55 protein-coding genes and 2 tRNA genes (1 of these 57 only partly in view) are annotated in these 56,988 nt (G+C 69.5%); 7 read left to right on the top strand and 50 right to left on the bottom strand.

The features are described 5' to 3' along the window. Window positions 1-149: 149 nt before the first annotated feature. The 9 genes from galE to AC068A_RS28395 all read right to left on the bottom strand — a co-directional run bounded on the left by galE (window position 150) and on the right by AC068A_RS28395 (window position 12,108). Window positions 150-1,151 (bottom strand): UDP-glucose 4-epimerase GalE, encoded by a 1,002-nt coding sequence (gene galE, locus AC068A_RS28355; RefSeq protein WP_478589097.1) that lies wholly within the window; start codon window positions 1,149-1,151, stop codon window positions 150-152. Window positions 1,152-1,213: 62 nt separating this feature from the next. Beyond that, window positions 1,214-2,833, bottom strand: a complete 1,620-nt coding sequence (locus tag AC068A_RS28360) for a glycosyltransferase family 2 protein (RefSeq protein ID WP_478589098.1) — start codon at window positions 2,831-2,833, stop codon at window positions 1,214-1,216. A gap of 76 nt (window positions 2,834-2,909) precedes the next feature. Beyond that, entirely contained in the window at window positions 2,910-4,355 is a 1,446-nt protein-coding gene (gene obgE / locus AC068A_RS28365; RefSeq protein WP_478589099.1) for a GTPase ObgE, read from the bottom strand. 167 nt (window positions 4,356-4,522) lie between these two features. After that, window positions 4,523-4,777: a 50S ribosomal protein L27 gene (gene rpmA / locus AC068A_RS28370; protein ID WP_008738950.1), complete on the bottom strand. Its 255-nt coding sequence runs from the start codon at window positions 4,775-4,777 to the stop codon at window positions 4,523-4,525. 14 nt (window positions 4,778-4,791) lie between these two features. Further along, window positions 4,792-5,112 (bottom strand): 50S ribosomal protein L21, encoded by a 321-nt coding sequence (rplU, locus tag AC068A_RS28375; RefSeq protein WP_114057537.1) that lies wholly within the window; start codon window positions 5,110-5,112, stop codon window positions 4,792-4,794. A gap of 201 nt (window positions 5,113-5,313) precedes the next feature. After that, the gene (locus AC068A_RS28380) at window positions 5,314-5,922 is read right to left on the bottom strand and encodes a barstar family protein (RefSeq protein ID WP_478589100.1); all 609 of its coding nucleotides are present in this window, start codon (window positions 5,920-5,922) and stop codon (window positions 5,314-5,316) included. Window positions 5,923-6,025: 103 nt separating this feature from the next. Further along, window positions 6,026-10,132: an Rne/Rng family ribonuclease gene (locus tag AC068A_RS28385; RefSeq protein ID WP_478589101.1), complete on the bottom strand. Its 4,107-nt coding sequence runs from the start codon at window positions 10,130-10,132 to the stop codon at window positions 6,026-6,028. 234 nt (window positions 10,133-10,366) lie between these two features. Then, the gene (locus tag AC068A_RS28390; protein ID WP_478589102.1) at window positions 10,367-11,149 is read right to left on the bottom strand and encodes a TIGR03936 family radical SAM-associated protein; all 783 of its coding nucleotides are present in this window, start codon (window positions 11,147-11,149) and stop codon (window positions 10,367-10,369) included. A 227-nt stretch (window positions 11,150-11,376) separates the two neighbouring features. Further along, the gene (locus AC068A_RS28395) at window positions 11,377-12,108 is read right to left on the bottom strand and encodes a hypothetical protein (RefSeq protein ID WP_478589103.1); all 732 of its coding nucleotides are present in this window, start codon (window positions 12,106-12,108) and stop codon (window positions 11,377-11,379) included. Between the two features lie 198 nt (window positions 12,109-12,306). Here AC068A_RS28395 and AC068A_RS28400 point away from each other — a divergent pair, with 198 nt between their 5' ends. The 3 genes from AC068A_RS28400 (at window position 12,307) to AC068A_RS28410 (ending at window position 17,174) form a co-directional block, all read left to right on the top strand. Further along, entirely contained in the window at window positions 12,307-13,866 is a 1,560-nt protein-coding gene (locus AC068A_RS28400) for a recombinase family protein (protein WP_478589151.1), read from the top strand. A 503-nt stretch (window positions 13,867-14,369) separates the two neighbouring features. Continuing rightward, window positions 14,370-15,323 (top strand): AAA family ATPase, encoded by a 954-nt coding sequence (locus tag AC068A_RS28405; protein WP_478589104.1) that lies wholly within the window; start codon window positions 14,370-14,372, stop codon window positions 15,321-15,323. Window positions 15,324-16,337: 1,014 nt separating this feature from the next. Continuing rightward, window positions 16,338-17,174, top strand: coding sequence for a recombinase family protein (locus AC068A_RS28410; RefSeq protein WP_478589105.1), 837 nt, complete (start codon window positions 16,338-16,340; stop codon window positions 17,172-17,174). Between the two features lie 21 nt (window positions 17,175-17,195). Here AC068A_RS28410 and AC068A_RS28415 read toward each other — a convergent pair whose 3' ends face one another. From AC068A_RS28415 to AC068A_RS28505, 19 genes are all read right to left on the bottom strand, one after another. After that, window positions 17,196-18,050: a hypothetical protein gene (locus tag AC068A_RS28415; RefSeq protein WP_478589106.1), complete on the bottom strand. Its 855-nt coding sequence runs from the start codon at window positions 18,048-18,050 to the stop codon at window positions 17,196-17,198. Then, window positions 18,031-18,936, bottom strand: a complete 906-nt coding sequence (locus AC068A_RS28420) for an aldo/keto reductase (protein ID WP_478589107.1) — start codon at window positions 18,934-18,936, stop codon at window positions 18,031-18,033. Before AC068A_RS28420 ends, AC068A_RS28415 begins: the two co-directional genes overlap by 20 nt. Beyond that, window positions 18,933-20,120 carry a cupin domain-containing protein gene (locus tag AC068A_RS28425; protein ID WP_478589108.1) on the bottom strand — a complete coding sequence of 396 codons (1,188 nt, stop codon included), beginning with the start codon at window positions 20,118-20,120 and terminating at the stop codon, window positions 18,933-18,935. Before AC068A_RS28425 ends, AC068A_RS28420 begins: the two co-directional genes overlap by 4 nt. A 14-nt stretch (window positions 20,121-20,134) precedes the next feature. Beyond that, a complete protein-coding gene (locus tag AC068A_RS28430) occupies window positions 20,135-20,272 on the bottom strand; it encodes a hypothetical protein (RefSeq protein WP_164543625.1) in 138 nt (45 codons plus the stop codon). A gap of 75 nt (window positions 20,273-20,347) precedes the next feature. Continuing rightward, a complete protein-coding gene (locus AC068A_RS28435) occupies window positions 20,348-20,500 on the bottom strand; it encodes a hypothetical protein (protein WP_478589109.1) in 153 nt (50 codons plus the stop codon). Between the two features lie 235 nt (window positions 20,501-20,735). Then, the gene (locus AC068A_RS28440) at window positions 20,736-21,569 is read right to left on the bottom strand and encodes a helix-turn-helix domain-containing protein (protein ID WP_478589110.1); all 834 of its coding nucleotides are present in this window, start codon (window positions 21,567-21,569) and stop codon (window positions 20,736-20,738) included. Continuing rightward, entirely contained in the window at window positions 21,566-22,078 is a 513-nt protein-coding gene (locus tag AC068A_RS28445) for a DUF6879 family protein (RefSeq protein WP_478589111.1), read from the bottom strand. Before AC068A_RS28445 ends, AC068A_RS28440 begins: the two co-directional genes overlap by 4 nt. Then, the gene (locus tag AC068A_RS28450; RefSeq protein ID WP_478589112.1) at window positions 22,062-22,274 is read right to left on the bottom strand and encodes a hypothetical protein; all 213 of its coding nucleotides are present in this window, start codon (window positions 22,272-22,274) and stop codon (window positions 22,062-22,064) included. The genes AC068A_RS28445 and AC068A_RS28450 overlap by 17 nt, the downstream gene beginning before the upstream one ends. A 490-nt stretch (window positions 22,275-22,764) precedes the next feature. Then, window positions 22,765-24,693: a TIGR03960 family B12-binding radical SAM protein gene (locus AC068A_RS28455; RefSeq protein WP_478589113.1), complete on the bottom strand. Its 1,929-nt coding sequence runs from the start codon at window positions 24,691-24,693 to the stop codon at window positions 22,765-22,767. An 82-nt stretch (window positions 24,694-24,775) separates the two neighbouring features. Then, on the bottom strand, window positions 24,776-26,341 hold the full coding sequence (locus tag AC068A_RS28460; protein WP_478589114.1) for a CYTH and CHAD domain-containing protein: 1,566 nt from the start codon (window positions 26,339-26,341) through the stop codon (window positions 24,776-24,778). Between the two features lie 92 nt (window positions 26,342-26,433). Beyond that, window positions 26,434-27,633, bottom strand: coding sequence for a rod shape-determining protein RodA (rodA, locus tag AC068A_RS28465; RefSeq protein WP_478589115.1), 1,200 nt, complete (start codon window positions 27,631-27,633; stop codon window positions 26,434-26,436). A gap of 14 nt (window positions 27,634-27,647) precedes the next feature. After that, window positions 27,648-29,828, bottom strand: coding sequence for a penicillin-binding protein 2 (gene mrdA, locus AC068A_RS28470; RefSeq protein ID WP_478589116.1), 2,181 nt, complete (start codon window positions 29,826-29,828; stop codon window positions 27,648-27,650). A 13-nt stretch (window positions 29,829-29,841) separates the two neighbouring features. Continuing rightward, window positions 29,842-30,546 carry a rod shape-determining protein MreD gene (mreD, locus tag AC068A_RS28475; protein ID WP_478589117.1) on the bottom strand — a complete coding sequence of 235 codons (705 nt, stop codon included), beginning with the start codon at window positions 30,544-30,546 and terminating at the stop codon, window positions 29,842-29,844. 12 nt (window positions 30,547-30,558) lie between these two features. Continuing rightward, a complete protein-coding gene (gene mreC, locus AC068A_RS28480; protein WP_478589118.1) occupies window positions 30,559-31,497 on the bottom strand; it encodes a rod shape-determining protein MreC in 939 nt (312 codons plus the stop codon). Window positions 31,498-31,671: 174 nt separating this feature from the next. Next, window positions 31,672-32,691 carry a rod shape-determining protein gene (locus tag AC068A_RS28485; RefSeq protein WP_360622546.1) on the bottom strand — a complete coding sequence of 340 codons (1,020 nt, stop codon included), beginning with the start codon at window positions 32,689-32,691 and terminating at the stop codon, window positions 31,672-31,674. Between the two features lie 310 nt (window positions 32,692-33,001). Further along, window positions 33,002-33,412 carry a nucleoside-diphosphate kinase gene (ndk, locus tag AC068A_RS28490; RefSeq protein WP_385677124.1) on the bottom strand — a complete coding sequence of 137 codons (411 nt, stop codon included), beginning with the start codon at window positions 33,410-33,412 and terminating at the stop codon, window positions 33,002-33,004. A gap of 184 nt (window positions 33,413-33,596) precedes the next feature. Beyond that, window positions 33,597-33,941 carry a DUF4233 domain-containing protein gene (locus tag AC068A_RS28495; protein WP_478589119.1) on the bottom strand — a complete coding sequence of 115 codons (345 nt, stop codon included), beginning with the start codon at window positions 33,939-33,941 and terminating at the stop codon, window positions 33,597-33,599. 3 nt (window positions 33,942-33,944) lie between these two features. Continuing rightward, the gene (gene folC, locus AC068A_RS28500; protein WP_478589152.1) at window positions 33,945-35,417 is read right to left on the bottom strand and encodes a bifunctional tetrahydrofolate synthase/dihydrofolate synthase; all 1,473 of its coding nucleotides are present in this window, start codon (window positions 35,415-35,417) and stop codon (window positions 33,945-33,947) included. Between the two features lie 249 nt (window positions 35,418-35,666). Continuing rightward, complete coding sequence (locus tag AC068A_RS28505; protein ID WP_478589120.1) at window positions 35,667-38,288, bottom strand: valine--tRNA ligase; 2,622 nt, start codon at window positions 38,286-38,288, stop codon at window positions 35,667-35,669. Between the two features lie 126 nt (window positions 38,289-38,414). Between AC068A_RS28505 and AC068A_RS28510 the strand changes: the two genes are divergently transcribed. After that, window positions 38,415-39,380 (top strand): hypothetical protein, encoded by a 966-nt coding sequence (locus AC068A_RS28510; protein ID WP_478589121.1) that lies wholly within the window; start codon window positions 38,415-38,417, stop codon window positions 39,378-39,380. A gap of 48 nt (window positions 39,381-39,428) precedes the next feature. On the opposite strand, the gene AC068A_RS28515 is transcribed toward AC068A_RS28510, so the two are convergent. The 6 genes from AC068A_RS28515 to AC068A_RS28540 all read right to left on the bottom strand — a co-directional run bounded on the left by AC068A_RS28515 (window position 39,429) and on the right by AC068A_RS28540 (window position 44,612). Next, the gene (locus tag AC068A_RS28515) at window positions 39,429-39,704 is read right to left on the bottom strand and encodes a hypothetical protein (RefSeq protein ID WP_478589122.1); all 276 of its coding nucleotides are present in this window, start codon (window positions 39,702-39,704) and stop codon (window positions 39,429-39,431) included. A 175-nt stretch (window positions 39,705-39,879) separates the two neighbouring features. After that, window positions 39,880-41,166, bottom strand: a complete 1,287-nt coding sequence (gene clpX / locus AC068A_RS28520) for an ATP-dependent Clp protease ATP-binding subunit ClpX (RefSeq protein ID WP_356850587.1) — start codon at window positions 41,164-41,166, stop codon at window positions 39,880-39,882. Between the two features lie 154 nt (window positions 41,167-41,320). Further along, window positions 41,321-41,995, bottom strand: coding sequence for an ATP-dependent Clp protease proteolytic subunit (locus tag AC068A_RS28525; protein WP_478589153.1), 675 nt, complete (start codon window positions 41,993-41,995; stop codon window positions 41,321-41,323). An 89-nt stretch (window positions 41,996-42,084) separates the two neighbouring features. Next, on the bottom strand, window positions 42,085-42,702 hold the full coding sequence (locus tag AC068A_RS28530; protein ID WP_478589123.1) for an ATP-dependent Clp protease proteolytic subunit: 618 nt from the start codon (window positions 42,700-42,702) through the stop codon (window positions 42,085-42,087). 276 nt (window positions 42,703-42,978) lie between these two features. Next, the gene (gene tig, locus AC068A_RS28535) at window positions 42,979-44,373 is read right to left on the bottom strand and encodes a trigger factor (RefSeq protein ID WP_478589124.1); all 1,395 of its coding nucleotides are present in this window, start codon (window positions 44,371-44,373) and stop codon (window positions 42,979-42,981) included. A gap of 162 nt (window positions 44,374-44,535) precedes the next feature. After that, window positions 44,536-44,612: transfer RNA gene (locus tag AC068A_RS28540), tRNA-Pro, on the bottom strand. Window positions 44,613-44,791: 179 nt separating this feature from the next. Between AC068A_RS28540 and AC068A_RS28545 the strand changes: the two genes are divergently transcribed. Continuing rightward, window positions 44,792-44,865, top strand: a tRNA-Gly gene (locus AC068A_RS28545). Between the two features lie 66 nt (window positions 44,866-44,931). On the opposite strand, the gene AC068A_RS28550 is transcribed toward AC068A_RS28545, so the two are convergent. The 12 genes from AC068A_RS28550 to AC068A_RS28605 all read right to left on the bottom strand — a co-directional run bounded on the left by AC068A_RS28550 (window position 44,932) and on the right by AC068A_RS28605 (window position 52,438). Then, window positions 44,932-46,086 (bottom strand): tyrosine-type recombinase/integrase, encoded by a 1,155-nt coding sequence (locus AC068A_RS28550; RefSeq protein WP_478589125.1) that lies wholly within the window; start codon window positions 46,084-46,086, stop codon window positions 44,932-44,934. Beyond that, window positions 46,086-46,292 carry an excisionase family DNA-binding protein gene (locus tag AC068A_RS28555; protein ID WP_478589126.1) on the bottom strand — a complete coding sequence of 69 codons (207 nt, stop codon included), beginning with the start codon at window positions 46,290-46,292 and terminating at the stop codon, window positions 46,086-46,088. Before AC068A_RS28555 ends, AC068A_RS28550 begins: the two co-directional genes overlap by 1 nt. After that, entirely contained in the window at window positions 46,285-47,745 is a 1,461-nt protein-coding gene (locus AC068A_RS28560) for a replication initiator (RefSeq protein ID WP_478589127.1), read from the bottom strand. The genes AC068A_RS28555 and AC068A_RS28560 overlap by 8 nt, the downstream gene beginning before the upstream one ends. Beyond that, window positions 47,742-48,068, bottom strand: coding sequence for a hypothetical protein (locus tag AC068A_RS28565; protein WP_478589128.1), 327 nt, complete (start codon window positions 48,066-48,068; stop codon window positions 47,742-47,744). The genes AC068A_RS28560 and AC068A_RS28565 overlap by 4 nt, the downstream gene beginning before the upstream one ends. Before the next feature lie 5 nt (window positions 48,069-48,073). Then, complete coding sequence (locus AC068A_RS28570; RefSeq protein ID WP_478589129.1) at window positions 48,074-48,262, bottom strand: hypothetical protein; 189 nt, start codon at window positions 48,260-48,262, stop codon at window positions 48,074-48,076. 94 nt (window positions 48,263-48,356) lie between these two features. Beyond that, window positions 48,357-48,662 carry a SpdD protein gene (locus AC068A_RS28575; RefSeq protein WP_478589130.1) on the bottom strand — a complete coding sequence of 102 codons (306 nt, stop codon included), beginning with the start codon at window positions 48,660-48,662 and terminating at the stop codon, window positions 48,357-48,359. 18 nt (window positions 48,663-48,680) lie between these two features. Continuing rightward, window positions 48,681-48,839 carry a hypothetical protein gene (locus AC068A_RS28580; protein WP_478589131.1) on the bottom strand — a complete coding sequence of 53 codons (159 nt, stop codon included), beginning with the start codon at window positions 48,837-48,839 and terminating at the stop codon, window positions 48,681-48,683. A 19-nt stretch (window positions 48,840-48,858) separates the two neighbouring features. Continuing rightward, the gene (locus AC068A_RS28585) at window positions 48,859-49,047 is read right to left on the bottom strand and encodes a mobile element transfer protein (protein ID WP_478589132.1); all 189 of its coding nucleotides are present in this window, start codon (window positions 49,045-49,047) and stop codon (window positions 48,859-48,861) included. 13 nt (window positions 49,048-49,060) lie between these two features. After that, window positions 49,061-49,744, bottom strand: coding sequence for a DUF2637 domain-containing protein (locus AC068A_RS28590; RefSeq protein ID WP_478589133.1), 684 nt, complete (start codon window positions 49,742-49,744; stop codon window positions 49,061-49,063). An 85-nt stretch (window positions 49,745-49,829) separates the two neighbouring features. Beyond that, window positions 49,830-51,167, bottom strand: a complete 1,338-nt coding sequence (locus tag AC068A_RS28595; protein ID WP_478589134.1) for an FtsK/SpoIIIE domain-containing protein — start codon at window positions 51,165-51,167, stop codon at window positions 49,830-49,832. A gap of 4 nt (window positions 51,168-51,171) precedes the next feature. Next, window positions 51,172-51,519, bottom strand: coding sequence for an SCO3933 family regulatory protein (locus tag AC068A_RS28600; protein WP_478589135.1), 348 nt, complete (start codon window positions 51,517-51,519; stop codon window positions 51,172-51,174). Between the two features lie 139 nt (window positions 51,520-51,658). Continuing rightward, a complete protein-coding gene (locus tag AC068A_RS28605; protein ID WP_478589136.1) occupies window positions 51,659-52,438 on the bottom strand; it encodes a GntR family transcriptional regulator in 780 nt (259 codons plus the stop codon). Between the two features lie 18 nt (window positions 52,439-52,456). On the opposite strand from AC068A_RS28605, the gene AC068A_RS28610 reads away from it, so the two are divergent. Next, window positions 52,457-52,924: an NUDIX hydrolase gene (locus tag AC068A_RS28610; RefSeq protein WP_361084110.1), complete on the top strand. Its 468-nt coding sequence runs from the start codon at window positions 52,457-52,459 to the stop codon at window positions 52,922-52,924. Window positions 52,925-53,643: 719 nt separating this feature from the next. Beyond that, window positions 53,644-55,419, top strand: a complete 1,776-nt coding sequence (locus AC068A_RS28615) for a GmrSD restriction endonuclease domain-containing protein (protein ID WP_478589137.1) — start codon at window positions 53,644-53,646, stop codon at window positions 55,417-55,419. Window positions 55,420-55,713: 294 nt separating this feature from the next. Here AC068A_RS28615 and AC068A_RS28620 read toward each other — a convergent pair whose 3' ends face one another. The 4 genes in view from AC068A_RS28620 to AC068A_RS28635 are tightly spaced (at most 8 nt apart) and all read right to left on the bottom strand, a layout consistent with a single transcriptional unit that may run on beyond the window. Then, a complete protein-coding gene (locus AC068A_RS28620) occupies window positions 55,714-56,037 on the bottom strand; it encodes a hypothetical protein (RefSeq protein ID WP_478589138.1) in 324 nt (107 codons plus the stop codon). Beyond that, entirely contained in the window at window positions 56,034-56,753 is a 720-nt protein-coding gene (locus AC068A_RS28625; protein WP_478589139.1) for a GntR family transcriptional regulator, read from the bottom strand. Before AC068A_RS28625 ends, AC068A_RS28620 begins: the two co-directional genes overlap by 4 nt. Window positions 56,754-56,761: 8 nt before the next feature. Further along, a complete protein-coding gene (locus AC068A_RS28630) occupies window positions 56,762-56,986 on the bottom strand; it encodes a hypothetical protein (RefSeq protein WP_478589140.1) in 225 nt (74 codons plus the stop codon). Next, window positions 56,983-56,988: the final stretch of a hypothetical protein gene (locus tag AC068A_RS28635; protein ID WP_478589141.1), read on the bottom strand. It continues 237 nt past the right edge of the window; only the last 6 of its 243 coding nucleotides appear in the window; its start codon lies beyond the right edge, outside the window — the gene reads right to left on this strand; it ends in the stop codon at window positions 56,983-56,985. The genes AC068A_RS28630 and AC068A_RS28635 overlap by 4 nt, the downstream gene beginning before the upstream one ends.

Below are 56,988 nucleotides of genomic sequence, written 5' to 3' on the forward strand. Positions count from 1 at the left end.
GTTTCTTGTTCTGGGAGCGCAGAGCGCCCCCGCCCCCCCCTCCCTCCCCCTGACACGGACGCAGCCGCCCGCCCCCTTCGCTACAGGGGGCGGGCGGCTTCGTCCGTACAGGGCGGCTTCGTCCGTACGGCAGACGGGCCCGAGGCCGCTCAGCGCTCCCCGTGGTGCGGGGCGCCCTTGCGGTTGGCCTCCCAGCCCGCCCAGGCCGAGGTGATCATCTCGCGGACGTCGTGCTTGGCCTTCCAGCCCAGCTCCGCGTGGATCTTGTCGGCCGAGGCCACGACCTTCGCCGGGTCACCGGGACGGCGCGGCACGACCACCGGCTCGTGGTCGTGTCCGGTGCCCTCGTTCAGCAGCAGGGCCATCTCCCGCACGGAGACGCCCTCACCGCGGCCGATGTTGACCGTGAGGTCGCGGTGGTCCCCGGCGGCCGCCCACTCGGCGAGCTTGCGGGCCGCGGCCACGTGGGCCTCGGCCAGGTCCTCGACGTGGATGTAGTCGCGGATGCAGGTGCCGTCCGGGGTCGGGTAGTCGTCGCCGAAGATGCGGGCGCCCTCGCCGGAGTCGAACCGCTGGAAGACCATCGGGACCAGGTTGAAGACGCCGGTGTCCGCGAGCTCGGGGGCGGCGGCGCCCGCCACGTTGAAGTAGCGCAGGCAGGCCGTCGAGATGCCGTGCGCCTTGCCGGCCGCGCGGACCAGCCACTCGCCGGCGAGCTTGGTCTCGCCGTACGGGCTCAGCGGCGCGCACGGGGTCTCCTCGGTGACGAGGTCCACGTCGGGCATGCCGTACACGGAGGCGGAGGAGGAGAAGAGGAAGTTCCGTACGCCGGCCTCGGCCACGGCACCCAGCAGGACCTGAAGGCCCTCCACGTTCTCGTGGTAGTAGTACAGCGGCTTCTCGACGGACTCGCCGACCTGCTTCTTGCCCGCCAGGTGCACCACGCCCGTGATCTTGTGCTCGCGGATGGTCTCGTCCAGGACCAGCCGGTCCAGGACCGAGCCGATCACCAGCGGGACGCCCTCCGGGACACGGTCCTCGTTGCCCGTGGACAGGTCGTCGAGGACGACGACCCGCTCCCCGGCCTGCTGCATCGCGCGGACGACGTGCGAGCCGATGTAGCCGGCGCCACCGGTGATCAGAAAGGTCATGCGTTTCTCCTGAGTGCGTTTCCGTTGATCTGGGCGGCGGTCCGCCAGGCCGCCTGCCGTCTTCATCCCGCCGCGCGGCCTGCCCGGACCCGGTGAAGACGACTGCGTACGAGGCTCAGCGCGCCCGCAGCGCCCGGCGCGAGCCGCAGTGCCAGGGAACCCCCGGCCGTGCGGAACGGCTGCGCCAGCAGAACACCGTACCTGCTGCTGAGCAGCGCCCTGCGGCGGAGCAGACCGTCGAGGGGGCGCGGGGAGGTGGCCAGGGAGCTCCCGTCGGCACAGTCCACGCCCACCTGCACGCTCCAGGCCTGCATGCCGCGCCGGCCCTGGCGGCGCCCGGCGGCGGCCACGGCCGTCAGGTGGAACGGCAGCTCGCAGGTCCAGCCGCCGCCGTCCGCGGCGGGCCGCAGCTCCACCGGCCGGTCGAGCACCGGCTCGCCGCCCGAGCGGGGCAGGTAGCTCAGCCGGGCGGTGCGCGGCCCGGCCTGCGCGAGGCGCCCGTACAGGTCGTGCACCCGCAGCCGCAGGCCGCCGGAACCGGCGGGCCCGGCATCGATGGTGACGGGCAGGTCGGCGACCGGGAGCCCGTCCAGCCCGTCGAGGGGGACCGGGAGCTCCTCGCTCCACACGGGCCCGCCGCCGGGGCCGGTCGCGTACGGGGGCAGCAGCCGCGGCGGCTCGGCGGCGAACCGGGTGAGCCGGTCGACGTCGGCGGGCGGGACGGGGGTGGCCCGCAGCACGCGCACGATCCAGCGGGCGTGGGCACCGGCGGCCTCGACGGCGGCGGCCTCGAAGGTGTCCAGGTAGTCGCGGGTGAGGGTCCACCAGGCGGCCTGGTACTCGGGGTCGGTGCCGAGTTCACGCAGGTACATGCGCAGGTCGTACTCGAGGAACTTCACCTGGCAGGCGCGGCCCAGCTCCGGGGAGGAGTCGGCGAGGATCCGGTGGGCGGTGCGGTGGGCCTCGATCCGGGAGCGCCAGTTGGAGACGTCCTTGCGGTCGAGGGAGATCGACACCTGGGCGGCGCTGCGGCGCACGTGCCAGACGTAGACGAGGTCGCCGATGACCGCGATGCGGGGGGCGGCGGCCAGGACGCGCGCCGTGAAGACGAAGTCCTCGTAGACGAACCGGCCGTCGGGGAAGCGGATCGCGTGCTTCTCCAGGAAGGACCGGTCGTACAGCTTGTTGACGCAGAGCGTGTCGCGGACCAGCTCGGGCCGACCGGCCGGCCGGTCGACGACGTCACCCGGGGTGTACAGCCCGGGCACCCACGGCGTGTCCTGGTACTGCGGCAGCTCGCGGCGTACGCAGGCGCCGACGGTCACCGGCGCGCGGTGCTCCTCGGCGGCCCGCAGGAGGGCCTCGGCCGCCCCGGGGGGCAGCACGTCGTCGCTGTCGAGGAACATGACGTACGGGGAGGTCGCGACCGCGATGCCGTCGTTGCGGGGGGTGCCGCACCCGCCGCTGTTCTCCGTGCGGTGCACGACCTTGAGGCGGGGGTGGACGGCGGCCAGCTCGTCGAGCACCCGGTCGGTGCCGTCGGACGAGGCGTCGTTGACGGCGATGACCTCGGCGACGACCGGGCCCTGGGCGAGTGCCGAGGTGACGGCCTCGCCCACGAGCTCGGCGTCGTTGTACGCGATCACGACGACGGAGACGCTGGGAGGAAGGGTGCTGCTCACCCGTGGATCCTAGGCGACCGGGGTAAACATCACCTCAATACCGCCGCCTCCGCCGAAGGATCGACGAAAGGGCAGGTCAGAAGGGCCGGAATTCGTCGTACTCCTGCTGCACGTGGTCCTTGCGGCGGGCGTCCTTGTCCTTGCGGCGCTGCGCGGCCGGGCGCGGGGCCTCCATGCGGTGGTCCTCGCCGCGGCGGCCGAGCATCTCGGCGCCGGCCATCATCGACGGCTCCCAGTCGAAGACGACCGCGTCCTCCTCGGAGCCGATGGCGACGCCGTCGCCGGCGCGGGCGCCGACCTTCAGCAGTTCGTCCTCGACGCCCAGGCGGTTGAGGCGGTCGGCCAGGTAGCCCACGGCCTCGTCGTTGTTGAAGTCGGTCTGGCGGACCCAGCGCTCCGGCTTCTCGCCGCGCACCCGGTACACGCCCTCGGCCTCGTCGAAGGTGACGGTGAAGCCGGTCTCGTCGACGGCCTTCGGGCGGATGACGATACGGGTCGCCTCCTGCTTCGGCTTGCGGGCGCGTGCCTTGGCGACGACCTCCGCGAGGAAGTAGGACAGCTCCTTCAGGCCGGTGCGGGCGACCGCGGACACCTCGAAGACCTTGTAGCCGCGCGCCTCCAGGTCAGGGCGGATCATGTCCGCGAGGTCCTGGCCGTCCGGGATGTCGACCTTGTTGAGGACGACGAGCCGCGGCCGGTTCTCCAGGCCGCCGCCGTACTGCTTGAGCTCCTCCTCGATGACGTCGAGGTCGGAGGCGGGGTCGCGGTCGGACTCCAGGGTGGCGGTGTCCAGGACGTGCACGAGGACCGAGCAGCGCTCGACGTGCCGCAGGAACTCCAGGCCCAGGCCCTTGCCCTGGCTGGCGCCCGGGATCAGGCCGGGGACGTCGGCGATCGTGTACACGGTCGAGCCGGCGGTGACGACGCCCAGGTTCGGGACGAGCGTGGTGAACGGGTAGTCCGCGATCTTCGGCTTGGCGGCGGAAAGCACCGAGATCAGCGAGGACTTGCCGGCGCTGGGGAAGCCGACGAGGGCCACGTCGGCGACGGTCTTGAGCTCCAGCACGATGTCGCCGGCGGCTCCGGGGACGCCGAGGAGCGCGAAGCCGGGGGCCTTGCGGCGGGCGGAGGCGAGCGCGGCGTTGCCGAGGCCGCCGCGGCCGCCCTCGGCGGCGACGTAGGTGGTGCCCTGGCCGACGAGGTCGGCGAGGACGTTGCCCTGCTTGTCCAGGACGACGGTGCCGTCCGGGACCGGCAGGACGAGGTCCTGGCCGTCCTTGCCGGAGCGGTTGCCGCCCTCGCCGGGCTTGCCGTTGGTGGCCTTGCGGTGCGGGCTGTGGTGGTAGTCCAGCAGGGTGGTGACCGACTGGTCGACGACCAGGATCACGTCGCCGCCGCGGCCGCCGTTGCCGCCGTCGGGACCGCCGAGCGGCTTGAACTTCTCCCGGTGCACGGAGGCGCAGCCGTGGCCTCCGTTACCCGCGGCGACGTGCAGCTCGACGCGGTCCACGAAGGTGGTCATGGTTGTTCCTCCAGATACAGACGGGATGTCCCGGACAGGCCTTGCTGTCCCATTAAACGTGTGTACGTACAAACGCGCCGAGGGCGGACCTCTCTTCCCGGCGCCTGCCGGGAAGAGCTGGGATCCGCCCTCGGTAAGTTACGAACGCTTGATCAGCAGGAGCTGGATCAGGCGGCCGGAACGATGTTCACGACCTTGCGGCCACGGTGGGTGCCGAACTGCACCGCGCCGGCCTGCAGGGCGAACAGCGTGTCGTCGCCACCGCGGCCGACACCGGCGCCGGGGTGGAAGTGCGTGCCGCGCTGGCGGACGAGGATCTCACCAGCGGAAACGACCTGACCGCCGAAGCGCTTCACGCCGAGCCGCTGGGCATTGGAATCGCGACCGTTCCGGGTGGACGATGCGCCCTTCTTGTGTGCCATTGCTCAGTCCCTCTTTACTTCGCGGCCGACGGGATGGACGTGACCTTGATCGCCGTGTACTGCTGACGGTGACCCTGGCGACGGCGGTAGCCGGTCTTGTTCTTGTAGCGCAGGATGTCGATCTTGGCGCCCTTGGTGTGGTCCACGACCTCGGCCTGGACCTTGATGCCCGCCAGGACCCACGGGTCGCTGGTCACGGCGTCGCCGTCGACCACGAGCAGGGTCGAGAGCTCGACCGTGTCGCCAGCCTTGGCGGTGGAAATCTTGTCAACCTCAACGATGTCGCCGACAGCAACCTTGTGCTGGCGACCACCGCTGCGCACGATGGCGTACACGCGGATCTCTCTCTCGCTCGCGATGGAACCCCTGAAGCCAGCCGCTCCCCGCCGAATGCAGGACGGCCTCCCCCGCGCCGCTCGGCGGCCCGGGAGGTGAGGTGCTCAGTGGCTGGCGTGCACGTAGACACGCCGACGGTCAAGATTACGGGGCGGGGTTTCAGAGGTCAAACCGGGCCCCGAGCCGCTTGGACTACTGCGTCACGGCCGCCAGACCGCGAGGTCCAGGGCCACGGTGAGGAACCCGCCTCCGGTCTCGACCACGACGTCCGGATTCGCGATCGGGGCGGCGAACTCCTCCGCCTCCACCTCGTCGAGCAGGAAGACGAAGTGCTCGATCACCACGGGGCGGTCCCGGGGATCACCGTCGGGGTCTTCCTCCGTGTTGGCGCGGTCCGCCGCCAGGCAGAGCATGGTCACGAAGACCTGGAGATCCTCCGCCCCGAGGAGGACGTCGGCGCCGTGGACGACGACCACGATGCCCACCCCGCCGGTCGCGTGGTCGTGCAGGTCGTCGAGGCAGTCGACCAGCGCGTCCCAGTTGCGGCCGAAGTAGCCGGGAAAGCCGAGTGCGGCCGCGAAGGCGTCGCACGTGCTCGCCATGTCGGTCAGGTCCCGGGCCTGCAGGTGGTACACCCGGCCGCCCCGGGCCTGCAGGGCCTCGGCCTGCTCGGCGAACGCCGGCGCGTCACGCGGCCCGAACACCACCCACGGTGTCACCGGCCGGCTCAGGTCGAACGGGACGCGGGTGAGCACCTCGGTCGGCTCGGTCTTCCGGCCATGCCCGTCCCGCATGGGGAACCGCTCCATGCCTGCTGTGCCTCCTCTTTTCGCTCCCGTGTGCACGTGCGGGTGCGGGTACGGGACTGCCCCGGCCCCCGTGCGGGGGCCGGGGCAGTCCCGGTGACGCGGATCAGGCGTCGGCGTCGGCAGCGGACGGAGCGGGCTCCGCCGCGGCGGCCTTCTTCGTCGCCTTCTTGGCCGTCGTCGTCTTCTTCGCCGTCGTCTTCTTGGCGGCGGTCTTCTTGGCCGTCGTCGTCTTCTTCGCGGCGGCCTTCTTCGCCGGCGCCTTCTTGGCCGCCGTCTTGCGGACCGTCTTCTTGGCCGGGGCGGCCTCCTCGGACGGAGCCTCCGCCTCGGCCTCGGACACCGCTGCCGGCTCGGCCGCTGCCGCGGGCTCGGGCTCGGCCGGGGCCGCCTCGACCACCAGGACCGCTGCCTCCGCGCCCGCCGGGGATCCGGCCGGAGCGGTGGCCTTGCGGGTGGCGCGGCGCCGCGGACGGGCCGGTGCGGCGGCCTCCGCCGGAACCTCGACAACCAGAGCCTCGACGACCGGGGCCTCGGCAGCCGGGGCCTCGGCCTCGACAGCCTCCTCCTCGGGCGCCTCGACCGCCACGGCCTCGGCGGCCGGTGCCTCCGGCTCGGGCTGCGGCTCCGGCTCGGCCACGACGGCCGGCTCCGGCTCCACGGCCGGCGCGGTCGCCTTGCGGGTGGCGCGGCGGCGCGTACGGCCCTTCGGCGCAGCCTCCTCGGCCACCGGGGCGGGGGCGGCCTCGACCGTCTCCGCCGCGGCCACGGCCTCGGCGACAGCCTCGGCAGCCGGCTCCAGGACCGTGTCGGCGGGCTCGGTGACCGGCTCGGCCTCCACCTCGACCACCGGGACCGGGGCCGGGGCCTCGACCGGGACGGCCTCGGCCGCGGGCGCGGCAGCGGCACGCGGGGCGCCCGCCGCTGCGGTCGCCTTGCGGGTGGCACGGCGGCGGTTGCGACGGCCGCTGATGCCGGCCGCCGCGGCCTCCGCCTCGGCCGCGCTGCTGTAGAGCTCCTCGTCCGGGGCGAACGCCGGCTCGGGCAGCGCCACCGGCACGGCGAGCTCGGCGGCCACCTCTGCCTCGGTCTCCACCTCGGCAGCGGCCTCCGGCGCCTCGGTCGCAACGGCCTCGACCTCGTGCTCGTGGCCGCGGCCGCCGCGGCGCTTGGCCCGCTTGCCGCCGTTGCCGGCCGTGGTGGCCGTGTCCATGTGCACGAGCACACCGCGCCCGTTGCAGTGGACGCAGGTCTCGGAGAAGGACTCCAGCAGACCCTGGCCGACCCGCTTGCGGGTCATCTGGACCAGGCCCAGCGAGGTCACCTCGGCGACCTGGTGCTTCGTACGGTCGCGGCCCAGGCACTCCAGCATCCGCCGCAGAACCAGGTCGCGGTTGGACTCCAGGACCATGTCGATGAAGTCGACGACGACGATGCCGCCCAGGTCGCGCAGCCGCAGCTGGCGCACGATCTCCTCGGCCGCCTCCAGGTTGTTCCTGGTGACGGTCTCCTCGAGGTTTCCGCCCTGGCCGGTGAACTTGCCGGTGTTGACGTCGATGACGACCATCGCCTCGGTCTTGTCGATCACGAGGGAGCCGCCGGAGGGCAGCCACACCTTGCGGTCGAGCGCCTTGGCGAGCTGCTCGTCGATCCGGTACGTCGCGAAGACGTCGACCTCGGAGGTCCAGCGCTGGAGCCGGTCGGCCAGGTCCGGGGCCACGTGCGAGACGTAGCCGTGGATGGTCTCCCAGGCGCCGTCACCGCTGACGATGACCTTCGAGAAGTCCTCGTTGAAGATGTCGCGCACGACGCGGACGGTCATGTCCGGCTCGCCGTACAGCAGGCTCGGCGACGAGGTCGTGATCTGCTTCGACTTCTTCTGGATGTCCTCCCACTGGGCCTGGAGACGCTCGACGTCGCGGCGCAGCTCCTCCTCGCTCGCGCCCTCGGCGGCGGTGCGCACGATGACGCCCGCGTCCTCGGGGACGATCTTCTTGAGGATGCTCTTCAGGCGCGCGCGCTCGGTGTCGGGCAGCTTGCGGCTGATGCCGGTCATCGAGCCCTCGGGCACGTAGACCAGGTAGCGGCCGGGCAGCGAGACCTGGCTGGTCAGGCGGGCGCCCTTGTGGCCGATCGGGTCCTTGGTGACCTGGACGAGCACGGACTGGCCGGACTTCAGGGCGGACTCGATGCGGCGCGGCCCGTTGGCCAGGCCGAGGGCCTCGAAGTTGACCTCGCCGGCGTACAGGACCGCGTTGCGGCCCTTGCCGATGTCGATGAAGGCGGCCTCCATGGACGGCAGCACGTTCTGGACCTTGCCCAGGTAGACGTTGCCGACGTACGAGGTGGCCTCTTCCTTGTTGACGTAGTGCTCGACGAGCACGTTGTCCTCGAGGACGCCGATCTGGGTGCGCTCGCCGCTCTGGCGGACGACCATCACGCGCTCGACGGCCTCGCGGCGGGCCAGGAACTCGGCCTCGGTGATGATCGGCACGCGGCGGCGGCCCTGCTCGCGGCCCTCCCGGCGGCGCTGCTTCTTCGCCTCCAGGCGGGTCGAGCCCTTGATGGACTGGACCTCGTCGGAGGACTCGGCCTTCTCGCGGGCGGGGCGGGGCTCGCGGACCTTGACGACGGTGCGCACGCCGTCCTCGTCGGTGGCCTCGGTCTCCACGACCGCGTCACCGGAGCGGCGGCGACGGCGGCGGCGGCGACGGCTGGAGCTGGTGCCGAGGGCACCGGCCTCGTCGGCCTCGGCCTCCTCGTATTCCTCCTCCTCGTCCTCCTCGGCGGGCTCGGCCTCTTCCTCGGCGGTCTCGTCGAAGTCGGCGGCCTCACCGCGGCGGCGGCGACGGCCACCACGGCGGCGGCGGCGCGAGGGGCGCTCGCCGGATTCGTCGGCCTCTTCCTCCAGGAGCTCGGCGGCCTCGGCCGCGGGCTCCTCCTCGGCGAGCTCGGCGGACGGCGCCTGCGGCGCGGCCTCGTCGAAGTCGGCGGCCTCACCGCGGCGGCGGCGACGGCGGCGGCCGGCCGGCCGCTCGGCGGGGGCCTGGACGGCCTCGGCCTCGACCTCGGCGGTGAGCTCGGCCTCTTCCTCGGCCTCTTCCTCGGCCAGGGCCTCGGCGCGGGCGGCCGCGGCGGCGAGGGCGGCGGTCTCCGGGGTCTGGAACATCGGCTCGGTGAAGACCGGGGCCTGGAACACCGGCACGGCAGGGCGCGTGACGCGGCGGGCGCGGGCCGGGGCGGCGGGCTCCTCGGTCGCGGCCTCCGGCTCGGCGGGGGCGGCCGGGGCAGCCGGGGTGGCGGCGCGGGTGACCCGGCGGCGGCCGCGCTTCGGGGCGTCGACGGCGTCGGCGACGGTGAACGCGGGGGTGGCGGCGGCCTTGGGGGCCTTGGGGGCCTCCTCCTCGGCCACGGTCTCGGCAGCCGGGGCCTCCACGACCGGGGCGGCGGCGGCACGGGTGGCACGGCGGCGCGTACGCGGCGCCGGAGCAGCCGGCTCCTCCGCAACCGGAGCCTCCACCGGGGCGGTCTCGACGACCACCGGGGCCTCGGCGGCGGCAGCCACCGGAGCAGAGGCGGCACGGGTGGCGCGACGGCGGGTACGCGGCGCGGGGGCGGCCGGCTCCTCCGCAACCGGAGCCTCCACCGAGGCGGTCTCGACGACCACCGGGGCCTCGGCGACCGGCGCGGCAGCAGCACGGGTGGCACGGCGGCGGGTACGCGGCGCCGGAGCAGCCGGCTCCTCCGCAACCGGAGCCTCCACCGGGGCGGCGGCCTCCGCAACGGGAGCCTCGGCAGCCGGAGCGGATGCGCCGCGCGTGGCGCGACGGCGGGTACGCGGCGCGGAGGCGGCCGGCTCCTCGGCAACCGGAGCGGGCTGCACAGCCGGCGCCTCCACGACGACCGGGGCTGCGGCCTCGGCCGGAACCTCGGCGGCAGGCGCGGAAACGGTGCGCGTCGCGCGGCGGCGCGGCCGGGCGGGGGTGGAGCTCGGGGCGGCTTCCGCGGCGGGAGCGGCGGCGGCCGGAGCGGCCTCGGCCGGAGCGGCCTCGGCCGGAGCCTCGGCGGCGGCCTCGACGGCGGTCGCGCCGGGCGGACCGGCCGGCCGCGACGCGGCACGGCGGCGCCTGCGCGGAGGCAGGTTGTCGCTCGGGCTGCCGTTGTCGATGCCGGCCGCGGTGGTGTTGTTGTTGTTGTTTTCGTTGTCGAGCATGCGGGCGGTTCTCCCGTCACGCTCCCGGGCTCCGCGGCTGACATCCGGTCCGGCGCGGCTCCGCACTGTCGGTGCGGGTCCGGCCTCCGGGGCGCGTTCGCCACACGGGAGCTGTAGTCCATGGCCGCCGGTTCCGTACGCCTTGTCCGTACGGCCTGGCGGAAGTCTTCAGGTCAGTGCGCTGCCCGACCCAGGTGGCTCCCGAGTGCCAGGGCGGCGCGGCAACGGCGTTCCCTACGCGGCGGGACCTTCCGGCGCCTTCGCGTCGGCCGTCACGGCGGCCGTGGGTGGAGCGGCCGTGTCGGCGTCGCGGTCGGGCGCGAGCGGGTCGGTCACCGTGCCGGACTCCTCGTCGAAGAGCCCCTGCGCCAGCCTGGTCACCGCTGCGGGGACCGGCGGCGCCAGGTCGGCCACAGCTCGGAGACCGGACAGGACGTCGTCGGGTCGAACGGCAGGTGTCAGATGCCGAACAACCAGCCGCAGTATCGCACAGGCATTGTCCGGCGTCCTATCAGCGGGGACCGGAAGGACCTCGAGGGTCGCAACGGCCCCGCGCGTGTCGAAGGTGCGCATGCCGTTCTTGGTGCGGCGCTGCACCTCGACCGTGTCGGCGGCGAGGTAGGTCTCCGCCGCGCGGGCGGCGTCGGCGGTGTCCACGCCGTCCAGGCGCAGCTCCCACACGGAGGCGGTGAGCCGGTCCGCGAGCCCGGAGGTGCGGGCCTCGACGGCGTCGATGATGTCGAGGCCGACGGGCATCGACTCGTCGAGCAGCTCACGGAGCTTCGCCGGGTCGCGGTGCTCGGTGAGTGCGATCTCCAGGTACTCGGCCTCGCTGCCGGTGCCGGTCGGTGCGGCGTTCGCGTAGCTGACGCGCGGGTGCGGAGTGAAGCCGGCCGAGTAGGCCATGGGCACCTCGGCACGGCGCAGGGCGCGCTCGAACGCGCGCTGGAAATCCCGGTGGCTGGTGAACCGGAGGCGGCCGCGCTTGGTGTAGCGCAGTCGGATGCGCTGTGCCACCGGTGCGGGGGGCGGGCCTTCGGGCTGTCGCTTGCCCAGTGGTTCTTCTCCTTGTGCGGGGCGGCGCGGCTCGCGCGCAGCCCTGAGGTCCGGTGAGCCTGCGGGCGGTGCCGTGCCCTCCGGCTCACCCCTGCCAGGTGTGCAGGGAGCGCTCGGGGGCGGGCACGCGGCCCAGGCTTCGTACTACCCAGAGTACGCGCCCGTGACCTCGCCGGTTCCCGGGGCGGTCAACCGAGGAGGGCCCGCCGCACCTCGGCGCGGACCTGCCGTACGGTCGCCCGGACGGTGCGCCAGGCGTCGCGCAGGACGTGCCCGACGGGGGTGAGCACGTACCGGTACACCTGCGCGCAGGGCCACACGACCAGCACCCGGCCCACCAGTGCGATCCCCCGCCACAGGGCCTTCACGATCCGCCCGGCCACCTGCCAGGCCCACAGGATCAGCTGCCCGAGCGGCGCGAGCAGATACCGGTGGACCGTGCGCGCCAGCCAGGCGACGGCGATCCCGATCGGCCGCAGCAGGTACCGGTAGACCCCCAGCCCGACGGGTACGAGCACATAACGCCAGGTAGCGGTGCTTGCCCAGGCGATGCCCAGCCCGATCGGCCGGAGCAGCCACCGGTAGAGCGCCCGCCCGACCGGGGACAGCAGGTACGCGTACAGCACCCGCCCCACCGGCGCGAGGACGTACCGCCACAGCCCCGCCCACGGCCAGACGAACACCAGCTTGAGCAGGACGGTCAGCACCCACCCGATTCCGCGGAACAGCGGTTCGAGGACGTGGCTCCACAGCGGCCCGAGGACGTGCCGGTGCACGGCCCGGCCGAAGGCGGCGAGCAGGTCCCAGACCACCCGTACGGGCAGCACGATCAGCACCGCCACCACCTTGGCGGGGATCCGCAGCACACCCACGAGGCAGCCGTCGCCCTGCCCGGAGGGTGGCCGTTTGTCGAGTTCCATGCAGGTAAGGACACGCGAAAGCCCCCCGCCGTTGCACCGGCGGGGGGCTTTCGCGCGCGAACCCGGACTACTTGACGACCGTCAGCGGCAGCAGCTTCTTGCCCGTGGGGCCGATCTGGATGTGCGTGTCCATCTGAGGCCAGAAGGATACGGGTCCAAATCCATCGTGTACTGTCCGCCTCCGTGAAGACGTACGACATAGAGACCGAGTGGACCGCCGCAGACCTGGCCCTTCTGGAGGACCTGAAGAGGGCGGAGGCGCTGCTCCCCGAGGACGCTCCCCGAGCCCTGCTCTCCATCCGCCTGTCTGTACTTACGGACGACACTACGTCGCCAGTGCGGCAGGAGCTCGACCTCCGCCTACTCGCCAGGGAGAAGGGGTACCGCGTCGTCGGCGTCGCCTCGGACCTCAACGTGTCGGCGACGAAGGTTCCGCCGTGGAAGCGGAAGGCACTCGGCGAGTGGCTCAACAACCGCGCCCCCGAGTTCGATGCTCTGCTCTTCTGGAAGCTCGACCGTTTCATCCGGCGCATGACGGATCTCTCGACCATGATCGAGTGGTGCGAGCGGTACGGGAAGAACCTGGTCTCGAAGAACGACGCGATCGACCTCGGTACGACTGTCGGCCGGATCATGGTCACTCTCATCGGCGGCATTGCCGAGATCGAGGCGGCGAACACCTCCACTCGCGTCACGTCGCTGTGGGACTACACGCGGACTCAGGATGCATGGCTTGTCGGTAAGCCTGCGTACGGCTACGCCACGACGAGGATCAACGGAAAGCCTGCCCTTGCGATCGTGCCCGACGCACACAAGGCGCTGCACTGGGCTCGCCGCATGGCGCTGCGAGGAGTGTCCGCCCGACGCATGGTCCTGTGCATCGTCCGCGCCGGACTCATGTCGGCAGGTCTCACCCCGTCGACTCTCCTCCGTCGCCTCCGAAACCCAGCGCTCATGGGGTACCGAGTCGAGGAGAACAAGCAGGGCGGGAAGCGGCGGAGCAGGATCGTCCTGGGCAACGACGGCAAGCCGATACGGGTCGCTCCTCCGATCTTCACTCCCGAGGAGTTCGAGACCCTCCAAGCGGCACTCGACCGCCGAAGCAAGAACCAGCCTGCCCGGCAGACAGGCGGAGCCACGCAGTTCCTCGGCGTACTGATCTGCGTCGACTGCACGACCAACATGACCGTGCAGAAGACGAGCCACAAGGGCAGGGACTACGCATACCTGCGCTGCGGCGAGTGCAAGAGCGGAGGACTCGGCGCACCCAACCCCCACGGCGTGTACGACGCGGTTGTGAGCGATGTCCTCCGGGTCCTCGGGGACTTCCCTGTACAGGTCCGGGAGTACGCGCGAGGGGCTGAGGCTCGCGCCGAGGTGAAGCGCCTCGAAGAGGCGATCGCGTACTACATGACCGAGCTCGAACCGGGAGGCCGCTACACAAAGACGCGGTTCACTCGGGAGCAGGCTGAGAAGGCACTCGACAAGCTCACGGATGAACTGAACGCCATCGACCCCGAGACCACGCAGGACCGGTGGACTCTCGTCCACAACGGGAAGACGTTCCGGGAAGTGTGGGAAGCGGGCGGCATGGAAGCCATGGGGGAGGATCTACGCCGAGTCGGCATCACATGCGAGGTGACTCGAACGAAGGTCAAGGGCGTACGCGCTCCGTCCGTGCACCTCCGCTTGAAGATCCCTCGCGACGTGCGCGAACGTCTCGTCATCAAGAACGACGACTTCGCCGCGAAACTCTGAGGAGAGGAAGCAGGGGGCGGGAGATCACTCCCGTCCCCGGCTTGACGGCTGAACGTCCCTCCGTGTAGGAAGATCCCTCCCGCTCCTTCATGGAGCGGACACCGTAGCTCCCGCTGCTCGGACGGCGGTAGAGCTGGCCACGGGAAAGGGGCCGCCATCCCGAGGGGCTGGCAGGGGAGGCAGGAGCACCCCGAGCGCGAACGGTACGCGCGACTTCCACTCACTCGCCGAGGCGCAGCTACGCGCTGTCCTTTGGCCGCCGCCAGGAGGTCGCATCCCTTGAGCATCACGATCGAAATCGTCTGGACCTGCGAGGTCTGTGCGTCCCCCCTCATCGACGGAGAGACTCACGCCTGCGGCACCACTGAGGCCACCGCCTGAACCATCCCTGTTCCCCCCTGACCGAAGCGCAGAGAAGAAGGGAGGCACATGCGCCCGCCATCCGGCGGGGGTCATCGGCGCACGCTGCGCCACACAGGAAGCAGGAAGGACGGCCACCCCCTTTGGGAGCCATCAAGGACAAGGGGCGCAAGCTCCAGCAGATCGACCGCGTCTCGTACGACGAGTCGTTCCTCATCGGCGATCTCCTCACCAACCGCATCACGATCCTCGCCGGGGAGCCGAAGGCAGGGAAGACCCTGCTGTCCGCTGGCATGGTCACCGCCCTGGTGAACGGAGAAGAGGAGTTCCTCGGTCAGCCTGTGCACCGGCAGATGCGGCACGTCGTGTTCGGCCTCACCGACGACGGAGCGGAAGAGGAACTGAAGGAGCGCCTGCACGGCGCCGTGCCCGACGACGCGGTAACCGTCTTCCCCGTGGAGCACACCGGAGAGCCCGGCTACTGGGAAGGCATCCTGGACGACCTGATCTCCATCGGCGCCGACCTGTTCGTCCTGGACAACGTCGTCGGCTCCCTCGCCTCCGGGGAAGACATCGCCTCATCCGTCACCGCACAGCGCGTCATCGACAGCCTGAAGCCCATCAGCAGGGCGGGCATCCCCATACTCGTCGTCACCCACACCCCCAAGGGGACAGGGGAAGGGATGACCACCGCGTCATCTCCCATCGGCGGGCGGGCGATGGCCGGCGGGGCTCGCGGCGTGATCGTGCTCCGCAAGTCTCACAAGGGGCGACGTATCCAGACCGCCACCAACCGAGCACGGGAAGACCTGGACTTCCCCGTCACCGTGCACCGCGCCAGCGCGGACAGCGAGGTACCCGTCTGGGGACGGGGCGAGACCAACCTGAGCAGGGTCACACTCACCAAAGCCAAGGACTGGAAGACCGAGATCACGGCACTGATCGTCGATGACCAGCCGGAAGCGATGGCCATGGGCAAGCTCGCCGCACGGTACGCCCCCAAGGTGGGCAGGAGCGCCAACACGATCAGGCTCGAACTCGGCCAGCTCGTCCGCTACGACGCGGGGCGCTGGTGCGCCACAGCCGAGAGAACCTGACCGAGTGATGATGATGGCGCTGCCCCCTTATAGGTAGCGTCATCATCATCAGCCCTACCTCGCTCCGCTCGGCAAGCCTCGCTCCTCCTTCTACTTACGTAAGTACGTCAGTCCTCTGACACTGGCGGCCTACGGCCGACCAGCACACAGACCACTGGAGAACTGCCAAGCCCGAAGCCTGCCAGCGGCGAGGGGTAAGCCACAGGTGCGGCCCCCCTGAAAGGGGCCGCAACAGCGGGAAGCCACCTACGTACTTACGTACGTCCGGGCAGCGGCGAAGAGATGAAGAGGTAAGGAGCAAGGGGCTACGAGGAGTGGGCGGCGGAGCCGCCGCAACGGGAAGACCCTTACGGCAAGACTCGAAAGCCCTCATTCTTGTGCAGCCCTTCGCCGTCGCCTCAAGCCTGGCGAGCGCTCCCACCTGCTACTTCTTCGCCGCTGCCTTACCTTGCCGCTGCCCTGACGAGGTCTGAAACCGTGGCAGGATCTGAGCTGCTAAGACAGGGCGGTCGCGGCTTTCGTGTTCAGGGGGTCATACCCCCACCCCTTCGCCGTCGCCTCGTACGTCTCGGCTGTCCGCTTCGCCGTCACCCTGGCAGGCGTGAGCCCTGTCCTTCCCTTCGCCGTTGGCAGGCTTGCCCGTGCCGGATGGCAGGCGAACGGCTGTGCGTCTCCGTGAGTGGCCGACAGGCCGCGCGACTCACGAGGAGATGAGAGCGAAGCGACAGGCAGGGAGAGAGGGCACAGCCTCACGGCGAGGCAGGCATGGCAGAGGGCAAGCCCAAGGCAGGGCGCACCAGCGCCCCTCTTCGAAGGTGTCGAGCACGAGCACCAGGACCACGGGCAACGCGGAGAGTGATCGCGACAGGTCGTCGCACAATCCCTCGGATGAACGAAAGCGCGACACCATCCGGGCCATGTCCGTTTCGCCCCTCGTTGGCTGTCGCGTAATCCGTCGCACAACATCAACCCGCCGCTTGCGTTGCGCGACACGTTTATGCGACAGTCCCGATCATGACCACGAACACCACGTCGGCCGAACAGGTCGAACGTCACGCCTGTCCCAAGTGCGAAGCCCCTGCCGGTAGCCCCTGCCGGACGGGAGCGGGCAAGGTGGCAGCGAACTACCACACGGGCCGCTTCACCCTCGTGTCGTCACTGAAAGCGGAACTCACGGTGAAGACCCCGGCCGACCGCAACCCCGGCAAGCGGTGGGTGCAGGGTGAGCCCGTGCCCGTGGTGGCCGAAGCGGTACCGGGCGCGGCCATCAGACTCGGCTATGCCAGGTGCTCTACCGCAGGGCAGGAACTCCAGTCCCAGTTGGACATGCTGGCCCGAGCCAACTGCACCCGAGTCTTCTCCGAGAAGATCAGTAGCCGGGTGAAGGAACGGCCCGAACTTGAGAAGGCGCTCACCCTCGCGCGGGAGTTCCGGGCAGCCGCGCCCAACCAGCCCGTGATCCTGACCGTGTGCGAGATGAAGCGTCTCGCCCGGAACGCGGCAGAGCTCATGACCTTGTCTTCCACCCTGCAAGCAGACGGCATCCAACTGGAACTCCTCTCCGGCCCGCTCACGGGCGTGTACGACCCGAACGGGGCGGGAGCCATCGTGTTCGCCGTCCTGGCCGTGGCCGCCGAAGTGGAGCGGGAAGGCATCCGAGAGAAGACCATGGAAGGACTGGAGTCCGCAGCCCGTCAGGGCCGTCACGGTGGACGCCCGACCGTGGTCGATGACGACAAGCTGGCCATAGCCCGCGCCCGGCGCGACAAGGGGGAGAGCGTCACGGCCATCGCCAAGGCGCTGGGGATGCACCGCGCCACCTTGTACCGGCACCTCAGTGAGAGCGCCTGAGACAGGCGTACAGGGGCGCAGTCAGGCGTTCACCTCTGAGTGCACCGGGACGGGCGGGCACACTCCGGTGAGCGCCTCCGCGCGGGCGACAAGGTGGGGCGCAAGGTCGGGGTACCAGCCACGGGCTACCGCTTGCAGCATCTCGGCCAGGGCTGCGAGTTCCCCGATTCGGCCGGCGGGGGTGTCGAGGATCGGCGCGAACTCCTTGCGGATGCGGGCGGCTACGTCGGGAACAAGCAGGCTGTTGGCGTGGAGGAGTCCCGCGTCATAGCCAAAGGGCACCCGTCCCCACCGCTCCCAGTCCAGCAGGCACAGGGGCGCGGCGGTGAGGTTGCCCCAGTGCAGGTCACCGTGACCGGTCACCCGCTCCACCTTGGCGGGGGCAGGGATGCCGAGGAACTGGGGGAAGGCTCGTTCGATCCACCCGTCCCGCACGGTTGCCTTCACTCCCTCGGCTTCAGCGAGCAGGGCCAGGGCTTGGCGAAGGTCCGCCCACCACTCGTCAGGCAACCCCGGGTCGTGGTCGATGTCGGCCCGGTCCGGGGACACGATGGGTTGCGTGAGGTAGTCCAGGACTTCCGACTCGAAGGCCCACTCGCCGTCAGTCCAGTCATGCACTGCGTACAGGTGGGGGCGGGGCACGCCGTCAGGCACCAGCTCCGAGGCGCCGACGATGCCTTCCCCCGCCTTCCTGCCCGCGTTCCTCTTCGCTGTCCGGCTGACCCGTAGCCACCGGTCCCCCGCTCGGCGTCCGAGAGTGACACCGAGGAAGCCCCACGCCAGCGGCCCCGTGCAGGTGAGGCCCAGTGCCTTGGCCGCCCGGTCGTGGGCGGCCTCCATCAGGGCCTGCACCTCCTCATTCACCGGCGAGTTCATCCGTCACCCTCCTGAGTTCCTGGGCCGTCAGCGGCGCAGCCAGAGCCTTGGCCACATCGTCCCAGTGCTCGCGGGTGCTCGCGGAGGTGAGGACGACATCGAGGCCGGGGCACGAGCCAGCGGCCAGCAGGGCAGCGGCTGCGGCCGACAGGCCGGGGCGGATGAGGTTCACCAGTTCGGGTGTCATGGCGCCAAGGAGTTCGCCCCCGTGCAGGGGCGCGGAGCCGAACGTGATCAGCCCCTCGTCCTTTGCCTGTACCAGCGGTCCGCCGCCGTTCAGGGCCTGTGTGATCGGGGCATCCATGATCAGGCTGACGGGCATTTGCAAGCCCGTGAAGTGGTGCTCGGCGGAACCCGCCGCCTGCCGGGCCAGCGTGAGCAACTCGGGCACGCTGAACGCTCCGGAGGTCAGGCCCGACCATGTGGCGACGCCGTACCCGCCGATCCTGCCCGCATGGGCGAACTCCTCCAGCGTCGTGAAGGCTTCCCGTACACGCCCGTGCAGAGCGGCACGGTCAAGGCCGTGCCCGTGGTGCTCGGGGTTGTGCACGAACACCAGGTCCACGCGCCCGAGCGCGGCCAAGGAACGCTCCGTCTGCCAGCGGATGAAGCCCCGTTCAAGGCTGTGCCTACCGGCCGCCTCTTCCCGGGTGAGCACTCCCTCAGCCAGGGCGGTACGGCCTTGCTCCTCCGTGAAGAACCCCGTCTTCGTGGCTACCCGCACGGTCGGGTACTCCCCGAGAACCGGGCGCAGCTCCTCATGCGCCAGACCACGGGCGTAGTTGGGTGCCGTGTCCACCCAGGGGCTACCGGCGGCCAGGGCGGTGCGTGCCGCCTGACTGACGGCACGCACGCGGTATGTCCCCAGGCAGAGCGCGGCGGTCACAGCGCCGTCCCCACGACTGCGACGGCGTGGCCGTCGATAAGGACGGAGACCAGTTCGGCCACCTCCTTGACCTCAAGCCCGGCGGAGTCAGCCATCTCCCCCAGCGTGGTCGGCTGGTTGGTCAGCAGCGTGCCCAGCGCGGGCGCGGCGGACTCGGCGAAGTCCCACGCGGTACCGGCCGCCGAGAAGGTGACCGTGCCCTGTTCGCGGTTCGCCGTCAGGCGCCCCCTCGGAGCGGTGAGCTTGACCGTGATCTCTCCCCGTGCGGGGAGCCCGTCCACGTAGGGCAGGGACGGAATCGCGTGGCCCAGGTCCGTCGTGTCGATCGACTCCGCCCACCGCTCCACGAGGCGGGGGTCCGCCATCATGTCGGCCACCTCACGGCGTACGGCGTCGATGAAGTCCGACTGTTCCGTCAGTGAGCCGAAGCGCGGGATGTCCCTGCGGAGCGCGAGGGACGCCCGGAGCTGATCGACGACCCACAGCATCAGGTCAGCGCCCGTGTGCGGGACCATCCCGAAGGTGAGGTGAAGGGATTCTGTCCCCTGATCGGCGGTGACCGCGTGCCACCAGCCGCGCGGCAGGTAGAGCACGTCACCCGGGGACAGAACGAGGTCCGCCACCGGGTCACCCTCCGGTTCCTCCGGCGACTCCACGTCCCGGAAGGTGGGCGCCTCACGGGTCATCCCCCACAGGCGCCACCGCTTCGAGCCGTGCAGTTGGACCACCACCACATCGTGGTCGTCCCAGTGCCGGCCGAAGCCCTCCCGCTCGGTCCACGAGGCATACACGTTCGCCTGCACGGAAGTCCCGAGGAAGCGCTCCAGCCCCTCCGCAGCCGCCCCCACAGCGGGGTGGATCTTCTCCGCCGCATCGAGGACCAGCGACGCCCCGTCCCTGAGCTGGGCATGGAAGTCGGACGGCTGGATGCGGGACCAGGTGACCGCGCGGCGGTTCGTGGTCGGGATCGCGTAGCGGTGCAACGGGACCATCTCGCCGTCGACCGACAGGCGCAGCCGGGGCGGCTCCAGCCGCTGAGTGGCAATGATCCGGTTCAGGTCGTCCCAGGAGAACAAGCCCGCCGTGTCGGCGACTCCGGGGAAGTGCGCGTAGGAGCGGTGGTACGTCTGGGCGAGGAACGTGTCCCCGCCCAGACGCCCCGCCCACGAGGCTGCATCAAGCAACGTGGGCGCTCCCGTCAGTCGTTGCCGTCGGAACGGCCACTGCTGACGTCCGACTCCTGCTCGGCGCGGGTGCGCGCGGCCACGATCTTCCGCTTCGCGACGAGCAGGCCACCCCCCTCGGGGGTCACCGAAGTGGTGTTCTCTTCCACCATCGGACTACCTCTCTTCTCGGGAACTCCCACCGGGAATCCGGCAGGAAGCAAAGGGGACAGCAACGAGCGCGGCGGTCACCGGATCGCAAGAGTTCCGGCGAGGAGCAGGACCAGGCCGCCGAGGATCATCGCCAGGTAGAGCGGCCCCGCGTACTGGCCGAAGCGGCGCAGCACCCACCGCCCTAAGCCGGACATCACGCCGCCCCGGGCGACAGACGCCCCGTGCATCGAGGACACCCACACGGCGGGTACTTGGTCGGCGAACCCAAGATCACCGCGTTGCGCGGGTTCACCTTCACTGTGCGCACCGGGCCGTACGTCCTACCGCCGTCGTACGACACCCGCAGAGTCATGCGCCCGCCGTCGCGGTTTTTCGTTCCGTCTCGCTCGGTCGCCGTCATGGGGGAAATCATTGACCCGGAAAGCGGCGGCTGTGTAGTTCTTTCCCGTCATGGACTAAAGATCATGAACGGCAAGCGGCAGACCATTCCGTCAACAAGGCTCGCGCTTCGTTACCGAACGACGCATAACCCTCCAGCGTGGAGAACAGTTCCAAGTGCATTTCGATGTCTCTTGGATCTCTGAGAATCACGACACCGGTCGTGTTCTCCACAGTGGCCAGCGTGTTGTCATAGACGGTGAAGGTATCCATCGGAGCCATGGGCTTGTATCCCGCGATTGGGATGACGCCGAGCTTCACGTTCGTAAGGTGAGTCAGTGAGGCCAACCGGTCAATCTGCATCGCCATCGCAGCCGGGGGCAGGAGCGGCCACCTCACAGCCTGCTCAGTCAGGATGAAGGTAAACCGCTTCTTCGTGTCATAAAGAACCTCCTGCCGCTCCAGCTTCCTCGCGATCGTCTTAGTGACATCGGCCGGGGAATGGGCAAGGCTGGCTCGGATGTACTCAGGGGTGGACAGCAGTCCTGTAATCATCGAGAGCAGGAAAAAGCGGAACTCCGTAGACGATGATTCAAGGGCCGCAAGTTCAGTCTGCTTCTTCTCCAGGCCCCTACGCCGCAGCGAGCGAAGGTCTTGCCATTCGGTGTTGGCCAGCCTTGCGAGGGCAATGACCTCCTCGATGACCTCGGGCGGAGCAACAACGGCCCGGAGGATTCTCTCCAGGTCGAGCAGGCTTGGCAGGACTTTCCCATTCTCGATCCGGCTGATCTTCGATTGGGACATGTTGCAACGCCGAGCGAGCCGGTCCCCAGTGAGGCCGGCTCGCTTGCGTAGTTCTTTCAGCAGGGCCGCCAGTTCCTGTTTTGGCTGCCCCAACTGCTCAGGGTCGAACGTCACCCGCGCACGTACTCCAGGAATGGAACCGACTCGGCAACGGCAATCTGCTTCCACTGCCGGTACGGCTCTGGATCACCCTCGTACAGTTCCCGGTTTATCTGCGTCCCGTCCGCCCGGTAGTTCATCAGGACCACCTTGGACTCATCGAACATCCAGAAATCCTGATCCGGAAGTCCCGGGTTCTCCCGGTCGGTGAGGTCGAGGATACGGATATCCTCACCCACCTTCACGTGATGCCGGTAGTAATACTCGAACTCGAACCGAAGGTAGTTCGAGAGCGGGCGGGTCACGACGTGCACCCTGCCGACGCTCTTTCCTTCCGAGGACCACTGCCGAACCTCGTCCATCCAGCCCGAGGTGTAATCGTCTGGCGACTTTTCCCCGGCGAGAAAACGCTTCAGCTTCTCCGCTTCCTGGGGCATGGTGTAAACGGGCAGCGTCTCCAGTCGCCACGCCTCACGCTCCATGGAATCGAAGCAGTCATTCCACGCTTCACCATCCAAGTGCACGAACAGCCTCCCTCAGAACGTGCTCGGGAATCTTCACCAGCGCCTCACCGGCCGGAGGCTGGAACGCGGCGCACTGGTCGCCCTGGACGACGATTCCGCCGTCCGCCTCGTCACGGTAGACGTTGGGGCAGTCCTTCTCTCCGCACTCGCCGTTGCCACTGCCCGTGAGCCGGGTAAGCGCCGCACGTTCAGACATGCCAAACCCCCTCGCTCTGGCCCTGTTTGGGCCGCCTGTCGAACGACGGTAGAGGGGGTGGCGCACTGCGTCTATGCGTGAACGCGACTATGCGTGTTCTTGCATAAACCGGATGCGACTGGAGGGGCGCAGCCCGCCGTCCGGGGCACATTGCGCGCGCCCTGCACGGGGCTCTGCCGGGCGATCCTGGCCCGAAGGTGGATGAAGGCGCAGCGTTGGAGTATGGGCCGCTCAAGCGGCCTCTGGGCGGTCCCACGAGGGCAAGCGAGAGGCGGCCGGACTGTTGCCCGACCGCCTGTCACTGGCTACACCCACTCGACCGCAGAGACGATGCCCGGGTCTCGGCGAGGAGCCGGGAGCGGCGTACGCCGCGACGGGCGAGGAGCCTGCTCACGGTCCTTCGTCCCTAACCCTCGGAGGATCTCGGCACGCTCCGCCTCGGTCATGCCGACGAGCGTCTCAGCCATCCTCCGAACGGCATCGCCGCTGGTCACGAGCCCTTCTTGACCGTAAGCGGGAGCAGCTTCTTACCGCTGTCGCTCAGTTGTGGCCATGTATCAAATTGGGGACACACGCCGCAGTCGAAGCACGGGGTCCAGCGGCAGTCGTCGACCTCGGTCTCGTCGAGGGCGTCCTGCCAGTCCTCCCAGAGCCAGTCCTTGTCCAGGCCGGAGTCGAGGTGGTCCCAGGGCAGGACCTCCTCGTAGGTGCGCTCGCGCGTCGTGTACCAGTCGACGTCCACGCCGTACGGGGCGAGGGCCTTGTCGGCGCAGCTCATCCAGCGGTCGTAGCTGAAGTGCTCGCGCCAGCCGTCGAAGCGGCCGCCGTCCCTGTACACCGCGCGGATCACGTCGCCGATGCGGCGGTCGCCGCGGGAGAGGAGGCCCTCGACGATGCCCGGCTTGCCGTCGTGGTAGCGGAAGCCGATGGAGCGGCCGTACTTCTTGTCGCCGCGGATCTTGTCGCGGAGCTTGGCCAGGCGGGCGTCGGTCTCCTCGGCCGACAGCTGCGGCGCCCACTGGAACGGGGTGTGCGGCTTGGGCACGAAGCCGCCGATCGACACCGTGCAGCGGATGTCGTTCTGGCCGGAGACCTCGCGGCCCTTGGCGATGACGTTGACGGCCATGTCGCCGATCTGGAGCACGTCCTCGTCGGTCTCGGTCGGCAGGCCGCACATGAAGTACAGCTTCACCTGGCGCCAGCCGTTGCCGTAGGCGGTGGCGACGGTGCGGATCAGGTCCTCTTCCGAGACCATCTTGTTGATGACCTTGCGCATGCGCTCGGAGCCGCCCTCGGGGGCGAAGGTCAGGCCGGAGCGGCGCCCGTTGCGGGTGAGCTCGTTGGCCAGGTCCACGTTGAACGCGTCGACGCGGGTCGACGGGAGGGACAGGCCCACCTTGTCGTCCGTGTAGCGGTCCGCGAGGCCCTTGGCGATGTCGGCGATCTCGGTGTGGTCCGCGGAGGACAGCGACAGCAGGCCGACCTCCTCGAAGCCGGTCGCCTTCAGGCCGCGGTCGACCATCTCGCCGATACCGGTGATGCTTCGCTCCCGCACGGGGCGCGTGATCATGCCGGCCTGGCAGAAACGGCAGCCGCGGGTGCAGCCGCGGAAAATCTCGACGGACATGCGCTCGTGGACCGTCTCGGCGAGCGGGACGAGCGGCTGCTTGGGGTACGGCCACTCGTCGAGGTCCATGACGGTGTGCTTGGAGACCCGCCACGGCACGCCCGACCGGTTCGGCACGACCCGCCCGATGCGGCCGTCCGGCAGGTACTCCACGTCGTAGAAGCCCGGCACGTAGACGCCGCCGGTCTTGGCGAGGCGCAGCAGCAGCTCCTCGCGGCCGCCGGGGCGGCCCTCGGCCTTCCAGGCGCGGATGATCTCGGTGATGTCGAGGACGGCCTGCTCGCCGTCGCCGATGACCGCGCAGTCGATGAACTCGGCGATCGGCTCGGGGTTGAAGGCCGCGTGGCCGCCGGCGAGGACGATCGGGTGGTCGGCGGTGCGGTTGCGGGCCTCGAGGGGGATGCCCGCGAGGTCCAGCGCCGTGAGCATGTTGGTGTAGCCCAGCTCCGTGGAGAAGGACAGGCCGAACACGTCGAAGGCGCTGACCGGGCGGTGGCTGTCGACGGTGAACTGCGGCACCTTGTGCTCGCGCATGAGTTCTTCGAGGTCGGGCCACACGCTGTAGGTGCGCTCGGCCAGGACGCCCTCGCGCTCGTTCAGCACCTCGTAGAGGATCATGACGCCCTGGTTGGGCAGCCCGACCTCGTACGCGTCCGGGTACATGAGCGCCCAGCGGACGTCACAGGAGTCCCACGGCTTGACGGTGGAGTTCAGCTCACCGCCGACGTACTGGATGGGCTTCTGCACATGCGGGAGCAGAGCTTCGAGCTGTGGGAAGACCGACTCGGACATCACGCGACTTTCGTGAAGCGGGCAGGGGCGGCTCTCAAGCGTAACCCGAGGCGGCCTCGATGCCGGACGTCGTGATCTTGGCCTACGGGGCGAGGGCCTTCCGCAGGGCGGGGTCGGAGGCCTTGTCCCAGATTTCCGGAAGCTCCCGTTCGCGTGAAGCGGCCAGGGCCTCCTCGCGGGCGTAGAGCACGCCCCAGCTGAAGGCGGACTCCCCCGCCGCGGCCGCCTGCTCGGCGAGGCCGCGCAGCGCCTCGCGGGCGACGACGCTGTCCTGGTGGTCGCCGAGCAGGGTCTGGACCGACTTCATGGCCTTGGCCAGCCGCTCCGCCGGCTTGCCGAGCGCGGGGACGGCGGCCTCGGCCGCGTAGCGGGCGCGCTTGGCGGCCTTGCGGGCGTCGTGCAGGGCATGGTCGCGCGGTTCGCCGGGCTCGAGGGAGAGGGCGTGCTCGATCCGGCCGGCGAGCCGCTCGTAGTCGCGGAGCACCGCCTTGGGCAGGGCCTTCCCGGCGGGCTTGGCGGCGCCCGGCAGCAGCGGGGGCTCGGCGAGCAGCGCGTCGAGGGCGTCGAGCAGGGCCAGGTGGGCCGGGGAGTCGAGGAAGTCGAGGGCGAGGCGGCGGGAGGCGGCGCGGCGGCCGTTGTTCCAGGTGCGCAGGCGGCCGCGGACGGGGCCGTGGCGCAGGGTGCGCGGGAGGTCTTCGAGGCCGTCCTGGAACCGCTCGTGCAGGACTTCCTGGTCGCGGTCGACGCCGAGTTCCTGGCCGAGGCGGCGCAGTTCCTCGCCGAGGGGGTCGGTGGCCTCGCGGTCGAGGACCTTGCGGTAGGTCTTGAGGGCGCTGCGGATGCGGCGGGAGGCGACCCGCATCTGGTGGACGGAGTCGGGCAGGTTGCGGCGTACGGCGGGGTCCTGGGCGACGAGAGCGTCGCGCTGTTCGCGCAGGTACGCGAGGACGTAGGCGCCCGCGGTGCCCTCGGCGGGGCCGGACTCGGGGCGGGGGGCCGGTTCGTTGCCGGTCTCGGCGAGGGCCCGGGCGAGCTTGGAGGGGGCGTCGCTGACGCGGATCCCGGCCTTGCGGAACTTCTTCTCGACGGCGTCGAGGAGGGCGGGGTCGACGCCGTCGGCGAGTTCCACCTCGACCTCGGTCCAGGTGGCGACGGCCCCGGCGGCCTCGACCGCTTCCACCGCGTCGCCCGTCCCGGCGGGCTCGGCCTCGGCGCGGACGCTGTCGGTGGAGAGCTCGGCGAGCAGGGCTCCGTCGGCGTCGAGGAGGTGGCTGACCTGTCGCGAGGACAGCAGCCGGACCTGCGGCCGCAGGCCGCCGTCGCGGACGCGGGAGCGGACGAGGGCGGCCAGCGAGCGGGGGACGGTGTCGCTGAGCGGGGCGGCGACCTCGTCGCGGACGCCGGGGGAGACGGGCAGTTTGAGGTGCCAGCCGGCGTCGGAGCCGCCGGTCCGGCGCCTCAGGGTGAGCCCGTCGGCGGCGAGCCGCTGGTCGGGGGTGTCGTAGTAGACGGCGTCGAGGTCGACCGTGCCGCGGTCGGCGACCTCGGCGATGCCGGCCGTGCCGGTCAGATCGGGGACCCCGCGCCGGGCCGCCTTGCTCGTCTCGAACTCGAACTTGCGCTCGATCTCCCGCTTCGTATCCGCCATGCATCGAACTTAATCCTGAACGAATCACGACGGGAGGGTGAACGGCCCCGGAACGGCCGACCGGCTGTGAAAAGGCCGAAGACCGCTCCCCGCTAGGCCGACATCGGCCGCTGCACCTTGATGGACTGGAGCAGCCCGATGGCCACCCAGACCGCGAACATCGACGAGCCTCCGTAGGAGACGAAGGGCAGCGGCAGGCCCGCCACCGGCATGATGCCGAGGTTCATCCCGATGTTCTCGAAGGACTGGAAGGCGAACCAGGCGATGATCCCGGAGCAGACGATCGTCCCGTACAGCTCGGTGGTCTCCCGGGCGATCACGCAGGCCCGCCACAGGATCACGCCGAGCAGGACGAGGAGCAGCCCGCCCCCGACGAAGCCCAGCTCCTCCCCCGCCACCGTGAACACGAAGTCGGTCTGCTGCTCGGGCACGAACTGGCCGGTGGTCTGCGATCCCTTGAACAGCCCGGCCCCGGTCAGGCCGCCGGAGCCGATGGCGATGCGCGCCTGGTTGGTGTTGTAGCCGACGCCGGCGGGGTCGAGGTCGGGGTTGGCGAAGGCGGCGAAGCGGTTGATCTGGTACTCGTCGAGGATGCCGAGCTGCCAGACCAGGACGGCGCCGGCCACGCCCGAGCCGAGCAGGCCGAGCACCCAGCGGTTGGAGGCGCCGGAGGCGAGCAGCACGCCGAGCACGATGACGACCATGACCATGACCGAGCCCAGGTCGGGCATCAGCATGATGATGCCCATCGGGGCGGCGGCCAGGCACAGCGCCTTCACCACGGTGCGGTGGTCGGGATGGGCGAGGTCGCCCGCGTCCACCCGCGCGGCCAGCAGCATCGCCATGACCAGGATGATCGTGATCTTCACGAACTCGGAGGGCTGGAGCGAGAAGCCGCCGCCGAGCACGATCCACGCGTGGGCGCCGTTGATGGTGGCGCCGAGCGGGGTGAGCACGGCGATGATCAGCACGAGCGAGATCCCGTACAGGACCGGCACGGCGCCGCGCAGGGTCCGGTGGCCGAGCCAGATCGTGCCGATCATCAGCACCAGGCCGATGCCGGTGTTCATGGCGTGCCGGACCAGGAAGTAGTACGGGTCGCCCTGGTTCAGCTGGGTGCGGTTCCGGGTCGCGGACCACACCAGCAGGCTGCCCAGGAGGGACAGGGCGAGCGCGGAGAGGAGTATCGGCCAGTCGAGCCGGCGCAGCACGGAGTCGCGCGAGGTCAGCTTGGCCATCGCGCCGCGCTCGGGCGCGTAGCGGGATACGGAGAACTTGTTGGCGGTCTGCATGGTCGCTCTTCGGCTCAGTCGTGCCACGACGGGGGCTGGGCGGGGGGACCGGCGAGCGCGGGCGGCGCCAGTTCCTCCGGGGACGGGGGCACGTACGGCTTGATCTCGGGTGCTGCGATGGAGCCGTCGGGCTGGACGGTGGGCAGTTCGGACTCCGGCCTGGGCAGCAGGGCCCTGGCGGGATCGTGGTTGCCGGCCATGTCGAATCCGTACATGGCGTTGTAGATGTTGCGCACGGCGGGTCCGGAGGCACCGGATCCGGTCCCGGCCTGGGAGATCGTCATCACGATCACGAAGTCGTCGGTGTAGGTCGCCAGCCAGGAGGTGGTCTGCTTGCCGTAGACCTGGGCGGTGCCGGTCTTGGCACGCATCGGGATCTTGTCCTGCGGCCAGCCGATGAACCGCCAGGCGGCGGTGCCGCCGGGCTCGACGACCATGCGCAGGCCCTTGTCGAGGTCGCCGATGGTCTCGGCGTCGACCGGCAGCCTGCCGTGCGGGGCGGGCTTGATGATGTCGACCCGCTTGCCGTCGGGGCTGATCACGGCCTTGCCGATGGTGGGGTCGAAGAGGGTGCCGCCGTTGCTGATGGCGGCGTAGGCGGTGGCCATCTGGATGGGGGTGACGAGGACGTCGCCCTGGCCGATGGCGAAGTTGATGCTGTCGAAGGCCTTCAGCTGGTTGCCTTCGAGGCAGCTCTCGTAGGCGATCTGCTCGACGTAGGTGCCGCCCTTCTTGCCCTGCTTGCACCAGGCGTCCTTGTTGGCCTTCCAGAAGTTCTTCTTCCACTGGCGGTCGGGGATGCGGCCGGTGACCTCGTTCGGCAGGTCGACGCCGGTCTCGGAGCCGAGTCCGAACTGGCGGGCGGTCCGGTAGAACCAGTCGTGGGCGTCCTTCTTGGGCTTGAGGCCGCCGTCGCGCTGCCACTCCTTGTGGCCGAGGGCGTAGAAGACGGTGTTGCAGGAGAACTTGAGGGCCTCGCCGAGGGTGATCGGGCCGTGCCCCTTGGACTCGAAGTTCGCGAAGCTCCGGCCGCCGAGGCTGTAGGAGCTGCTGCAGTTGTAGCGGCTGTCGAAGGGGTAGCCGGCCCGGACGGCCGCGCTGGCCGAGACCACCTTGAAGATGGAGCCGGCCGGGGCCTGGCCCTGGATGGCCCGGTTGAGCAGCGGGTAGTTGGAGTTCTTGCTGGTGAGCGCGGCGTAGTCCTTGCCGGAGATGCCGCCGACCCAGGCGTTGGGGTCGTAGTCGGGCTGGGAGGCCATCGCGACGACGCGGCCGGTCCTGGCCTCCATGACGACGACGGCGCCCGAGTCGGCCTCGTACTTGCGGCCGGTGATCCTGTCGGTCTCCTTGCGGACGGTCTTCATCGCCTGCCGGAGCTCGTACTCGGCGACCGCCTGGACCCGGGCGTCGATGCTGGTGACGAGGGTGGACCCGGGGACGCCGGGGTCGGACTTGGTCTGGCCCATGACCCGGCCGAGGTTGTCGACCTCGTAGGAGGTGACCGTCGCCTTGCCGCGGAGCTGCTTGTCGTACGTGCGCTCGATCCCGGAGCGGCCGACCTGGTCGGAGCGCAGGTGGGGCGAGTCGGTGTCCTTCGCCTTCTGGATCTCCTCGTCGGTGACCGGCGAGAGGTAGCCGAGCACCTGGGCGGTGCGGGACCCGCCGGGCGCCGGGTAGCGGCGTACGGCGGTCGGCTCGGCGGTGATGCCGGGGAACTCCTCGGGGCGCTCGCGGATCTGGAGGGCCTGCTGGGTGGTGGCCTCGGAGGTGACCGGGATGGGCTGGTAGGGGGAGCCGTTCCAACAGGGCTTGGGGGTCTGGGAGTCGCAGATGCGGACCTTCTCCATGACCTCCTTGGGGGACATGTCCAGGACGGCGGAGAGCCGGGTCAGGACGCCCTTGCCCTTGTCCTTCATCTTCATCAGCGCCGTGCGGCTGGCGGACACCACGAGCCGGGTCTCGTTGTCGGCGAGGGCGACGCCGCGGGCGTCGAGGATGGAGCCGCGGACGGCGGGCTGGACGACCCGCTGGACGTGGTTGTTCTTCGCCTCGTCGTAGTACTCGCCGCCGTTGCGGATCTGGAGGTACCACAGGCGTCCGCCGAGCGTGCAGAGCATGGAGAAGACGAGGACCTGGAGGATGACGAGCCGGATCTGCACCCGGGGAATGCGGCCGGTCTCGGGGGTGTTGGTCACGGGTCCTGCCCCTTCACAGCTTCTTGACGCTCTTCACGCTCTTGACGCCCTTCACCCCCTTTATCCGTCCGGCGCGGTTGGCCCGGCCGCGGGCCGTCATCAGGCGCAACCCGCCGCGCTGGCTGCCGATGCGCAGGCCGGTGCCGCCGGCGAGCCAGCCGGAGGAGACGTCGGTGGCGGCGGCCTGGCCGCCGCCCGCCTCGACGGCCATCGGGTCGTTCTCGGCGCGCCGGGCGAGGGCCATGACGAACGGCACCGCGAACGGCGCGAGCAGCAGGTCGTAGAGGGTGGCGGTGAACAGCAGCCCCGTCAGGCCCACGTGGCGGGCGGCGGTGTCCCCGACGAGGGCGCCCACGCCGGCGTACAGCAGGGTGGAGCCGATCGCTGCGGCGACGACGGTGAGCAGCGGGCCCCAGGCCGAGCGGAACCGCCCGGAGTCGGGGCGGACGAGGCCGGCGGCGTACCCGATGACGCACAGGACGAGCGCGTACCGCCCGGCGGCGTGGTCGGCGGGCGGGGCCAGGTCGGCGAGGAGGCCCGCGGCGAAGCCGGTGAGGGCGCCGCCGACGTGCCCGTAGACGAGGGCGAGGGCGACGACGGTCAGCAGGACCAGGTCCGGTACGGCGCCGGGCAGTTGCAGCCGGCCGAGGACGCTGACCTGGACGACGAGGGCGACCAGGATGAGCGTGGAGGCGAGCAGGATCCGGTTGAAGCGCATGGCGGTCTGCTCCTACTCGTCGGCCGGACCGGCGGACGCGGACGGGGACGGAGTCACCGTGACGGTGACCGTCGGCGTGGGCACGGCCTGGGGCTTGGGCGGCAGGACGGCGTCGCGCGGGTCCTCGCGCGGGGGCATGACGACGACGCCGACGATGTCCAGGCGGGAGAACCCGACGAACGGGCGGACCCAGACGGTGCGGGTCAGGTCGCCGCGCGAGGGGTCGACCTTGACCACCTCGCCGAGGGGGACGCCGGGCACGAAGGGCTTGTTGCCGCGGGAGCCGAAGGTGAGGAGCCGGTCGCCGGGGCTGATCTTGGCCTTGCCGTTGAGCATCTGGACGGACAGGGCGCGGTCGCCCTGCCCGGTGGCGAAGCCGAGCTCGCCGGTCTTCTCCAGGCGGGTGCCGACGGTGAAGTCGGGGTCGTTGGCGAGCACGACGGTGGCGGTGTCGGGGCCGACGGTGGCGACCCGGCCGACGAGGCCGTCGCCGTTGATGACGGTCATGTCGCGTTCGATGCCGTCCTTGCTGCCGGCGTCGATGGTGACGGTCCAGGAGAAGCCCTGGGCCGCTCCTATGGCGATGACCTCGGCGCCCTTGATGCCGTACTGTCCGGCGCCGGCCCGCTTGAGCATCTCGTCGAGCTCGCGGATCCGGCTGTGTGTCCGGTCCTCGCTGCCGAGCTTGGCCTTCAGGGCGGCGTTCTCGCGCTCCAGCACGGCGATACGGCTGTGCCGCTCGCCGGAGTCGCGTACCGCTCCTATGGCGTTGGCGACCGGATCGACGGCCGTCGCGACGCCCTTCTCGACCGGTCCGAAGACCGCCGCGGCGGCCTGGCGGGCGCCGTCGACCGGGGACTCCTCTCCTGCCCTGATGTCCACCGTGATCAGTGCGAACGCGATGGCGATCAGGAGCACCAGGAGCAGCCGGCTTTCTCGTGTGTCCCTCACGTGCGGCGGCCGTGCCTTCCTTTGTAGATAGCCGAGCGGCAGAACCGCTCCGGTGGAGCCGGGGCTTGCACCGGACTGTTGCCTGTATATCAACGATCCGCCGCACGGGCGCGGCAGCACCCGTACGGCGGATCCTTGTTCTCCGTTCGTCCCCCGGGCGGCCGGGGGAGCCGGTCAGCGCCGGGGCTGGGCGTCCAGGACCTGCTGGAGCGCCTCGAACTCCTCCACGCACTTGCCGGAGCCCAGGGCGACGGAGTCCAGCGGGTCCTCGGCGATGTGGATCGGCATGCCGGTCTCGCGGCGCAGCCGCTCGTCGAGGCCGCGCAGCAGGGCGCCGCCGCCGGTGAGGACGATGCCGCGGTCCATGATGTCGCCGGAGAGCTCCGGCGGGCACTTGTCGAGGGTGGTCTTCACCGCGTCCACGATGGCGTTGACCGGCTCCTCGATGGCCTTGCGGACCTCGGCGGCGGAGATGACCACCGTCTTGGGCAGTCCGGAGACCAGGTCGCGGCCGCGGATCTCGGTGTGCTCGTCCTGGTCGAGGTCGTACGCCGACCCGATGGTGATCTTGATCTGCTCGGCGGTCCGCTCACCGAGGAGGAGGCTGTACTCCTTCTTGATGTGCTGGATGATCGCGTTGTCGAGCTCGTCGCCGGCCACCCGGATGGACTGCGCCGTGACGATTCCGCCGAGGGAGATGACCGCGACCTCGGTGGTGCCGCCGCCGATGTCCACGACCATGTTGCCGGTGGCCTCGTGCACGGGGAGGCCCGAGCCGATGGCCGCCGCCATGGGCTCCTCGATGATGTGCACTTGACGGGCGCCGGCCTGCGTGGACGCCTCGATGACGGCGCGGCGCTCCACTCCGGTGATACCGGAGGGGACGCAGACCACGACGCGCGGGCGGGCCAGGTAGCGGCGCTTGTGGATCTTGAGGATGAAGTACCGGAGCATGCGCTCGGTGATCTCGAAGTCGGCGATGACGCCGTCCTTGAGGGGCCTGACGGCGACGATGTTGCCGGGCGTGCGCCCGATCATCTTCTTCGCCTCTGAGCCGACCGCCAGAATGCCACCGGTGTTCGTGTTGATGGCGACCACGGACGGCTCGTTCAGGACGATCCCCCGGCCCCTCACGTACACCAGCGTGTTGGCGGTCCCGAGGTCGATCGCCATGTCACGGCCGATGAACGACATGTTGTTCCCCTTGTTCCCCATGAGGAGCGTCTGGCCTTCCAGTTGATAGCGGCTGCTGTCAGGTCGGCGAGGTGGGTGTGTGGGTGGAGGCCCCATCGTAGTGCCGAGGGTACGGACATCGCGCGACGGGACTCCGGCGATCCCGCCGGAACGGATACCCGCCCCCTTGGTGGTGACGTCGTGTCCTGCACATGCGTTCCCGCAAGGGCCCGGCCATACCGAAGGGCGACCGAAATTACTTCGGTCGCCCCAGGTCGTGAGCGCTATTCGGCTGATGTCGCGTCAGTGCGGCGCCCGTCGGAGGGACCCGTTAGAGGGAGGGGAAGAACAGCTTCAGCTCGCGCTCCGCGGACTCCTCGGAGTCCGAGGCGTGGATGAGGTTCTCACGGGTGACGGTGCCGAAGTCGCCCCGGATGGAGCCGGGCGCGGCGGCGATCGGGTCGGTCGGGCCGGCCAGCTGGCGCACGCCCTCGATCACGCGCTCGCCCTCGACCACGAGGACGACGACCGGGCCGCTCGCCATGAAGCCCATCAGCGGCTCGTAGAAGACCTTGCCCTTGTGCTCGCCGTAGTGCGTCTCCAGGGTCTCCTGGTCGAGGGTACGCAGCTCCATCGCGGGGATGGTCCAGCCGGCCTTGCGCTCGATGCGGCCGATGATCTCGCCGACCAGCCCCCTCCTGACCGCGTCAGGCTTGAGGATGACGAGCGTGCGCTGGGACATGTTGTGGCTCCTTGCGGCATACGGGTGCGGTATTCCGAGGCTACAGGGAGGGAGCCAACCGGCAGCACCCGGTCCGCTCGCCCACAAGACCACGACGGACGGCCTCCGGCGGAACACCCCGCAGAGGCGGGGAAGGCCCGGGTGCCGCAGGCACCGAGGCACGCGGCACCCGCAGGGCGCAGCCTCAGGCCTGGGCTTCGCTCTGGGCGGCCCAGCGCGCCTTGGCCGCGTCGATCTTGCGGCCGTAGTGGATGGAGCACCACCACAGGCCCGCGAACACCGCCCCGAGGAAGAACATCATCGGCACGGCGAACCCGCTCGCGATCAGGCCGATCTGCAGAGCCCAGCCGATCTGCACCGCGCCGGGCCGGGAGAGCATCCCGCACAGCAGCACCGACAGCAGCATGGCGATCCCGCACACCGTCCAGACCGTGGCCTGGGTCAGGTCCGGGTTCTTCATGGCCACCAGTCCGGCGAAAGCGATGACGAAGAACTCGCCGATCAGCGTCGAGGCACACAGGGTGCGCATCCGTCAGCCCCTCTTCAGCAGCAGGCGGGCCTCGCCCACCGTGATCACGGAGCCGGTCACCAGGACCCCGGCCCCTCCGTACTCGGCCTCTTCCTCCGCCAGGGTGATCGCCGCCTCCAGGGCGTCGTCCAGGCGCGGCTCCACCTGCACCCGCTCCGCGCCGAAGACCTCGACCGCGATGGCCGCGAGATCGTCCGCGGGCATGGCCCGGTGGCTGGTGTTCTGCGTGACCACGACCTCCGCGAAGATCGGCTCGAAGGCCTCCAGGACCCCGCGCACGTCCTTGTCGTCGCTCACGCCCACGACGCCGACCAGCCGGCTGAAGCCGAACGCCTCGGTCACGGCCTCCGCCGTGACCTGCGCGCCCGCCGGGTTGTGGGCGGCGTCCAGGATCACCGTGGGGCTGCGGCGGACGACCTCCATGCGGCCCGGCGAGGTCACCGAGGCGAAGGCCCGGCGCACGGTGTCCGCGTCCAGCTCCCGGGCCTGCTGCGCGCCGACCCCGAAGAAGGCCTCGACCGCGGCCAGCGCCACCGCCGCGTTGTGCGCCATGTGGGCGCCGTACAGCGGAAGGAAGATCCCCTCGTACTCGCCGCCCATGCCGCGCAGCGTCAGCATCTGCCCGCCGACTGCGACCTCGCGGGAGACGACGCCGAACTCCATGCCCTCGCGGGCCACGGTCGCGTCCACCTCGACGGCCTTCTTCAGCAGCACCTGCGCCGCGTCCACCGGCTGCTGCGCCAGGATCACGGTGGCGTCCTGCTTGATGACGCCGCCCTTCTCCTGGGCGATGTCGGCGGGAGTGGAGCCGAGCCGGTCGGTGTGGTCCAGGCTGATCGGGGTGATCACCGCGACCGCGGCGTCGATCACATTGGTCGCGTCCCAGCTGCCGCCCATGCCGACCTCGACGACGGCCACGTCCACGGGCGCGTCCGCGAACGCCGCGTACGCCATGCCGGTGAGGACCTCGAAGAAGGACAGCCGGTAGTCCTGGGAGGCGTCGACCATCTCCACGTACGGCTTGACGTCGCGGTACGTGTCGACGAACCGCTCCGCGGAGATCGGCGCCCCGTCCAGGCTGATGCGCTCGGTGATCGACTGCACGTGCGGGCTGGTGTACCGGCCGGTGCGCAGCTCAAAGGCGTTCAGCAGGGTCTCGATCATGCGGGCCGTGCTCGTCTTGCCGTTGGTGCCGGTGACGTGGATCGAGGGGTACGCGCGCTGCGGCTCGCCCAGGACGTCCATCAGCGCGGCGATCCGGCTGACGGAGGGCTCCAGCTTGGTCTCGCCCCAGCGGGTGGACAGCTCCTGCTCCACCTCGCGCAGCGCCTGCGCCACCTCGGGGTCGAGGGGCGGCGCGGGGACCGGGTCGCCCTGGGGCGGCCCGGCCTGGGCGCGCAGGGTTCGGCTGCCGGCCTCGATCACCGCCAGGTCGGGGTCGCGGTCGGCCTCCTCCGCCACGATCCGGTCGAACATGTCGAGGGTGTCGTCGCGGTCTTCGGGGCCGTGGCTCTCGGGCTGCTGCTCACTCACAAGGCCAGTCTACGGACGGGGGCCCGGACGGCTGCGCGGCCCTCGGCTCCGGCCGGGGCGCGGCGGGGCCCGAAGTGCTGATCGGCACGTCGGGTGGCGAGTGCGGCGAAGGCAAAGACCCCCGCACCGGCGGTCGGTGCGGGGGCCTTCGCAGGTACGGCGGTACGGCCGCGTCGCGGGCCTTGCAGGCTGCTAGGCGGCGGGCAGGGCCTCCAGCTGGGCCTGGATCCGCGCGATGTCGGCCTCGGCCTTGGCCAGGCGGCCCTTGATCTTGTCCACCACCTGGTCGGGGGCCTTGGCCAGGAAGGCCTCGTTCCCGAGCTTCGCCTCGGCCTGGGCCTTCTCCTTCTCCGCGGCCGCGAGGTCCTTGGAGAGGCGCTTGCGCTCGGCGGCCACGTCGATGGTGCCCGACAGGTCGAGCGCGACGGTGGCCCCGGCGACCGGCAGGGTGGCGGTGGCGCTGAAGCCCTCGCCCTCCGGCTGGAGGCGCAGCAGCTGGCGGATGGCCGCCTCGTGCGCGGCCAGCTGCGTGCCGGCCAGGTCGAGCCGGGCCGGGACCTTCTGGCCCGGCTGAAGGCCCTGGTCGGCGCGGAACCGGCGGACCTCGGTGACGACCTGCTGGAGGTTCTCGATCTCGGCCTCGGCGGCCTCGTCGCGGAAGCCCGAGTCCTTCGGCCACTCGGCGACCACGATGGACTCGCGGCCCGTCAGGGTGGTCCACAGGGTCTCGGTGACGAACGGGACGACCGGGTGCAGCAGGCGCATCAGGACGTCCAGGACCTCGCCGAGGACCCGGCCGGAGGCCTTGGCGCCCTCGCCGCCCGCGAAGAACGTGGTCTTCGACAGCTCGACGTACCAGTCGAAGACCTCGTCCCACGCAAAGTGGTACAGCGCCTCGCTGAGCTTGGCGAACTGGAAGTCCTCGTAGTAGGCGTCGACCTGCGCGACCGTCTTGTTCAGGCGGGACAGGATCCAGCGGTCGGTGGCGGACAGCTGCTCGGCCGGCGGCAGCTCGCCCTCGACCGTGGCGCCGTTCATCAGAGCGAAGCGCGTGGCGTTCCAGATTTTGTTGGCGAAGTTGCGGGAGGCCTGGACCCAGTCCTCGCCGATCGGGACGTCGGTGCCCGGGTTGGCGCCCTTGGCCAGGGTGAAGCGGACGGCGTCGGAGCCGTACTTGTCCATCCAGTCCAGCGGGTCGACGACGTTGCCGAAGGACTTCGACATCTTCTTGCCGCGCTCGTCGCGGACCAGGCCGGTCAGGGCGATGGTCTTGAACGGGACCTCGCCGTCCATCGCGTACAGGCCGAACATCATCATCCGGGCGACCCAGAAGAAGATGATGTCGTGGCCGGTGAGCAGGACGTCGGTGGAGTAGAACTTCGCCAGGTCCGGGGTCTTCTCCGGCCAGCCGAGCGTGGAGAACGGCCACAGGCCGGAGGAGAACCAGGTGTCGAGGACGTCCGTGTCCTGGTGCCAGCCCTCGCCCGCCGGCGGCTGCTCGTCGGGGCCGACGCAGACGATCTCGCCGTTCGGGCCGTACCAGATCGGGATCCGGTGGCCCCACCACAGCTGGCGCGAGATGCACCAGTCGTTCATGTTGTCGACCCAGTCGAAGTAGCGCTTCGACATGTCGGCCGGGTGGATGGCGACGCGGCCGTCGCGGACGGCGTCACCGGCGGCCTTGGCCAGCGGGCCGACCTTGACCCACCACTGCATGGACAGGCGCGGCTCGACGGTGGTCTTGCAGCGCGAGCAGTGGCCGACGGAGTGCATGTACGGGCGCTTCTCGGCGACGATGCGGCCCTGGGAGCGGAGCGCGCCGACGACGGCGGAGCGGGCCTCGAAGCGGTCCAGGCCGAGGAAGGGGCCGTGGACGGTGATCACGCCGTGCTCGTCCATGATCGTCATGGAGGGCAGCCCGTGGCGCTGGCCGATGGCGAAGTCGTTCGGGTCGTGCGCCGGGGTCACCTTGACGGCGCCGGTGCCGAACTCCGGGTCGACGTGCGTGTCGGCGACGACCGGGATGGTGCGGTCGGTCAGCGGCAGCTTGATCTGCTTGCCGATGAGGTGGGCGTACCGCTCGTCGTCCGGGTGGACGGCGACGGCGGTGTCACCGAGCATCGTCTCGGCGCGGGTGGTGGCGACGACCAGGGTGTCCTCGCCCTCGCCGTACATGATGGAGACGAGCTCGCCGGCGTCCTCCTGGTACTCCACCTCGATGTCGGAGATGGCGGTCAGGCAGCGCGGGCACCAGTTGATGATGCGCTCGGCGCGGTAGATCAGCTCGTCGTTGTAGAGCTTCTTGAAGATGGTCTGGACGGCCTTGGACAGGCCCTCGTCCATGGTGAACCGCTCGCGCGACCAGTCGACGCCGTCGCCGAGGCGGCGCATCTGGCCGAGGATCTTGCCGCCGTACTCCTCCTTCCACTGCCAGACACGCTCGACGAACTCCTCACGGCCCAGGTCGTGGCGGGACTTGCCCTCCTCGGCGAGCTGCTGCTCGACCTTGTTCTGGGTGGCGATGCCGGCGTGGTCCATGCCGGGCAGCCACAGGGACTCGTGGCCCTGCATGCGCTTGCGGCGGGTCAGGGCGTCCATGAGCGTGTGCTGGAAGGCGTGGCCCAGGTGGAGGGAGCCCGTGACGTTCGGCGGCGGGATGACGATGGTGTACGCGGGCTTCTCGCTCGCGGCGTCGGCGGTGAAGTACCCACGCTCTACCCAGCGCTCGTAGAGCTTCCCCTCTACCTCGGCCGGCGCGTACTGGGTCGGCAGTTCGGAGTTGGGGGTGCTGGGTGTCTGCGTGTTCTCGGTCACGGGCACAGTTTAGAGGCGTAACGGTCCGGTACTGAAACCGGTAATCCGGGGGCCCGGGGACCAGTGCCCCTCGGCGGTGGGCCAGGATGTGTGGAACGCATAAACATCCTGAAGGGGGACGCGGGTATGAGCTTCAACCAGCCGGGACCGTACGGAGGCCCGCCGCCGCAGCAGCCGGGGCCGTACGGCGCCCCGCCCCCGCCGCCCCCGGCCCCCGCCCCCGGCCCGTACGGCCAGCCCGCCCCCCAGCCCGGCTACGGCTACCCGCAGCAGCCGCCGCAGCCCGGCCCGGGGTACCCGCCGCAGCCCCCGACGGCCCCGATGGGCCTCCCGCAGCAGCCCCCGCCCTACGGCTACCAGCAGCCGGGCATGCCGCCGCAGCCGTACGGCGCCCAGCCCCCGAAGAAGTCGAAGGCCGGCGTGGTCATCGCCGTGGTCGCCGCAGTGGCGGTCATCGCGGGCGGCGGCTGGTACCTGGTGGGCGGCGGAGGCGGCACCATCGACGAGGCCACGAAGGGCCAGAAGCTGGCCTTCCCGGCCGCGGTCGACGCGTACGCGAAGAACGAGAAGGCGGTCAGCAACTCCAAGGGCGACACCCCCGTGACGGGCGACCAGAAGACCCGGACCGAGGCCCTGGGCATCAAGGACGCGCACGTCACCAGCTCGCAGTACGTGAACGGCGTTCCCGGCAAGGGCAAGCAGCTGAGCGCCAGCGGCTACTGGGGCCAGATCGCCGACCCGGAGAAGACCCTCGACGCCTACTTCGACCAGATCGGCGCGCCCAACCCCGAGTTGGACAAGATCGGACTGAAGTACGAGAAGGTGGGCTCCCCCAAGGAGTTCACCCCTGACGGGTTCAAGGGCGCCGTCATGAAGTGCGTCGACGTCAAGATGAGCACGACGAAGCCCACGAAGCCCGGCGAGCCCACCTCCCTCACGGTCCCGTTCTGCGCCTGGAGCGACTACTCCACCCTGGTCGCGGTCTACCACATCGACCAGCCCGCGATCATGACCAGCGGAACCCACGGCACGCACGAGGACGTGTCCAAGCTGGCCGCGAAGCTCTACAACACCTCGCGGACCAAGGCCTGATCCACCGGCAGGGGCCCGGTACTGCACTGGGCCCCTGGCCCGTCGGCATCAGTCACGCGCGGCCTGGTAACACGCCTCATTGGCGTCATCCCGATTCACGGACAGCAAATACAGGATGTTCTGGCAAGCCAGCTCGCCGATGAACCCGTTCTCGCCGTTGCTGCATGCACTCTGCACCTGCGGGCCCACGCTGTAGCCCAGGTTTTCCATGTATGTGGTGCAGTCCATGTACGAGGCCTGCGCGGGCGATGCCGCCAGGACCGGCAGCGCTCCCGCCAACGCCGTTGCCGCGGCGATCCCCATCACACGCTTTATCTTGGACAACTCGCACTCCTCCGGCTCGACAATTCACGACCAGAACCAAGATGATCACGAATGAGGCGGGCGATCCAGGAGATATCGACCATGTGACCGAATTGCGTCCGCACTTGGCCGACCATGCAGAGGAGGGGCGCCCCGGCTGTCCGGGGCGCCCCTCCTCGTTCGGGTGCGGTGGCAGCTAGGCCGACTTCTCCTGCGGGCCCTGGTCCTTCGGGACGATGCGGGGGACCAGCGTCGGGTTGACGTTGGAGCGGACCACGTCGGGGGTGATGACCACGCGGGCCACGTCCTTGCGGGACGGGACCTCGTACATCACCGACATCAGGACCTCCTCCATGATGGCGCGCAGACCGCGCGCGCCCGTCTGGCGGAGGATCGCCTGGTCCGCGATGGCTTCCAGGGCCTCGCGCTCGAAGTCCAGCTCGACCCCGTCGAGTTCGAACAGCCGCTGGTACTGCTTGACCAGCGCGTTGCGCGGCTCCACCAGGATCTGGAGGAGCGCCTCGCGGTCCAGGTTGTGCACCGAGGTGATCACGGGCAGGCGGCCGATGAACTCCGGGATCATCCCGAACTTCACCAGGTCCTCCGGCATGACCTCCTGGAACTGGTCGCTCGCCTCGATCTCCCGCTTCGAGCGGATCGTCGCGCCGAAGCCGATGCCCTTGGCGCCCGCACGCGACTCGATGATCTTCTCCAGGCCGGCGAAGGCCCCGCCCACGATGAACAGCACGTTCGTCGTGTCGATCTGGATGAACTCCTGGTGCGGGTGCTTGCGGCCGCCCTGCGGCGGGACCGACGCCGTCGTCCCCTCCAGGATCTTCAGCAGGGCCTGCTGGACGCCCTCGCCCGAGACATCACGCGTGATCGACGGGTTTTCGCTCTTCCTCGCGACCTTGTCGATCTCGTCGATGTAGATGATGCCGGTCTCGGCCTTCTTGACGTCGTAGTCGGCGGCCTGGATCAGCTTCAGCAGGATGTTCTCGACGTCCTCACCCACATAGCCGGCCTCCGTCAGGGCCGTCGCGTCGGCGATGGCGAACGGGACGTTCAGCATCCGGGCGAGCGTCTGGGCCAGCAGGGTCTTGCCCGAGCCGGTCGGGCCGAGCAGCAGGATGTTGGACTTCGCGAGCTCGATCGCGTCGTCCCGGCCCTGCGCGCCGCCGTTCTCGCCGGCCTGGACGCGCTTGTAGTGGTTGTAGACCGCGACGGAGAGCGCCTTCTTCGCCGGCTCCTGGCCGACGACGTAGCTCTCCAGGAACTCGTAGATCTCGCGAGGCTTGGGAAGTTCCTCCCACCGGACCTCGGAGGTCTCGGCGAGCTCCTCTTCGATGATCTCGTTGCAGAGGTCGATGCACTCGTCGCAGATGTAGACACCGGGTCCTGCGATGAGCTTCTTCACCTGCTTCTGGCTCTTTCCGCAGAACGAGCACTTGAGCAGGTCGCCGCCGTCACCGATGCGTGCCACGAGGTGCTTCCCCTTCGCCTGGGAGACGCCTGGTTCAGCGGCTCCTGGTGCCTCATATCCGACGGTACCTTGCCGGGGGCCCCGTACGGGGCCCCCTTGACGCGGTTCACATCCCGGAATCCCGGGACGTGTCCGCGCCGAGTGGCGGCAAGGATCAGACCGCGTTCATCTTGCGGGTGGAGACGATCTGGTCGATCAGGCCGTACGCCAGGGCGTCCTCGGCCGTCAGGATCTTGTCGCGCTCGATGTCCTCGCGGATCTTCTCGATCGGCGTGGACGAGTGCTTGGCCAGCATGGTCTCCAGCTGGTCGCGCATGCGCAGGATCTCGTTGGCCGCGATCTCCAGGTCGGAGAGCTGCTCGCGGCCGGTGCCGCCCGAGGGCTGGTGGATCAGGACGCGCGCGTTCGGCAGGGCCATGCGCTTGCCGGGGGTGCCGGCGGCGAGCAGGACCGCGGCGGCGGAGGCCGCCTGGCCCATGCAGACCGTCTGGATGTCCGGCTTCACGAACTGCATCGTGTCGTAGATCGCCGTGAGAGCGGTGAAGGAGCCGCCCGGGCTGTTGATGTAGATCGAGATGTCGCGGTCCGGGTCCATCGACTCCAGGCACAGCAGCTGCGCCATGACGTCGTTGGCGGAGGCGTCGTCGATCTGCACGCCGAGGAAGATCACGCGCTCCTCGAAGAGCTTCGCGTACGGGTCGTACTCGCGCACGCCCTGCGAGGTGCGCTCGACGAAGCGCGGGACGACGTAGCGGTTGTCCACCTGCGGGCCGGTGTAGAGGCCGCTCGCGGGAGAGAGGTTGTTCATCTGCATCTGGGTGTTCACCATCCTGGTGCCGTTCTGCGGGCTGGGGCTTGCCTGGTGCGGGCGGGCGTACGGGGCCTCGCGCGAGGCCCCGCTCATCGCCGGGGCCGGGATCAGGCCCCGGTGCCGCCGCCGCCGGGGACCAGGGACGCGGCGGAGATGATCTCGTCGATGAGGCCGTACTCCTTGGCCTCCTCCGCCGTGAACCAGCGGTCGCGGTCGCCGTCGCGGATGATGGTCTCCACGGTCTGGCCCGAGTGGTGGGCGGTGATCTCCGCCATGCGCTGCTTGGTGCGCAGCAGGTACTGGGCCTGGATCTTGATGTCCGAGGCGGTGCCGCCGATGCCGGCGGAGCCCTGGTGCATCAGGATGTCGGTGTTCGGGAGCGCGAAGCGCTTGCCCTGCGCGCCGCCGGTGAGCAGGAACTGGCCCATGGAGGCCGCCATGCCCATGCCGATGGTGACGACGTCGTTCGGGATGTACTGCATGGTGTCGTAGACCGCCATGCCGGCCGTCACCGAGCCGCCGGGGCTGTTGATGTACAGGTAGATGTCCTTCTCCGGCTCGGCGGCCAGGAGGAGGAGCTGCGCTGTGATCTTGTTGGCGATCTCGTCGTCGACCTGCTGGCCGAGGAAGATGATGCGCTCGCCGAGCAGCCGGTTGTAGACATGGTCGCCGAGGCCGCCACCGATGGACGGCTCACCCGCGGCGTAAGGCTTCAGATTCGTCACGTATCCACCTGCTCGTCTCCGACGGCCACATGCCGTCTCAGCGTCTCGTTCTGGGGCGCGGACCGGTTGGCGCGGTGTGTCCGCCGTCGTACGGGTACTCCCGTGCCCTCGTATTCATGGACCCTAACGCGCAGGTCGGACAACGCCATCCCGGTTCCCGAACTGTTCGCTCGGAGCGCAAGGTTCCCGGGGGCCACGGGGGTGCGCGGAAGGGCCCGCACGCGGCTGCGTACGGGCCCTCCAGAGGTGCTGCCGGGCCGGTCGGGCCCGTCGGGACTACTTGGCCTCGTCGGCCTTGTCCTCGGCCTCGCCGTCGACGACGGCCTCGACCGTCTCGGCGGCGGTCTCGACCTCGTCCTCCTCGTCGGACAGGTCGATGACCTCACCCTTGGTGTCGACGACCCGGGCGGCCTCGACGACGAGCGCGAGGGCCTTGCCGCGGGCGACCTCGCCGACCAGCATCGGGACCTGGCCGCCCTCGACGACCGCCTGGGCGAACTGGTCGGGGGACATGCCGGAGGAGGCGGCGCGGCGCATGAGGTGCTCGGTGAGCTCCTCCTGGTTGACGCCCAGCTTCTCCTTGTTGACCAGGGCGTCCAGGACGAACTGGGTCTTGATGCCCTTGATCGCCTGCTCCTTGGTCTCGGCGTCGAACTCCTCGACCGTCTTGCCCTGGAACTCCAGGTACTTCTCGAGGGTCAGGCCCATCTGGCCGAGCTGGTGGTGCTCCAGGTTGTGCTTGCGGGTGTTGACCTCGTCCTCGAGGAGCTTCTCGGGGATCGGGACCTCGGCGAGCTCCAGCAGCTTCTCCAGGACGCGCTCCTGGGCCTGCGTGGCCTGGTCGTACTGCTTCATGTTCTCGAGGCGCTTGCGGCTGTCGGCCTTCAGCTCCTCGAGGGTGTCGAACTCGCTCGCCATCTGGGCGAACTCGTCGTCCAGCTCCGGCAGCTCGCGGGCGGCGACCTTGGAGACCTTGACCGTGACCTCGGCGTCCTTGCCCTCGGCGGAGCCGCCCTTCAGCTGCGAGGTGAAGGTGGCCTCGCCGCCGGCCTCCAGGCCCTTGACGGCCTCGTCGATGCCGTCGAGGAGCTCGCCCGAGCCGATGGTGTAGGAGACGTCGGTGGCGACGCCGTCCGGCAGGACCTCGCCGTCGACCTTGGCCTCCAGGTCGAGGGTGACGACGTCGCCCTCGGCGGCGGCGCGCTCGACGTCCTTGGTGGACGCGAAGCGGGCCCGCAGCTGCTCCACGGACTTCTCGACGTCCTCGTCGGTGACCTCGACCGCGTCGACCTCGACCTCGATGCCGGAGAAGTCCGGGATCTCGATCTCGGGGCGCACGTCGACCTCGGCGGTGAAGGCCAGCAGCTCGCCGTCCTTCAGCTCGGTGATGTCGACCTCGGGCTGGCCCAGCGGGTTCAGGTCGGCCTCGTTGATCGCCTCGGTGTAGAACTTCGGAAGCGCGTCGTTGACGGCCTCCTCCAGCACGGCACCGCGGCCGAAGCGCTGGTCGATGACGCGGGCCGGGATCTTGCCCTTGCGGAAGCCCTTCACCGTGACCTGCTGGTTGATCTTCTTGTACGCCGCGTCGAGGCTGGCCTTGAGCTCCTCGAAGGGCACCTCAACAGTGAGCCGAACCCGAGTCGGGTTCAGGGTCTCCACGGCGCTCTTCACGGTTCGGTCTCCTTGTGGCTGACTGCTGGGTTCTCTGCTGCCGCTGCGAATTCAGCGTTCCAGCGGATCGGGCCCGGTACATCAGACACACGGGCACGCAGCTTGCATAGTAGCCGCAAGCGGCAATCAGCCCACAACGCGATCTTGGCGATGCGGCGGTGGTGGTCGGGGTGGCCGGATTCGAACCGACGACCTTCCGCTCCCAAAGCGGACGCGCTACCAAGCTGCGCCACACCCCGTCGGTGCGACACGTAGGGTACATGGCCGGAGACCCTCCGACACGCCGCGTTTTCAAGGAAGGTTTCCGGCCGCGCGCGGTCCCGCCCCGGCCGAGCGCCGTAAGCGGTGTGCACTCCGCCTGCCCGACCCGCTAGGATGCTCTCCGTGCCGCGGCCCTCGGACTTGCGGCGCGCGTTGTGCGGGTGTAGCTCAATGGTAGAGCCCTAGTCTTCCAAACTAGCTACGCGGGTTCGATTCCCGTCACCCGCTCCAGATAGCTCAGGGCCAGGTCAGAGGATGTTTCCTCCGCCTGGCCCTGACTCGTTCCCGGGGCTGCGTTCAGCCCGTCGTGTCCCCCGTGTGCCCCTCGGGCTCCGGATCTTGTTCCGTGCCCCCGCGGCTCTTCTCCACGAGCCCGCTCAGCGCGTCGGCGATCAGCCGGTCCCGGCCCGCACTCGCGTGCTGGTAGATCAGCGCGGCGCGGGCGGTGCTGTGGCCCATACGCGCCATCAGCTCCCGCGTGCTCGCCCCGGTGGACGCGGCGAGGGTGTTCCCCGTGTGCCGAAGATCATGGAAGTGCAGCCCGTTGACGCCTGCCTCCCTACAGGCCTTGCGCCACAGCCGGTTGAAGTGGTTCCGGCGCGGGGTGGCCCCCTTGGCCCCGACGAAGACCCGCCCGTCGGCCCCGGGCTCGGCGTACCGCTTCAGGTGCTCCCGGATCTCCTGGACGATCACGCCGGGAATGGAGACCGTGCGCTTACCCGCGGCACTCTTGGGCGCCTTGATCTCACGCTGCCCGTTGCCCAGCTCGGCGACAGACCGCCGGACGCGCACCGTCCCGTGCTCCAGGTCGACGTCCCGACGGTGCAGCCCGATCAGTTCACCCCACCTCAGACCGAGAAATCCGGCCATGAGCACGAGGCCCCGGAAGCGGGGGTCGACGGCATCGGCCAGGGCGTAGACCTCCTTCACCGTGGCAGTCGGCCGCTCGGGAGTGTGAACGACACTCGCGCCCTTGATCTGGCAGGGGTTCCGCCTGATCAGCTGGTCCGACAGCGCCGTACCGAGGATGGCGCGCAGGAGGGCGTAGGCCTTGGCCACGGTCGTCGGCCCGGTGCCGGCGGCGAGCTTGTCGGCGCGCCAGCGCCGCACGAGGGGCGCCGAGATGTCTGCGACGTTGAGCGCTCCGAAGGCCGGCTCCAAGTGGTGCTTGAGCAGCGAGCCGTACAACTGGCGGGTGGTGCTGGTCAGCTCACGCTCCTTGACCCACGCGACGGCGTACGGCCCGAACGGAACCTTTCCGGCGTCCGGATCCAGCCAGTCGCCCCGGCGCATCTCGGTCTGCTTGTCGGCCAACCAGTCGTCAGCCTCGCGCTTGGTCCGAAAGGTCTCCGGCGCGGGGCGGAGCTGCCCGTCAGGCCCGACATAGCGCGCCTGGTACCGACCGGACGGCAGCTTCCTCACTCGTCCGAACTGACGACGCTTTCCGGCCATCAGGCAGCCACCGCCAGACGACCACGCCGACGCGGTTCCACGGTGTTGGCGGCGATGTACTCCCGCACGGCACTCTCGGGGATCCGTACGTGACGGCCGACCTTCACGTAGGTGATGCGCCGCTCCTCGACGAGGCGCCGGGGGAACCGCACGGTGGTGCCGAGGATCTCGGCGACCTGGACGACGGACAGGTAGCGCTCACTCATTCGGCTCCCCCTTCAGGGCTTCGCGGGCGGTTTGGCGGTTGAGCTGGATGTCCCGGGCGATCGAGGCGGCGAGGACGGATTCGCCGGGGGTGTGGCCGTGTCCGGCGTACTGCCAGGCGGCGAGCACGAGGACGGTGTCCGGTTTGATGTCGGCGAGGCCGCGAGCTTCGCGTTCCTGGGCGGCCCGGTAGTCGGCGCGGGTCTGGCGGAGGGCGCCGAGGGTGGTGGAGTACTGGCGGGATTTGGTGGAGAAGTGGCCGCGGAAGCCGAGCATGTGGGCCCAGCGGACCAGCCCCCGATCCGGGTACAGGGGCTGCAGGACGGCGCAGGCCTGCATGAGGCGGCGAACGTGGTCCGGGATGGCCAGCGCGGCCAGGTCCTCGCCCAGGCCGGTTCCCCGGCAGCCCGTACAGCGGCCCAGCGCAGAGCCCGGACGGGGGTAGCGCTCGGACATCCCCGTGCCCCGGCACTTCCGGCAGTGCACAGCCGTGTCGGTCGCTCCGGTACTCTCCGCGGCCTTGGTCGCGTATTTGGCGACGTAGGAGGCGACGGCCTGCTCCGTGATGTCGGAGCCGTCACCGAAGGCCTTGATGGGGCGGACGTCCAGCTGAGTGCCCCAGCGCAAGGTGCGGGAGGGCTGGTCGCCGGCGGCCGGGACGGTGACCGCGGTGCAGCGGTAGGCGACCGCGTTGCGGATCGAGCGTTCGAGGAGATCCGTGGTGGCCCAGGCAGGCGGCGGGCTCCCGGGTCCCTCCGGTCCGTCGATGCGGATCACGGCGTGGAAGTGGATCGCCCCGCGCTTCTGGAACTCGGCGACCTTGCCGTAGGAGACTCGGGCTTCCTCCTTCAGCTCGCGTTGCGTCAGACCTGCATAGGCCGCGATCTCGCGACGAAGCTGCTTGGCAAAGCGGTCCCAGAGGGCACCGGCCGCATTGTTGAAGAGGACGGCGGTGGCGTAGTCGTACGTGGCCGGGTCGAGGGCGGTTCCGAGTTCGGGGGCGTCTTCCTGGTGGTGCTTGCCGCAGCGGCACGAGCGGCCGGCGGGACGGTTGTGGACCGGGCCGAAGGACGGGGCCGTGAGGGTGGCGAAGACGCGGGGGTGTTCGCGGACGGTGGCGGGGATGTCGCGGCGGTCGTCTCCGGCGAGCCCGGCCCGGATCAGGTGGTAGGTGTCTCCGGCGTACGTCCAGGCGCAGGACGGGCATCGGGAGGCACGGCGATTGCCGCAGGCGATCCGGAGGCGGGCGCCGGGCTCGTTCTCGGTCGAGTAGTGGTGGTAGGTCTCTCCGCTGGTCTTGTCCTTGGTGAGGGTCCAGCCGGTGATGTGGATCGGGTCGGAGCAGCCGCCGGTGCGGTGAACCTGCTCCTCCCAGCGGCGGAAACCGGGAGCCCCGGCCACCTTCAGCAGATCACCGAGGAGGCCAGGGTCCAGGTCCGCGAGGTTCGCGGTCACGCCGCCACCGCCGCAGGAGCGGGCGCGAAGACCGTGTAGACCTTCAGCGTGATCCGGCCCACCGGTGCGGTGAAGAGGAGCTGCTTCTCGTCCTTGAGGTCGTTGAGCTGCACATCCAGTGCGTCGGTGTGGGTGGCCTGCCGCCAGGCCTCCAGGTCGGCCAGGCTGTCGAGGAGGACGTGTGCCTCGGTGGGCGTGATCTGGCTGGTGGTGATGTACGCGCCGGGCAGGTCCGGGTGCAGTTCGGCCAGCTGGGCGAGAGCCGCGAACACGGCGGTCTGTGCCGTCAACGGGTTGTTCATGTCGGCGTGGGTCAGCAGCACGGCGCTCACCGTCCGGCCGGGGTGATGACGGCGCAGCGGGCGGGGCGGGTGCCGGTGCCGTGGCAGGCCGGGCAGTGGGCGGTGATGGTGCGCAGGCTGCCGGTACGGTCGCGGCCGCCGAGGGTGATGTGCACGGCGGAGAAGCCGCCGCAGTTCGGGCAGATGCGGAGCGGGGTGTGGCTGTGCTGGGCCATGATGGTGGTCCTTTCGATTGCGGTCGGGAGGGGCCGGTCCATCCGGGGGCGGCGATGCTTGGTGGCTTGTGACGCCCCCGGAGGGCCGGGCCGGTCAGTGGCTCTTGAACTCCTGGCGCAGGGCGCGGACGAGGAACAGGCCCACGACGGCGCTGATGGACAGGGCCGTGGCGGTGACGGCGACGGCCAGGAGCAGCGAGACGGCGACGGAGGCCAGGGCCAGGACTCCGGCGACACCGCTGGCGGCGAGGGCGACCGCGGCGCCGGGCGTCTTGGGGGCGAGGGCCGCGAGGCCGGCCGGGGCCGGGGTGGTCTCCGGCTGGTCGGTGGCCGGGACCGGGGTCGACCGGATGCTCGCCGGGGTGTAGGTGTCAGGGTCGGGGTACTTGGGCTTGAACACCGGGTTCTCCTTCCAGTGCTACTTGTTGATGGCGGTGTCGATGGCGGGGGCGAGGAAGCTGTTCGCGAGGAGGAAGCCGCTGAGGAGCAGCACGACGACGAGCCACCAGGGCGGGCGGACGAGCTTCACGCCCAGGACGCCGACGGCGATCAGGGCGAGCCAGAGCGGGACGTCCATGACGGGTTCTCCTTCGAGGTCAGCGCGGGGCGCAGCGGTGGGACTGGGCGGCGAGTTCGGCGGCGGCGCGGCTGGCGTAGTCGGCCGACCAGCCGCAGTGGGGGGCGGTGCAGGCGGCGGAGTGCATCTCGCGGCCGTGGCGGTCGGTGTAGGTGCCGACCTCCACCGGGCCGATGCGGCGGACGTCGCGGAAGCGGTAGCGGGGCACGGGCGCTCTCCCTTCAGGCGAGCTGTGCGGCGATGGACTCGGCCATCGGGGCCGGGACGCCGAGGCGGGTGCGCAGGGTGTCGGAGTCGATCGGGCCGCCGGTACGGGCGCGGTGCTCGTCGGCGACCCTGCGGCCGTAGGCGAGGAGCGCGTCCGGTACAGCGACGCCCGGGGCCGGAGGCGGCGGGGGTAGTGCAGGAGCGGGCTCCGGCGCCGGGATCTCACTGACGACAGGCTCCGGATCGGGCGCCCGGATCGGCTCGACGTCGCCGTTGTGCACGTCGGCCTGGCCGTGCTCGGGGTCCGGCGCGGCGGCGGGTTCCTCGGCCGGGTTGTGGACGAGGAGGGTTCCGCCGAGGAAGGCCAGCGCAGGCCATCCGGCGACGAGGATCCGCAGCCAGGCCGGGACGGCGTTCAGGTCGAGAAGGCCGGCGGTGGCGACGTTCGCGCCGAGCGAGGCCGCAAGGGCGACGGCGAACCAGGTCCAGGCGGACCGGGTCGGCTCCCCGGCATCGCGCAGGAGCCGTAGACGATGCCAGGCGGCGACGAGGAGCAGGTCCACGCTGACCGGATAGGCCCAGGCCTTCCAGCCGTCCTGCCCCGCGGCTTCGGCCAGGTCGTGCAGGTGGGCGAAGGACAGGGCCCCGGCAATGACGGCCTGGACGAGGACCGCGTCCGGACGGACCTTTAAGTGCATGGTGTTTCACCTCCTTCAGGCATGGGAGGGGTAGGGACTTGGCGCTGAACGGTCGCGCCAACCGAATACGGGGAGGTCAGACGATCTACTTGCCCTGCGAGGGCACTCCGGTCCGCCGCGGACGGAAGGCCGCCAGGGCCTGGACGTCCGGGGTGAGGTGCTCGTACTGGGCACAGACGGCCGCGGTCTCGTCGAGGGAGACGAAGGCGGACCGGATGCGGGCCCACCCGCCCGAGAGCAGGCCGACGACGGCAGTCCCGGGACGATCGATGGCGATGTTGGTGGCTGCACTTACGGCGCGGAGGCTGATGTCGCCGAGGGCCATCTTCGCGGAGGCTTCGTCGTTGACGCGGTGCGCCACACGACCGGTGAGTTGGGCGCGGAGTGCGGTGGCGCCGGCGCCGAGGTCGGAGCCGAACCGCTGCCCGCAGATTTCCAGGTACATGGCCGCGGCCCGGCCGAGCTGTCCGAGGCGGATCAGCTGGGTGACCATGTGGTCCCGACGTTTCTCGTCGGACTTGTTGGCGATCAGGAAGAGCTCGGCCACCTCGTCCACGATCAGCACGATGGGTGCGGGTCGGAGGTCCTCGGGCAGGCCCCAGACGTCCGAGGTGATCTCCTCCACCGCGGCGCCCGTCCCCAGCCCCTGCGAGGCCCGGATCAGCTCATAGCGCTGGATCATCTCCTCGACCAGCGCGTCCAGGAGATCGGATGCTTCTTCGGGGGTGTAGGCCAGCCCGGACAACCGGCGGGCGAAGGGCGCCAGTTCCACACCCCACTTGCAGTCGATCCCGACGAGCGCAACGGGCTGCTTGGCCAACCCCTTGACGAGGGCCCTGAGGTAGACCGACTTGCCTGATTCGGTGGCGCCTACGACCAGCTCGTGAGGACTGGCCCGGAAGTTCCGCATGTGCGGGGTGCCGTCGGCCCGCAGGGCAACCGGCACCTTGAGGAGTTCCGCCGCCGGAATGTCGGACGGCATGACCACCCGCCGCAGTACGTCGTAGCCGATGAGCCGGATCTCCAGGAATCCGGGCTTCAGGGAGGTGACGTGCGCTCCCTGCATTCGCCAGGAGTGACGCAGCCGTTCGGTGGCGGCATCGAAGTCCCTGACTTCCTGGCCCGGCAGCATCTTGATCCGCAGGACCAACCCGAACCGCGTGATCCTGATCTGGCGTGGCTTCGGGACCGCGGGGCCAGGCACGCGGCGCATGGCCGCCGCCAGAATCACCCTGGACCGCGACGGCTGCTCGGTCAGCCCGCAGGCCTCCATCACCGAGCGGTACGTCCACAGCAGCCGCACCACCGCGGCCAGCCAGCCGAAGCCGACCCAGTACCAGCCGGGCCGCTTCCACTTCAGCCACCCCAGCCCGGCCGCGACCAGCGATAAGCCGACCAGCGCGGCAATCTGTCCGCCGGTCATCGCGTCAGGCCTGGGCCGGGACGGGTGCCAGCGAGGTGATGGCCGCGGCGCGGAAGCTGATCCCGTGCCGCCTCTGGCCGTTGAACTCGTTCTCCCACGGCCGGGCGATGAGGCCGGTGATCGCGACCGGCGTACCCATCACGAACTCTCCCGTGAGCCCGGGCTGCGGGACGGCGACGGACAAGACCTCGGACACCCCGGCCATCAGGAACACCACGTCGACGGTGGCCAGCTGGGCGCCGGTCACCAGGTCGACGGCGATCTCACCGGTCTTGCGGTCCTTGATTTTCGGCTGCGGCGGCTGGGCGACCATCACCATCGCCGCGGAGGTGTCGACGGGGATCTGACGCATGACAAATCACTCCTCTACAGAGGCTGGACTCCGTCACTCATGTATAGGAGTGACATGAAGAAGAGTGCCCGACTCCTATACATGAGTCAACCCACCGCGGAAGAAAACTCGCGGCGGGTTGAGGGGAGTTGAGTGCCCGTCAGTCGGCGGCAGGGATCCGGTACTCGAAAACGAACTGGTCAGCCGCCATGAGGGTGTCGCAGACCTCGACCACGCGACCGGTCTCGGTGACGGCGTTGCGCAGGAGGTGAACGACCGGGGCGCCGGGGCTCAAGGCCAGCTCGGACGCCTCCGCCTTGGCGGCCGGCCGGGCCTGCAAGGTCTCTACGAACTCGGCGAACACGTGGCCGTGCTCCTCTAGGCGGGCATAGATGCCGCCGCCACCAGGGTTCTCGGCGAACAACTCGGGGATGTCCTTCACGACGTCCCACGGGAGGTACGACGTCGCCGTCTCCACCGGCGTCCCGTTGCGGAAGTACAGCCGCCGCCGCGCAAGGATCTGCGTACCGGGCTCGACATCAAGCCGCCGGGCGATGTCCTCGGGTGCCCCCATGGGCCCGATGAAGATGACACTGACCTTGGCTGTGGCCCCAGACTGCTCCGACTCGGCGAGGTAAGCGGCCTTGCCCCCGCGGCGCAGCGACCGACGGAAACGATCAGACGACCGATGCCGCACGGGCGGCCGGGCCTTCACGTACGACCCCTTGCCGTGCCGGGTGTCCACGAGCCCACTGGCCCGGATCTCGGTCATGGCCTTGCGGATGGTCCCGCCGGACACACCGTAGCGCTCGACCATCTCGGCTTCACTCGGCACCTGATCGCCGGGCTTCAAGGCGCCGGCGCGGATCTGCTGAACGATGTCCTCGGCGATCTGCAAGTACCGAGGCACGGCCTTGCCACCTCCTACAGCTGTTCCCATGGTCCTTTTCTTCCTCCTATGCTCCTGTACATGAGTAACAGCGCCCCGACGACCAGGTCAACGCCTCGCCATTCCGTGTCCGTGGCCGGTGTGGTGGTCCGCGACGACGGCCGGCTCCTGGCAATCCGGCGAGCAGACAACGGCACGTGGGAGCTCCCGGGCGGAGTGCTGGAACTGGAGGAGACCCCGGAGGAAGGCGTACGCCGCGAGGTCCTGGAGGAGACCGGCCTCCACGTCGACGTCGCGGAGCTGACGGGGGTCTACAAGAACGTCACCGTGGGCGTCGTCGCGCTGGTCTTCCGCTGCAAGCCGACCGGGGGCGCCGAGCGCACTTCGGACGAGTCCACGGCTGTCCAGTGGCTCACGCCTGAAGAGGTGTCCGAGCGGATGTCCGAGGTCTACGCGATCCGGCTCCTGGATGCCTTGGACGGACACGGGCCCCACGTGCGGAGCCATGACGGGCGCCAGCTCTTCGCGGTGCGGTGAAAGTTTCCCTACTCCATCAAGGCACCCGCCGCGCACGGCGCGGCGAGCGCGCCCGTCGGCCGGGCCTGCGCTCCTGTCTGCGCCCCGCTCCAGCCCGGCCGCCGGCCGCGCGCCAGACAGCACGGGTCTGATGGGGGAACTCACCCGCGGCGACTGAGCCCCTCAACTCCTCGGTTCACCTGCACTCCGCCCCGAGCACCAGGCCGAGCACGAGCCCCAGCCACCCAACGGCCACTCACCAGCCCGAGCCCCAACCAGCCAGGCCGCGCCCGACCCCACCCAGACCCCCACTCGACGCCCGGGTCCGCGGACGAGCCCAGGCGAACCTCAAAGCAACACCTCCGGCGGGGGCGCTCCGGCTCCGGGATGACGGCGGCCGGCACTGCGGGTGCGGGCCGGTTTGTGGTGCGGGTGGGGAGCTGTCATCCCGCCTGCCGTCGACCCAGGCAAGCCATAGCAGACCAGGCTCCTGGGGCCCAGGTCGTTCGTCCAGTAGGGCGCTCCACCTGGGCCCCAGGAGCCTGCCCTGCTATCACTCCGTGTGGGTCGACGGCAGACGGGATGACAGCAGGGACGTGCGCCATCGCCGCCGGGGCTGCCAGCCACTTCAATTAGCACCGATACCAGCGGTGGGAGTGGTGTTGGCCCCGCATCGCCCCACGACAGTTTTCTTACGCAAGGTTCCATCACGGATGCCGTCCTGCTGGCATGATGTCGGCATGGCCGAACTTGACTCAAAGCCGAAATCGATCCAATCTCTTTACGGATGGTATAGCGAGAACAAGCTCTGGGTGAACCGGCGATATCAGCGAAAGTTGGTATGGACGCTCGAAGAGAAGCAGAAGCTGATCGAATCCGTCATGAAGGGCTACCCGATTCCGGCCATCTTGTTGGCGGAGCGAGAGGGTGGCGACTATGAAGTCATTGATGGTCTCCAGCGGCTCCATACCATTATGTCGTTCATTGAGACCGCGTTCACGACAATTGACGGCAAGTATTTCGACGTGGGGCAATTCGTCACGGCTAAGACTAGGGCGATCGAGGAGGAGTTGTTTTCGGTATCCGCGGGAGAGGTAATCGCCGCCCGCGAGGTCGGAGCAATCCTGGACTATTCCGTGGCTGTGTCGGTGATGCGAGGCGCAACGGACGAAGAGATTGATGACGTCTTCTCCAGGATCAACACCTACGGTCACAGGCTTAGTGACCAAGAGCGGAGGCAAGCAGGGGTACGGGATGCCGTGTCTACGCTGGTGCGTAAGCTCTCCTGCGAAGTTCGGGGAGACTCGTCCAGTGACATCCTGAGCCTCGACAAAATGCCTTCGATCAGTATTGATCTCCCGAAAACGAAGCACGGCTACGAGGTGGAAGCCGACGCAGTGTTCTGGGTGGGTCAGGGAATCTTGAGGTCAACGGATCTCCGAGACTCCATGGATGAGCAGTGTATTGCCGACATCGCAGCCTCGGTCATCGGCGGAACCCTTCTCGAACGATCCAAGGCGGCGCTTGACACGCTCTACGAGAAGGGAACGGCAGAGAACGAGCGAATGATTGACGCGCTCGATAGTTACGGTGCCGACAAATTCTCGGCAGAGTTCAAGTACTGCCTTGACGAGATTCGGGCCGTATGCGCGGCTGGAGGGGAGCAGAAGAAGCTACGGGCGATTATTTTCTCGAAAACAACAACAAACCCCTTCCCGGCCGTGTTTGCGGTGCTCTGTGTCGCGCTACACGAACTCTTCTTTGCCGAGAGCCTCAGGATCTCAGACTATGTCGGCACGCAAGTGGCTATCATTGATCTCGACAAAAGGATAGTTACGGGCAAGTCGTCGACCTCTACCGCCGAGCGTCGAAAGAATGTCGAAATAATCAAGAGTCTCATTCGCCCACATATGGTGGCGAGTGAACCGAGGGATATCTACGGGGAACATACGGCGATTGACGTCGATAATGCGATCAGGCGATCGCAGATCGAAGCCCCCCACTATGAACTGAAGCAAGGTCTTCTCCGCCTCGATCATAAGCGTGGCGTCGACCCGGAAATCTTGAGTAAGATCATCAAGACGATCTGCGCGATCGCCAATAATGGCAAAAATCGCGCCGGGACAATTCTGATTGGCGTTGCCGATAAGGAAGCGCATGCCGAGAGGGTTCGTATCCTGGACAACATTGTCCCGCGTAGAGTGTGTGAAGGTCGCTTCGCGGTCGGGGTTCGGAGGGAGGCTGAAACTCTCGGCGAGACCCAAGAGCGCTACTTCGCGCGTTGGAAGGGTGCAATCAGGACGTCGAACTTGCCGCAGGGTCTGAAGGATTCGGTGCTTTCCAGTATCGCTTACTCGGACTACTTCGGACTTGGGGTTATCGTAATCCGCATTCCGGAGCAGACTGAGGTTTCTCTGCTGGATGGAAGGATTTACATCCGGGAGGGGGATGAGACGGTCGAACTTGAACCCACTGATATGGCAAGGGCTTTGGAAGTTGGCAAGCGTTTTAGGTGATTCGAAGCCTATCGAGAGGCGGAAATCCATACGGCTGCCAAACTCGGCCGTCAAAGTTGGCGAGCCAACCGTCTAGCCTCTAACATCTACCGGTGACATCAACGGAGATGCACGGCAGCGGACCCCGGCAGTTGGCGGAGTACGGCAAAGCTTGCTCTTCGGGTGTGGTGGGTCGACTCTGGGCGAGCTTACAAAGCAGGTGTCGCTGGTGCGGATCCTGCCAGGGCAGACCAAGAGGTCACCTACCGATTTTGGTAGGTGACCTCCTGGTCCGTGGCCTCGTGGAGGCTCCTGCTAGCTGAACGCTGGGAGTCCTTCGTGAGCCGGGTGGGCGGGGCGCGGGAGGCGGTGGCCGCGGCTGGTTGCTACGCGGACCGCGTCCCGGAGGGCGCCGGTCAGGTCCGTTGCCAGGAGGCGGAGTTCCTCCGGGTCCGTGTCCACTTCGGCGAGTACTTCGAGGGCGTGGGCCAGGAGTTCGGCTCCCAATCCGAGCTGGATCTCTTCGGTGTTGTCGGCCAGGCGGGACAGGTAGTCGTTGGTGTTGTCAGCGCTCAGGTAGCAGGGCTTGTCGTCGGGGCCCGACCATGGGAGGAGACGCAGTTCGTTGCTCGGTGTCATTCCTTCGAGCTCCTCTCCTCAGTCGTGAGGCGGGTGGTGAAGAGTGCGTCCGCTCTGTCGCTGGGGAGGACCAGGAGGGCTGCTTCGACTACGCGGCCGGTGACGTCGGTTGCCACGCGGGTGAGTGAGAGGACCGCCAAGGATGTGGCGATTCGGAGGACGGTTGCCTCTTCCTGGGTCGGGAGGCGGGCGCTGAGCCGCTCTTGGACTTCGGCCAGCGGCGGGCGGAGATCTGCCAAACGCACTGCTATCTCCTCGGGTACGGACGAGTCGGCCGGCGCCAGGTCACGGGGGACGTAAATGCGGGCCAGGCTGTGTGGCGACTTCCCTTCGTGGGTGATGTAGAGGACTTCGGTCAGGGGGCTGCGGGGTGGCACGTTCAGCAGGGCCGCCAGGTGGCCGTGCGCCTCAAGGTTCGTGGTGCGGGCGGTCACGTGTAAGGGAGCAGAAGGGGTGGCCCAGGTGGGCGCCTCGCCTCCGCCACCGGTGTACGTGATCCTGCAGAGGGGGCGGCGGACGAAGTTGCCGCTGCCGTGGATCTTCTCGACCAGGCCTTCGCCTTGAAGGAGCGCCAGGGCGCTGCGCAGGGTTGGTGTGCTGACCGTGTAGCGGGTGGCGAGTTGGGCCTCGGAAGGGAGACGGTCGCCGGCCTTGAAGTGGCCTGTTGAAATCTGGTGCCGGAGGTCATCGGCGATGGCGTGACGGCGGGAGGGCACGGGTCGGATCACCACTTCCTCGTCATCCGGAGGGCGATGAGTCGGCTTTGGGCGTGCATCGTCAGCGCCTCGCCCGTCTCGAAGAACAGTCGCTTCGCGCCGGCGGGGAGTTGGACGAGGTCGGCGACGCGGCAGGGCTGGCCGCCGATCTGGATGACGTCGCCGCGCTGCACGTTGGCCGAAGTGATCTCGATGTTGGTGGCGAGGGCTCCGCTGGGGGCCGATCCCCTCACTG

Source organism: Streptomyces sp. NPDC043854 (assembly GCF_056436005.1).

Coding starts and splice junctions, on each gene's coding strand:
- galE (WP_478589097.1), bottom strand. CDS start 1,151: ATGACCTTTCTGATCACCGGTGGCGCCGGCTACATCGGCTCGCACGTC.
- obgE (WP_478589099.1), bottom strand. CDS start 4,355: ATGACCACCTTCGTGGACCGCGTCGAGCTGCACGTCGCCGCGGGTAAC.
- rpmA (WP_008738950.1), bottom strand. CDS start 4,777: ATGGCACACAAGAAGGGCGCATCGTCCACCCGGAACGGTCGCGATTCC.
- AC068A_RS28380 (WP_478589100.1), bottom strand. CDS start 5,922: ATGGAGCGGTTCCCCATGCGGGACGGGCATGGCCGGAAGACCGAGCCG.
- AC068A_RS28385 (WP_478589101.1), bottom strand. CDS start 10,132: ATGCTCGACAACGAAAACAACAACAACAACACCACCGCGGCCGGCATC.
- AC068A_RS28395 (WP_478589103.1), bottom strand. CDS start 12,108: ATGGAACTCGACAAACGGCCACCCTCCGGGCAGGGCGACGGCTGCCTC.
- AC068A_RS28410 (WP_478589105.1), top strand. CDS start 16,338: ATGACCACGAACACCACGTCGGCCGAACAGGTCGAACGTCACGCCTGT.
- AC068A_RS28415 (WP_478589106.1), bottom strand. CDS start 18,050: ATGAACTCGCCGGTGAATGAGGAGGTGCAGGCCCTGATGGAGGCCGCC.
- AC068A_RS28430 (WP_164543625.1), bottom strand. CDS start 20,272: ATGGTGGAAGAGAACACCACTTCGGTGACCCCCGAGGGGGGTGGCCTG.
- AC068A_RS28435 (WP_478589109.1), bottom strand. CDS start 20,500: ATGCACGGGGCGTCTGTCGCCCGGGGCGGCGTGATGTCCGGCTTAGGG.
- AC068A_RS28450 (WP_478589112.1), bottom strand. CDS start 22,274: ATGTCTGAACGTGCGGCGCTTACCCGGCTCACGGGCAGTGGCAACGGC.
- AC068A_RS28455 (WP_478589113.1), bottom strand. CDS start 24,693: ATGTCCGAGTCGGTCTTCCCACAGCTCGAAGCTCTGCTCCCGCATGTG.
- AC068A_RS28460 (WP_478589114.1), bottom strand. CDS start 26,341: ATGGCGGATACGAAGCGGGAGATCGAGCGCAAGTTCGAGTTCGAGACG.
- rodA (WP_478589115.1), bottom strand. CDS start 27,633: ATGCAGACCGCCAACAAGTTCTCCGTATCCCGCTACGCGCCCGAGCGC.
- mreD (WP_478589117.1), bottom strand. CDS start 30,546: ATGCGCTTCAACCGGATCCTGCTCGCCTCCACGCTCATCCTGGTCGCC.
- AC068A_RS28485 (WP_360622546.1), bottom strand. CDS start 32,691: ATGTCGTTCATCGGCCGTGACATGGCGATCGACCTCGGGACCGCCAAC.
- ndk (WP_385677124.1), bottom strand. CDS start 33,412: ATGTCCCAGCGCACGCTCGTCATCCTCAAGCCTGACGCGGTCAGGAGG.
- AC068A_RS28495 (WP_478589119.1), bottom strand. CDS start 33,941: ATGCGCACCCTGTGTGCCTCGACGCTGATCGGCGAGTTCTTCGTCATC.
- folC (WP_478589152.1), bottom strand. CDS start 35,417: ATGTTCGACCGGATCGTGGCGGAGGAGGCCGACCGCGACCCCGACCTG.
- AC068A_RS28510 (WP_478589121.1), top strand. CDS start 38,415: ATGAGCTTCAACCAGCCGGGACCGTACGGAGGCCCGCCGCCGCAGCAG.
- AC068A_RS28525 (WP_478589153.1), bottom strand. CDS start 41,995: ATGGTGAACACCCAGATGCAGATGAACAACCTCTCTCCCGCGAGCGGC.
- AC068A_RS28550 (WP_478589125.1), bottom strand. CDS start 46,086: ATGGCCGGAAAGCGTCGTCAGTTCGGACGAGTGAGGAAGCTGCCGTCC.
- AC068A_RS28555 (WP_478589126.1), bottom strand. CDS start 46,292: ATGAGTGAGCGCTACCTGTCCGTCGTCCAGGTCGCCGAGATCCTCGGC.
- AC068A_RS28570 (WP_478589129.1), bottom strand. CDS start 48,262: ATGGCCCAGCACAGCCACACCCCGCTCCGCATCTGCCCGAACTGCGGC.
- AC068A_RS28580 (WP_478589131.1), bottom strand. CDS start 48,839: ATGGACGTCCCGCTCTGGCTCGCCCTGATCGCCGTCGGCGTCCTGGGC.
- AC068A_RS28590 (WP_478589133.1), bottom strand. CDS start 49,744: ATGCACTTAAAGGTCCGTCCGGACGCGGTCCTCGTCCAGGCCGTCATT.
- AC068A_RS28595 (WP_478589134.1), bottom strand. CDS start 51,167: ATGACCGGCGGACAGATTGCCGCGCTGGTCGGCTTATCGCTGGTCGCG.
- AC068A_RS28600 (WP_478589135.1), bottom strand. CDS start 51,519: ATGCGTCAGATCCCCGTCGACACCTCCGCGGCGATGGTGATGGTCGCC.
- AC068A_RS28605 (WP_478589136.1), bottom strand. CDS start 52,438: ATGGGAACAGCTGTAGGAGGTGGCAAGGCCGTGCCTCGGTACTTGCAG.
- AC068A_RS28610 (WP_361084110.1), top strand. CDS start 52,457: ATGCTCCTGTACATGAGTAACAGCGCCCCGACGACCAGGTCAACGCCT.
- AC068A_RS28615 (WP_478589137.1), top strand. CDS start 53,644: ATGGCCGAACTTGACTCAAAGCCGAAATCGATCCAATCTCTTTACGGA.
- AC068A_RS28620 (WP_478589138.1), bottom strand. CDS start 56,037: ATGACACCGAGCAACGAACTGCGTCTCCTCCCATGGTCGGGCCCCGAC.